This is a genomic window from Ectopseudomonas oleovorans, from assembly GCF_029845265.1.
GTDB classification, from domain to species: Bacteria; Pseudomonadota; Gammaproteobacteria; order Pseudomonadales; family Pseudomonadaceae; genus Aquipseudomonas; species Aquipseudomonas oleovorans.
Genome location: NZ_JAOCLK010000035.1, coordinates 1 through 52649, shown reverse-complemented (window position 1 = coordinate 52649; position 52649 = coordinate 1). Strand labels below are relative to the sequence as shown.

45 protein-coding genes and 1 riboswitch are annotated in these 52649 nt (G+C 63.4%); of the genes, 24 read left to right on the top strand and 21 right to left on the bottom strand.

The window, feature by feature from the left end:
- The first annotated feature begins 176 nt into the window (after positions 1-176).
- The gene (gene msbA / locus N5J71_RS16715) at positions 177-2009 is read left to right on the top strand and encodes a lipid A export permease/ATP-binding protein MsbA (RefSeq protein ID WP_279917263.1); all 1833 of its coding nucleotides are present in this window, start codon (positions 177-179) and stop codon (positions 2007-2009) included.
- A gap of 146 nt (positions 2010-2155) precedes the next feature.
- Positions 2156-3577 (top strand): bifunctional D-glycero-beta-D-manno-heptose-7-phosphate kinase/D-glycero-beta-D-manno-heptose 1-phosphate adenylyltransferase HldE, encoded by a 1422-nt coding sequence (gene hldE / locus N5J71_RS16710; protein WP_279917262.1) that lies wholly within the window; start codon positions 2156-2158, stop codon positions 3575-3577.
- A 183-nt stretch (positions 3578-3760) separates the two neighbouring features.
- On the opposite strand, the gene N5J71_RS16705 is transcribed toward hldE, so the two are convergent.
- The 11 genes from N5J71_RS16705 to N5J71_RS16655 all read right to left on the bottom strand — a co-directional run bounded on the left by N5J71_RS16705 (position 3761) and on the right by N5J71_RS16655 (position 15785).
- Positions 3761-4483, bottom strand: a complete 723-nt coding sequence (locus N5J71_RS16705; protein ID WP_128578897.1) for a PqiC family protein — start codon at positions 4481-4483, stop codon at positions 3761-3763.
- A 173-nt stretch (positions 4484-4656) separates the two neighbouring features.
- Entirely contained in the window at positions 4657-6906 is a 2250-nt protein-coding gene (parC, locus tag N5J71_RS16700; RefSeq protein ID WP_279917261.1) for a DNA topoisomerase IV subunit A, read from the bottom strand.
- 7 nt (positions 6907-6913) lie between these two features.
- Complete coding sequence (locus N5J71_RS16695; protein WP_178112468.1) at positions 6914-7399, bottom strand: TIGR02281 family clan AA aspartic protease; 486 nt, start codon at positions 7397-7399, stop codon at positions 6914-6916.
- Positions 7400-7434: 35 nt separating this feature from the next.
- Entirely contained in the window at positions 7435-8418 is a 984-nt protein-coding gene (locus tag N5J71_RS16690; RefSeq protein WP_279917259.1) for an esterase-like activity of phytase family protein, read from the bottom strand.
- Positions 8418-10313 (bottom strand): DNA topoisomerase IV subunit B, encoded by a 1896-nt coding sequence (gene parE, locus N5J71_RS16685; protein ID WP_279917258.1) that lies wholly within the window; start codon positions 10311-10313, stop codon positions 8418-8420. Before parE ends, N5J71_RS16690 begins: the two co-directional genes overlap by 1 nt.
- A gap of 280 nt (positions 10314-10593) precedes the next feature.
- On the bottom strand, positions 10594-11205 hold the full coding sequence (locus N5J71_RS16680; protein WP_279917257.1) for a YqiA/YcfP family alpha/beta fold hydrolase: 612 nt from the start codon (positions 11203-11205) through the stop codon (positions 10594-10596).
- 109 nt (positions 11206-11314) lie between these two features.
- Complete coding sequence (gene cpdA / locus N5J71_RS16675) at positions 11315-12130, bottom strand: 3',5'-cyclic-AMP phosphodiesterase (RefSeq protein WP_279917256.1); 816 nt, start codon at positions 12128-12130, stop codon at positions 11315-11317.
- 198 nt (positions 12131-12328) lie between these two features.
- Positions 12329-12781, bottom strand: coding sequence for a DUF1249 domain-containing protein (locus tag N5J71_RS16670; RefSeq protein WP_206407954.1), 453 nt, complete (start codon positions 12779-12781; stop codon positions 12329-12331).
- The gene (locus N5J71_RS16665) at positions 12772-13371 is read right to left on the bottom strand and encodes an NUDIX domain-containing protein (RefSeq protein WP_003459150.1); all 600 of its coding nucleotides are present in this window, start codon (positions 13369-13371) and stop codon (positions 12772-12774) included. Before N5J71_RS16665 ends, N5J71_RS16670 begins: the two co-directional genes overlap by 10 nt.
- A gap of 104 nt (positions 13372-13475) precedes the next feature.
- Positions 13476-15359: a phosphomethylpyrimidine synthase ThiC gene (gene thiC / locus N5J71_RS16660; protein ID WP_257597282.1), complete on the bottom strand. Its 1884-nt coding sequence runs from the start codon at positions 15357-15359 to the stop codon at positions 13476-13478.
- A 97-nt stretch (positions 15360-15456) separates the two neighbouring features.
- Positions 15457-15563, bottom strand: a riboswitch (TPP riboswitch).
- Between the two features lie 42 nt (positions 15564-15605).
- Positions 15606-15785, bottom strand: a complete 180-nt coding sequence (locus N5J71_RS16655) for a hypothetical protein (protein WP_156157156.1) — start codon at positions 15783-15785, stop codon at positions 15606-15608.
- On the opposite strand from N5J71_RS16655, the gene N5J71_RS16650 reads away from it, so the two are divergent.
- On the top strand, positions 15784-17232 hold the full coding sequence (locus tag N5J71_RS16650) for a TolC family outer membrane protein (protein ID WP_279917255.1): 1449 nt from the start codon (positions 15784-15786) through the stop codon (positions 17230-17232). The two genes, N5J71_RS16655 and N5J71_RS16650, sit on opposite strands and share 2 nt — an antisense overlap.
- 163 nt (positions 17233-17395) lie before the next feature.
- Here the strand turns inward: N5J71_RS16650 and waaA are convergent, their stop codons facing one another.
- Positions 17396-18661 (bottom strand): lipid IV(A) 3-deoxy-D-manno-octulosonic acid transferase, encoded by a 1266-nt coding sequence (waaA, locus tag N5J71_RS16645; RefSeq protein ID WP_279917254.1) that lies wholly within the window; start codon positions 18659-18661, stop codon positions 17396-17398.
- A 232-nt stretch (positions 18662-18893) separates the two neighbouring features.
- Positions 18894-19781: a LysR family transcriptional regulator gene (locus N5J71_RS16640; RefSeq protein ID WP_074855089.1), complete on the bottom strand. Its 888-nt coding sequence runs from the start codon at positions 19779-19781 to the stop codon at positions 18894-18896.
- Between the two features lie 89 nt (positions 19782-19870).
- Between N5J71_RS16640 and N5J71_RS16635 the strand changes: the two genes are divergently transcribed.
- The 4 genes from N5J71_RS16635 (at position 19871) to N5J71_RS16620 (ending at position 23334) form a co-directional block, all read left to right on the top strand.
- Positions 19871-20203, top strand: coding sequence for a DMT family transporter (locus N5J71_RS16635; protein WP_003459155.1), 333 nt, complete (start codon positions 19871-19873; stop codon positions 20201-20203).
- Between the two features lie 96 nt (positions 20204-20299).
- On the top strand, positions 20300-21475 hold the full coding sequence (locus N5J71_RS16630) for an NAD(P)/FAD-dependent oxidoreductase (protein ID WP_279917253.1): 1176 nt from the start codon (positions 20300-20302) through the stop codon (positions 21473-21475).
- The gene (locus N5J71_RS16625) at positions 21472-22281 is read left to right on the top strand and encodes an aldo/keto reductase (RefSeq protein WP_279917252.1); all 810 of its coding nucleotides are present in this window, start codon (positions 21472-21474) and stop codon (positions 22279-22281) included. The genes N5J71_RS16630 and N5J71_RS16625 overlap by 4 nt, the downstream gene beginning before the upstream one ends.
- 144 nt (positions 22282-22425) lie before the next feature.
- Positions 22426-23334: a hypothetical protein gene (locus N5J71_RS16620; protein WP_003459158.1), complete on the top strand. Its 909-nt coding sequence runs from the start codon at positions 22426-22428 to the stop codon at positions 23332-23334.
- Between the two features lie 65 nt (positions 23335-23399).
- Here the strand turns inward: N5J71_RS16620 and N5J71_RS16615 are convergent, their stop codons facing one another.
- Complete coding sequence (locus N5J71_RS16615; protein WP_257597287.1) at positions 23400-24932, bottom strand: AhpA/YtjB family protein; 1533 nt, start codon at positions 24930-24932, stop codon at positions 23400-23402.
- 174 nt (positions 24933-25106) lie between these two features.
- Between N5J71_RS16615 and serB the strand changes: the two genes are divergently transcribed.
- Positions 25107-26321: a phosphoserine phosphatase SerB gene (gene serB, locus N5J71_RS16610; protein ID WP_074855085.1), complete on the top strand. Its 1215-nt coding sequence runs from the start codon at positions 25107-25109 to the stop codon at positions 26319-26321.
- A gap of 226 nt (positions 26322-26547) precedes the next feature.
- Here serB and N5J71_RS16605 read toward each other — a convergent pair whose 3' ends face one another.
- From N5J71_RS16605 to N5J71_RS16585, 5 genes are all read right to left on the bottom strand, one after another.
- Entirely contained in the window at positions 26548-28617 is a 2070-nt protein-coding gene (locus tag N5J71_RS16605) for an EAL domain-containing response regulator (protein ID WP_279917251.1), read from the bottom strand.
- Positions 28618-28680: 63 nt separating this feature from the next.
- Entirely contained in the window at positions 28681-30483 is a 1803-nt protein-coding gene (locus tag N5J71_RS16600; protein WP_279917250.1) for a cyclic-di-GMP receptor FimW-related protein, read from the bottom strand.
- A gap of 167 nt (positions 30484-30650) precedes the next feature.
- Entirely contained in the window at positions 30651-31511 is an 861-nt protein-coding gene (asd, locus tag N5J71_RS16595) for an archaetidylserine decarboxylase (RefSeq protein ID WP_125874477.1), read from the bottom strand.
- Between the two features lie 70 nt (positions 31512-31581).
- A complete protein-coding gene (locus tag N5J71_RS16590; protein WP_003459169.1) occupies positions 31582-32397 on the bottom strand; it encodes a rhodanese-like domain-containing protein in 816 nt (271 codons plus the stop codon).
- 50 nt (positions 32398-32447) lie between these two features.
- Positions 32448-33971, bottom strand: a complete 1524-nt coding sequence (locus N5J71_RS16585; RefSeq protein ID WP_279917249.1) for an HDOD domain-containing protein — start codon at positions 33969-33971, stop codon at positions 32448-32450.
- Positions 33972-34090: 119 nt separating this feature from the next.
- Between N5J71_RS16585 and motA the strand changes: the two genes are divergently transcribed.
- Both motA and motB read left to right on the top strand, forming a co-directional pair.
- The gene (gene motA, locus N5J71_RS16580; protein ID WP_279917248.1) at positions 34091-34942 is read left to right on the top strand and encodes a flagellar motor stator protein MotA; all 852 of its coding nucleotides are present in this window, start codon (positions 34091-34093) and stop codon (positions 34940-34942) included.
- Between the two features lie 3 nt (positions 34943-34945).
- On the top strand, positions 34946-35941 hold the full coding sequence (gene motB, locus N5J71_RS16575) for a flagellar motor protein MotB (RefSeq protein WP_084340808.1): 996 nt from the start codon (positions 34946-34948) through the stop codon (positions 35939-35941).
- Here motB and rsgA read toward each other — a convergent pair.
- Complete coding sequence (gene rsgA, locus N5J71_RS16570; protein WP_003459175.1) at positions 35935-36966, bottom strand: small ribosomal subunit biogenesis GTPase RsgA; 1032 nt, start codon at positions 36964-36966, stop codon at positions 35935-35937. The genes motB and rsgA overlap by 7 nt on opposite strands.
- An 87-nt stretch (positions 36967-37053) precedes the next feature.
- On the opposite strand from rsgA, the gene N5J71_RS16565 reads away from it, so the two are divergent.
- Both N5J71_RS16565 and orn read left to right on the top strand, forming a co-directional pair.
- Positions 37054-37848, top strand: coding sequence for a class I SAM-dependent methyltransferase (locus tag N5J71_RS16565; RefSeq protein WP_074855081.1), 795 nt, complete (start codon positions 37054-37056; stop codon positions 37846-37848).
- A gap of 29 nt (positions 37849-37877) precedes the next feature.
- Positions 37878-38420 (top strand): oligoribonuclease, encoded by a 543-nt coding sequence (gene orn, locus N5J71_RS16560; RefSeq protein ID WP_017678658.1) that lies wholly within the window; start codon positions 37878-37880, stop codon positions 38418-38420.
- Between the two features lie 84 nt (positions 38421-38504).
- Here the strand turns inward: orn and queG are convergent, their stop codons facing one another.
- Positions 38505-39569: a tRNA epoxyqueuosine(34) reductase QueG gene (queG, locus tag N5J71_RS16555; RefSeq protein ID WP_279917247.1), complete on the bottom strand. Its 1065-nt coding sequence runs from the start codon at positions 39567-39569 to the stop codon at positions 38505-38507.
- A gap of 60 nt (positions 39570-39629) precedes the next feature.
- On the opposite strand from queG, the gene N5J71_RS16550 reads away from it, so the two are divergent.
- From N5J71_RS16550 to N5J71_RS16495, 12 genes are all read left to right on the top strand, one after another.
- Positions 39630-41129: an NAD(P)H-hydrate dehydratase gene (locus tag N5J71_RS16550; protein WP_279917246.1), complete on the top strand. Its 1500-nt coding sequence runs from the start codon at positions 39630-39632 to the stop codon at positions 41127-41129.
- Positions 41117-41584, top strand: coding sequence for a tRNA (adenosine(37)-N6)-threonylcarbamoyltransferase complex ATPase subunit type 1 TsaE (tsaE, locus tag N5J71_RS16545; protein ID WP_039964293.1), 468 nt, complete (start codon positions 41117-41119; stop codon positions 41582-41584). The genes N5J71_RS16550 and tsaE overlap by 13 nt, the downstream gene beginning before the upstream one ends.
- A gap of 10 nt (positions 41585-41594) precedes the next feature.
- Positions 41595-43022: an N-acetylmuramoyl-L-alanine amidase gene (locus tag N5J71_RS16540; RefSeq protein WP_279917245.1), complete on the top strand. Its 1428-nt coding sequence runs from the start codon at positions 41595-41597 to the stop codon at positions 43020-43022.
- An 8-nt stretch (positions 43023-43030) separates the two neighbouring features.
- Positions 43031-44902 carry a DNA mismatch repair endonuclease MutL gene (gene mutL, locus N5J71_RS16535; RefSeq protein WP_074855078.1) on the top strand — a complete coding sequence of 624 codons (1872 nt, stop codon included), beginning with the start codon at positions 43031-43033 and terminating at the stop codon, positions 44900-44902.
- A gap of 50 nt (positions 44903-44952) precedes the next feature.
- On the top strand, positions 44953-45924 hold the full coding sequence (miaA, locus tag N5J71_RS16530) for a tRNA (adenosine(37)-N6)-dimethylallyltransferase MiaA (RefSeq protein ID WP_003459186.1): 972 nt from the start codon (positions 44953-44955) through the stop codon (positions 45922-45924).
- 100 nt (positions 45925-46024) lie between these two features.
- Positions 46025-46285, top strand: coding sequence for an RNA chaperone Hfq (gene hfq, locus N5J71_RS16525; protein WP_003459200.1), 261 nt, complete (start codon positions 46025-46027; stop codon positions 46283-46285).
- 12 nt (positions 46286-46297) lie between these two features.
- Complete coding sequence (gene hflX, locus N5J71_RS16520) at positions 46298-47599, top strand: ribosome rescue GTPase HflX (RefSeq protein WP_279917244.1); 1302 nt, start codon at positions 46298-46300, stop codon at positions 47597-47599.
- A 97-nt stretch (positions 47600-47696) separates the two neighbouring features.
- Positions 47697-48860 (top strand): FtsH protease activity modulator HflK, encoded by a 1164-nt coding sequence (hflK, locus tag N5J71_RS16515; RefSeq protein ID WP_128578876.1) that lies wholly within the window; start codon positions 47697-47699, stop codon positions 48858-48860.
- Complete coding sequence (gene hflC, locus N5J71_RS16510) at positions 48860-49729, top strand: protease modulator HflC (RefSeq protein WP_206408707.1); 870 nt, start codon at positions 48860-48862, stop codon at positions 49727-49729. The genes hflK and hflC overlap by 1 nt, the downstream gene beginning before the upstream one ends.
- 105 nt (positions 49730-49834) lie before the next feature.
- Complete coding sequence (locus tag N5J71_RS16505; RefSeq protein WP_003459207.1) at positions 49835-50020, top strand: DUF2065 domain-containing protein; 186 nt, start codon at positions 49835-49837, stop codon at positions 50018-50020.
- Between the two features lie 37 nt (positions 50021-50057).
- Positions 50058-51245, top strand: a complete 1188-nt coding sequence (locus N5J71_RS16500) for an ATP phosphoribosyltransferase regulatory subunit (protein WP_003459209.1) — start codon at positions 50058-50060, stop codon at positions 51243-51245.
- A gap of 56 nt (positions 51246-51301) precedes the next feature.
- A complete protein-coding gene (locus tag N5J71_RS16495; RefSeq protein WP_003459211.1) occupies positions 51302-52597 on the top strand; it encodes an adenylosuccinate synthase in 1296 nt (431 codons plus the stop codon).
- Positions 52598-52649 lie beyond the last annotated feature (52 nt).

The window sequence follows — 52649 nt, the reverse complement described above, 5'->3', positions numbered from 1 at the left end:
AATATTGCCTGGCGGTATCGCGCAGCAAGTTTCCGTTCTGGCCCTCGAAGTCCAGCTGATCGGATAGAGTGCGAGAAAGCCCGGAGTGCGCCGGGTAGCCGGCGCCGATCCGTGGTCGGGGATGGTGCGAAGCGCTGTGATACACTTTCGCCCATTTTCCACGAGCATCGAGCCCCATGAGTCGTAACGATCTGCCCCGAGCCTCCAGTCTCAATATCTATCTGCGCCTGCTGCGTTACGTCAAACCCTACATGGGCTTCTTCCTGATCAGTATCCTCGGATTTCTGATCTTCGCCTCCACTCAGCCGATGCTCGGCTACATCCTCAAGTACTTCGTCGACGGCCTTTCCAATCCGGATGTCAGCCTGTTTGCCAGCGTGCCCTATCTCTCCGAGGTCGAGTTTCTGGCGAGCATGAACCTGCTGCAGACAGTACCCTTGCTGATCGTCTTGATAGCGCTATGGCAAGGCATCGGTTCGTTCCTGGGTAACTACTTTCTGGCCAAGGTGTCGCTCGGGCTGGTGCATGACTTGCGTCTGGCGCTTTTCGACAAGTTGCTGGTGCTACCCAATCGCTATTTCGACAACAACAATTCGGGACACCTGATTTCCCGCATCACCTTCAACGTGACCATGGTCACGGGCGCCGCGACCGACGCAATCAAGGTGGTGATCCGCGAAGGCATGACGGTGATCTTCCTGTTCGCCACCCTGTTGCTGATGAATTGGAAGCTGACGCTGGTGATGGTGGCCATCCTGCCTCTGATCGGGTTGATGGTCGTCAGTGCGAGTCGCAAGTTCCGCAAACAGAGCAAGAAGATCCAGGTCGCCATGGGCGACGTTACCCATGTTGCCTCCGAGACCATCCATGGTTATCGGGTAGTGCGCAGTTTCGGTGGCGAATCCTACGAATCGGAGCGCTTCCAGACGGCGTCCAGGGACAATACGCACAAGCAGATGCGCATGACCAAGACCGGTGCGGTGTACACGCCGATGCTGCAACTGGTGATCTACAGCGCGATGGCCGTGCTGATGTTTCTGGTGCTCTTCATGCGTGGTGACGCGTCGGCAGGGGATCTGGTCGCCTACATCACGTTGGCAGGCCTGTTGCCCAAGCCGATCAGGCAGTTGTCCGAGGTCAGTTCGACCATCCAGAAGGGCCTGGCGGGAGCGGAAAGCATTTTCGAGCAATTGGATGAAGCGCCCGAGATTGACGGTGGTACGCAGGTGCGTGACCGGGTGTCGGGACGGCTTGAGGTTCGCAACCTGAGCTTCAATTACGCGGGCAGTGACAAGGCCGTTCTGGAGGACATCAGTTTCGTTGCCGAACCTGGCCAGATGGTTGCGCTGGTGGGGCGTTCCGGTAGCGGAAAATCGACGTTGGCCAACCTCATTCCACGCTTTTATCAGCACGAGAATGGGCAGATTCTGCTCGATGACCTGGGGGTCGAGCAATACACGCTGCGCAATCTGCGCCGGCACATCGCGCTGGTGACCCAGCATGTCACGCTGTTCAACGACACGGTGCGCAACAACATCGCCTATGGCGACCTTGCCGGGGCGCCTCTCGAGGCGGTCCAGCGGGCCGCAGCGGATGCCTATGCGGCCGAGTTTATCGAGAAGATGCCGCAGGGTTACGAAACGCTGGTGGGTGAGAACGGAGTGCTGCTTTCGGGAGGCCAGCGCCAGCGCCTGGCCATTGCCCGTGCGTTGCTCAAGGATGCACCCCTGCTGATTCTCGACGAAGCGACCTCGGCGCTGGACACGGAGTCCGAGCGGCATATCCAGGCTGCCCTGGATCAGGTGATGAAGGGGCGTACGACGCTGGTGATCGCCCACCGTCTGTCGACGATCGAGAAGGCCGATCTGATTCTCGTCATGGATCAGGGGCGTATTGTCGAGCGCGGGAGTCATTCCCAATTGCTGGCGCTCAATGGCTATTACGCACGCCTTCACGCCAAGCAGTTCGAGGAGGGCGGCTCCTCTGCCGATGCAGAAGAGGACGTCTGAACCTTTCAGGTGGCACTGCGTGAAGGTTGGCGGGCGTCGCTGCGATTCTGCGGCGCGCAGCCTCCAGTCCGGTGCCGCTCCTCTGTCCCGGCAGGCGTTGCCTGCCATGCTATGATCCACTCCGTTTTTTCCTCTTTGGAGCGCTCATGAAGCTGACCATGCCCCGTTACGACCAAGCCCCCGTTCTGGTGGTGGGTGACGTGATGCTTGACCGTTACTGGCATGGCGGGACGTCGCGGATTTCACCTGAGGCGCCGGTGCCGGTGGTGCGGGTCGAGCAGATCGAGGATCGTCCCGGTGGCGCGGCCAACGTGGCGCTGAACATTGCTGCGCTCGGTGCTCCGGCCTTGCTGGTGGGCGTTACCGGCGAGGATGAGGCGGCCGACAGCCTGACCGACAGCCTCAACGGCGCGGGTGTCGAGGCGCATTTCCAGCGGCTCGATGACCAGCCGACGATCGTCAAGCTGCGCGTCATGAGTCGCCATCAGCAGTTGCTGCGCATGGATTTCGAGGAGCCTTTCGCCACCGACACCCAGGCCCTGGCCCGCCAGGTCGAGGCGCTGCTCGCCGGGGTCAAGGTGCTGGTGCTGTCCGACTATGGCAAGGGTGCCTTGCAGAACCATCAGGCGCTGATTCAGGCGGCGCGTGCCAGGGGTATTCCGGTGCTGGCCGACCCCAAGGGCAAGGATTTCTCCATCTACCGCGGCGCCAGCCTGATCACCCCCAATCTGCACGAGTTCGAAACCATCGTCGGCGGCTGTGCCGACGAGGCCGAACTGGTCAGCAAGGGCGCCAAGCTGATGGCCGAGCTGGAGCTGGGCGCGCTGCTGGTGACGCGCGGCGAGCATGGCATGACCCTGCTGCGCCCGGGGCATGCTCCGCTGCATCTGCCGGCGCGTGCCCGTGAGGTGTTCGACGTCACGGGCGCTGGTGATACGGTGATTTCCACCCTGGCGGCCTCCATCGCCGCGGGCGAGGAGCTGCCGCAGGCGGTGGCCCTGGCCAACCTGGCCGCCGGCATCGTGGTCGGCAAGCTCGGCACCGCGGCCATCAGTGCCCCCGAGCTGCGCCGCGCCGTGCAGCGCGAGGAAGGTTCCGAGCGTGGTGTGCTGAGCCTGGATCAACTGCTCATCGCCATCGAGGATGCGCGGGCTCACGGCGAGAAGATCGTATTCACCAATGGCTGCTTCGATATTCTCCATGCCGGCCACGTGACCTATCTGGAACAGGCCCGCGCGCAGGGCGACCGCCTGATCGTGGCGGTCAATGACGATGCCTCGGTCAGTCGCCTGAAAGGTTCGGGGCGTCCGATCAATGCCGTCGACCGCCGTATGGCCGTGTTGGCCGGCCTCGGTGCGGTGGACTGGGTGGTGAGCTTCAGCGAGGACACGCCCGAGCGCCTGCTCAAGCAGGTGCAGCCGGATGTGCTGGTCAAGGGCGGCGACTACGGTATTGATCAGGTGGTAGGTGCCGATATCGTCCAGGCCTATGGCGGCGAAGTGCGCGTACTCGGGCTGGTGGAGAACAGCTCCACCACCGCCATCGTCGAGAAGATCCGCAGCAAGTAACGCATTGCGTATGGCATCGCCCGTTGGCTCTGGTGTGCGCAATGTCTGTCAGTTGGCAGCAGAGATTTCTTCGGGCACACACCGAACAGGTCTGTATGCCTGCGCAGATGGGCATTCACAGCCAACTCCTCCATTCAGGCTCCCGCTTTTGCGGGAGTGCCGTTGAATGGATGGAGGATATTCCTAGAAACGGAAGACTTCCGTATTGATCTTGATCGGTTCTGCCACCGGGATCTTCGGCCCGGCAGCGGCTGGGTCCTGCGGTTTGGCTTTGGCCACCGGAGGCTTCTTGCGCGGCGGCTCAGGGGTAGGCTCGGCTGCAGCGATGGGTTGAATGGCCACAGCCAGTTCAGCCGCCAGACGTTGCAGCAAGACACTCTGCGCCTTGACCTGTTCGGCCATGGGCCCACCGTGCGCTTCTTCCAAACGAATCAGCCGGCTGTCGCGCAGTTGTCCGCGGCGGTCGAGCAAGCGCCACTGAGCTTCCAGCACGGCAGGTTGAGTCGGGCCGGAATCCAGGCGGGTGATGGTCAGCATGACCTGTGCATCGGCACTGAAGCCTGGTGCCGCCGGCGCCAGGGCCAGGCGCTGGCTGTCCAGGCGCCAGGCCAGTTGGCGCAGCAACTGCTGGTCGATGTCGTTGGCCAGGCCGCTGGCCCAGCGAGCGTCCTGCGCGGCCACCAGGCTGCCATCGGCCTGACGTTGCAGCAGATTTTGCTGGCGCAGGTAATCGGCCACGCTGATCGGGCCGACCAGTACGGTCACACCGTTGTCCTGGGTCGGCGTCACGGCCTGGCCGCTGTCGAGTTGGTAAAGGGGAACCGGCTTCTGCTGCAGCAGACTGCAACCACTCAATACGAGCAGCGTGGTCAGAAGCAGAGCCACAGGGCGTACTACAGTCATCATTAATTCCAGGCAGCCGCTTCTGGGGCAGCTGCATATCGATCCCATATCATGCTGTGGGGTCATTTGTGCATGACCCGGGGCGCGTATCATCCGTCAAACCGCGCTACGACTCCAGCCTTGCCTGCTGGCTGGTAGCGCGGATATCCCGGACGAACGGGGGCGTGTTGCCGACGCTATTCCACCAGCAGCTGGTCGACACGCTGGAAGCCGCGCGGCAGCTTGTTACCGCGGCGGCCGCGCTCGCCCTTGTAATGCTCGAGGTCGTCGGCTTTGAGTGTCAGGGTACGCTTCCCGGCCTGCAAAACCAAATTGGCGCCGCTGGGCAGTACGGCCAGATCGGTCAGATATTCCTCACGCGAGGCTACGCGCTCGCCGGGAATGCCGATGATCTTGTTGCCCTTGCCTTTACCCAGTTGCGGCAGATCGGCGACCTTGAACAGCAGCAGGCGACCTTCGGTAGTCACCGCGGCCAACCAGTCGTCTTCCAGACTGGTGACGGGCTTCGGTGCGACCACTTTGGCGCCATTGGGCAGGGTCAGCAGTGCCTTGCCTGCCTTGTTCTTGGCCTGCAGATCCTCGCCCTTGACCACGAAGCCGTAGCCGGCATCGGAGGCGATCACGTACAGCGCGCTGTCTTCGGGCAGCATCACGCACTCGAAGGTGGCACCCGGCGGTGGGGTCAGGCGACCGGTGAGCGGCTCGCCCTGGCCACGTGCCGAAGGCAGTGAGTGGGCCGCGAGCGAATAGCTCCTGCCGGTCGAGTCGATAAACACCGCGTACTGGTTCGAGCGCCCGGGCGCGGCGGCCTTGAAGCCGTCGCCGGCCTTGTAGGACAGGCCGGTGGCATCGATGTCGTGGCCCTTGGCACAACGCACCCAGCCTTTTTCCGAGAGCACCACGGTGACCGGCTCGGTCGGCATCAGCTCGGTTTCAGAAAGGGCCTTAGCCTCGGCGCGGGCGACGATCGGCGAGCGGCGGTCATCGCCGTACTTCTCCGCGTCCTCGATGATTTCCTTGCGTACCAGCTTCTTCAGCTTGGCTTCGCTGCCGAGCAGGGCCAGGAGTTTCTCGCGCTCCTTGGCCAGTTCGTCCTGCTCGCCACGGATCTTCATCTCTTCCAAGCGAGCCAATTGGCGCAGGCGAGTGTCGAGAATGTAGTCGGCCTGCACGTCGGTGAGGCCGAAACGCTCCATCAACACCGGCTTGGGCGAATCCTCGCTGCGAATGATGCGAATGACTTCATCGAGGTTGAGGAAGGCGATCAGCAAACCTTCCAACAGGTGCAGGCGGCGTTCGACTTTGTCCAGGCGGAACTGCAAGCGGCGGCGCACGGTGCCGACGCGGTACACCAGCCACTCGCTGAGCAGGGTGCGCAGGTCCTTGACCTGCGGCTTGCCGTCGAGGCCGATGACGTTGGTGTTGACCCGGTAGCTGGATTCCAGGTCGGTGGTAGCGAACAGGTGGGTCATCAGCTCGTCGGCATCGACGCGGTTGGAGCGCGGGATGATGACGATGCGGCAGGGGTTCTCGTGGTCCGACTCGTCACGCAGGTCGGCGACCATCGGCAGCTTCTTGGCCTGCATCTGCGCGGCGATCTGCTCCAGTACCTTGGCCCCGGACACCTGGTGCGGCAGGGCAGTGACGACGATGTCGCCGTCCTCGATGCGATAGACGGCGCGCATACGTACCGAGCCGCGGCCGGTCTCGTAGATCTTCAGCAGGTCGGCCTTGGGCGTGATGACCTCGGCTTCGGTAGGGAAGTCCGGGCCCTGAATATGCTCGCAGAGCTGCTCGACCGTGGCGCCCGGCTCATCGAGCAGGCGTACGCAGGCGGCGGCGACTTCGCGCAGGTTATGCGGCGGCACATCGGTGGCCATGCCCACGGCGATGCCGGTGGTGCCATTCAACAAGAGGTTGGGCAGGCGCGCCGGCAGGGTCGCCGGCTCGTTCAGGGTGCCGTCGAAGTTGGGTACCCAGTCGACGGTGCCCTGGCCCAGCTCGGACAGCAGCACCTCGGAGTAGCGCGACAGGCGCGCCTCGGTGTAGCGCATGGCAGCGAAAGATTTGGGATCGTCCGGCGCACCCCAGTTGCCCTGGCCGTCGACCAGGGTGTAGCGGTAGCTGAACGGCTGCGCCATCAGCACCATGGCTTCATAGCAGGCGCTGTCGCCGTGCGGGTGGAACTTGCCGAGCACGTCACCGACGGTACGCGCGGATTTCTTGTGCTTGGCGTCGGCATCCAGGCCCAATTCGCTCATGGCGTAGATGATGCGCCGTTGTACGGGTTTCAGGCCGTCGCCGATGTGCGGCAGGGCGCGGTCCATGATCACGTACATGGAGTAGTTGAGATAAGCCTGCTCGGTGAAATCGGCGAGTGACCGGCGTTCAACGCCTTCCAGGCTCAAATCGAGGGATTCGCTCATGCGGGCCTCATTGCAAGGTTGATTGGCGCAGCACCAGGGTGCCGCCCTTCTGACTGAATTCGAGTTGTTTCAGGGCGCTCATGCCCAGCAGCACTTCGTCGCCGTCCATGCCTGGGGCGATCAGTGCGGCGACGTCACGCAGTTCGATATCGCCCAGGCGCAGGCTGTCCAGGCGTGTGCGATGCCCGGTGGCACGGCCGTTGGCCGTGCTGATGATGATCGGCGCACCACGTTGCAGGCCAAGACGCTCGGCCACCGCGCTGGGTATTGCCACCTGGGTGGCGCCAGTGTCGAGCAGAAAGGTCACGTCATGCCCATCGATCTGGCCATTGACCAGGTAGTGACCCTGACGACTGCTGGCCAGGCTCACCTCGACGAAACCATCGCCATGCACCGACTGCGGCGTCTGGTTGGGGTTGCGCTGGCGATCTTCCCAGTTACCGAAGAAGTGCGTGGCCAGCAGCAGGCCGGCGCCCCAGGCGAGCACCAACATCACTCGTCCGGCACCACGACCTGGCGTCTGTTCGCTCACGGGCGCCGGCTCCAGCCGCCCTTGGGCGCGGCAAAACGCCAGACGATGGGGCGCTCTTCGCCATCGGCGCGGGTCTGGCTGCCGTTGTCGACGCCGATCCAGGCGCCATCCTTGTCGATCCACAGCGCTTCGGCCATGCCGTAGTCCGGTGCGTAGCGGCGTGGTTCGCTCAGGGCTTCGCTGGCGAACGACCAGCAGATCTCCGCGACACCATCGCTCAGGGTGCGCCGGCAGATACGGTGGGCCTGACGCTCCAGGGTAAAGAGCTTTTCACCGAAATAGGCCAGGCCGGAGAAGTCGCGTGGTGCCATATGGCCGCCGAGCGCTTCGGGCGACGCCTCGTCACCGCTTTCGCTGGTCAGCACGCAGCCGCCGGTACAACGCCAACTGCTGCCGCGACGATGCAGTACAGTGAGGCCGCGGCGGCGCTGTTCGGCAGCCAGCCACAGGCGGTCACCGGCCGGATCGATGGCGATGCCTTCGAAGCCCTGGTTGAAATGCAGCAGCATGCCGCTGGCGCGCGCCTGGCGTACCAGGCCGCTGGGCAGGTTGAGCCACTGCGCATTGCCGTTGCTGCTCACCTGCAGTACGGCGGCGCGGGTTTCGCTGACCAGATAGCGGTTACCCTGCGCGTCGCAGGACATTCCCTCGAAATCCAGTGCGCCACCGCGTACCAGGCCGGCCGCCCAGTTGCGCATGCGCAGGCCCCAGGGCAGGGCGCTCTCGGGGGGGGCGGGGGCAACGAAGGTTTCTGCTTCGGCGCGCAGCAGCCCTTCTTCTCTATGCAGTTGATAGAGACGGTCGTCGTCACGGTCGGAAACTGCCCACAGCGTTTCGCCGCACAGGGCCAGGCCGGACAGGTTGCCGCCCGGCATTTCTGTCACCGGGTATTCAGCTTGTAACGTCAGTTCTTCCAGCACCACTGGCTCGGCGTTCGCGACGCCGGCCAACAGACCGAGTGCAAGGAGGTGATTACGCATCAGGCCAGTACCTCGGCCAGGTTGCCCTTGGTTTCCAGCCAGCTCTTGCGATCACCAGCGCGTTTTTTCGCCAGCAGCATGTCCATCACTTCGCGGGTGCCTTCGAAATCATCCAGGGTCAGTTGCACCAGACGCCGGGTGTTGGGGTCCATGGTGGTTTCGCGCAACTGCGGCGGGTTCATCTCGCCGAGGCCCTTGAAGCGGGTGACCTGTGGCTTGCCGCGACGTTTCTCGGCCACCAGGCGGTCGAGGATGCCGTCGCGCTCGGCGTCGTCCAGAGCGTAGAAGATCTCCTTGCCCAGGTCGATGCGATACAGCGGCGGCATGGCCACGTAGACGTGACCGGCATCCACCAGCGGGCGGAAGTGACGGACGAACAGGGCACAGAGCAGGGTGGCGATGTGCAGGCCGTCGGAGTCGGCGTCGGCAAGGATGCAGATCTTGCCGTAGCGCAGCCCGGAGAGGTCGCTGGAGCCGGGATCGATACCGACGGCCACGGCGATATCGTGTACTTCCTGCGAGGCCAGGACTTCGCTGCCGTCCACTTCCCAGGTGTTCAGGATCTTGCCGCGCAGCGGCATGATGGCCTGGAACTCCTTGTCGCGTGCCTGCTTGGCGCTGCCGCCGGCCGAGTCACCCTCGACCAGGAACAGCTCGCAACGCAGCGGGTTCTGCCCCGCGCAGTCGGCCAGCTTGCCGGGCAGCGCCGGGCCCTGGGTGATCTTCTTGCGTTCGACCTTCTTGCCCGCCTTGAGGCGACGACCGGCGTTGCTGATGGCCAGCTCGGCCAGTTGCAGGCCGGTTTCCGGGTGGGCGTTGAGCCACAGGCTGAAGGCATCCTTGACCACGCCGGAGACGAAGGCGGCTGCCTCGCGCGAGGACAGGCGCTCCTTGGTCTGGCCAGAGAACTGCGCATCCTGCATCTTCATCGAGAGGACGAAGGCGATGCGCTCCCAGACGTCTTCCGGGGCCAGCTTGACGCCGCGCGGCAGCAGGTTGCGGAACTCGCAGAACTCGCGCATGGCATCCAGCAGGCCCTGGCGCAGGCCATTGACGTGGGTGCCGCCCTGGGCGGTGGGAATCAGGTTGACGTAGCTTTCCTGCACCGCGTCGCCGCCCTCGGGCAGCCACAGCAGCGCCCAGTCCACGGCTTCCTTGTTGCCGGCCAGGCTGCCAACGAAGGGCTCGGCCGGCAGGCGCTCGAACTCGCTGACGGCATCGACCAGGTAGGAGCGCAGGCCGTCCTCGTAATGCCACTCGACCTTCTCGCCCGAGGCTTTGTCTTCGAAGCTGACGTTCAGGCCCGGGCAGAGTACGGCCTTGGCCTTGAGCACATGCTTGAGGCGGCTGACGGAGAACTTGAAGGAGTCGAAATACTTGGCATCCGGCCAGAAATGCACGCTGGTGCCGGTGTTGCGTTTGCCGACAGTACCGATGACTTGCAACTCGCTGGCCTTGAAGCCATCGGCGAAGCTCATCTGGTACTCGTTGCCGTCACGCTTGACGGTGACCACCACGCGGGTCGACAGGGCGTTGACCACGCTGATGCCGACGCCATGCAGGCCGCCGGAGAACTGGTAGTTCTTGTTGCTGAACTTGCCGCCGGCGTGCAGCTTGGTGAGGATCAGCTCGACGCCCGGTACGCCTTCTTCCGGGTGGATATCCACCGGCATGCCGCGACCATCGTCGAGCACCTCCAGCGAGTTGTCCTCGTGGAGGATCACCTGGATCGACTTGGCGTGCCCGGCCAGGGCTTCGTCGACGCTGTTGTCGATCACTTCCTGGGCCAGGTGGTTGGGGCGCGTGGTGTCGGTGTACATGCCCGGGCGCTTGCGCACCGGGTCGAGGCCGGAAAGGACTTCGATGGCGTCTGCGTTATAAGAGCTCGCACTCATATCATTTCACCGCCGCGTTGCTGCCGAAAAGCGCGCCAGGCAAGGCGCGGGATGCCGCCAATGGCGTTCCCTTGGCAAGTCCCGCAACACCGCCTGGCGTGCTTTTCGGCGCAACCCGAAGGGACGGGGCCATTTCGCTACGGCGCTGCGTCAGTCGTCGCTCATTTGGAATAACCAAACCACTCTCCTCCTTTCTTGCTCCGTAGCGAAATGGCCGCCGTCGCGGCAATGAAATGATATGAGTGCGAGCTCCGAGCTGGGCCATAGGGTCTCTTGGTCATCAATTGAATGCGGAAAAGTCGGTATCGCGCCAGAGTGTGGCGCTAATGTCGGCGAATGCGAAGAGTGCCGGCAGGTGTTCGGTAAAGCCCTGGAAGCCGTGGTCACCACCGGCCTGGATGCGCAGGGCACAGGCGCGGTAATAGCGCTCGGCGTCGCGGTAGTCGAGGGTTTCGTCGCCGGTTTGCAGCCACACCTGGTAGCGGCTGGCGTCCAATGGCGGCGCCACCTCCAGTTCGGCCAGGGCGTGGACGTGATCCGCGGTCAGGTCCCAGGTCTCGTCGCTGTAGTAGTTCTTTTGCGGGCCCAGGTAGCCATCGAAGCGCAGGTGCGGCTTTACGGCTGGATTGATCAGCAGCGCCTTGAGCCCGTGCTGTTCGGCCAGGTAAGTGGCGTAATAGCCGCCCAGGGAGCTGCCCACCAGCAGCGGCGCGCCGAGTTCGCTGATCAGCGCCTGCAACTGGGCGATGGCCTGACGCGGATGATGATGCAGGGCCGGTACGCGCAACTGGTTTTCCAGACCCAGGTGGGCCATGGCGCGGCTCAACTGGCTGGCCTTGTGCGAGGCCGGCGAACTGTTGAGGCCGTGAATATAGAGAATGGATGCAGTCATGGTGCGGGAGGCTACTACAAAAAGCAGCGCTAAGCTGTAAGCGGCAAGCTGCAGGAAACAGCAGAGCGTGTCTGTCAGGATACGCGTTTGGCGTGGGCCTGCCGCTGTTTCAATATCCTTTGACGCTGTAATCGATTTCGAACGTGATGCCGGTTACGCGCGAGACGCCGGTATCCAGCGTGCCATCGGCATACAGGCGCAGCCAGCGGTAGCCAGGGGCTTCGCTGTCCACCTGGAACTCCTCGCTGCCCGGCGCGAACTGCACGCAGGTCGAAGGCGAGGCGAGCAGGCGCAGATTGCCGCGCTGCTGGTCGAACTCCTGATGGATATGCCCCCAGAGCACGGTGCGCGCCTGCGGGTAGCGGTCGAGCACGGCGAACAGGGCGTCGGGGTTGCGCAGGCCGATGGGTTCCATCCACTTGCAGCCGATGGCGACCGGATGGTGGTGCAGGCAGATCAGGTGATGGCGCTGCGGCGCTTCGCTGAGGGCGCGTTCGAGCAGTTCGAGTTGGCCGTCGGCAAGAAAGCCGGGCACCGCGCCGGGGATCGAGGAGTCGAGCATGACGATGCGCCAGGCACCAAGGTCGATTACCGGCTCCAGCAGCTCGCTGCCCTGGCAGGCAGCCTGCATGGGGGGGATTTCGTCATGGTTGCCGGCCAGCCAGCGGGTTGGTGCGTCGATGGCTGAGGTGAGTTGGCGAAAGCGCTGATACGACGCTTCGCTGCCATCCTGCGAAAGATCACCTGTAGCCAGAATCAGGTCGATCTGCGGCTGCTCCTGCAGGACCCGTTCGATCACCCGCTGCAGGCTGTCGCACGTATCCATGCCCAGCAGCTTGCCGTCCGCTTCGGCGAACAGATGGCTGTCGGACAACTGCACCAGCAGTACCGAGGAATCAGTGGATTGGGTGGGCAGGCTCGGCAAGACCGTCTCCTAGGGCGCAATCGGGTGAATTATGGTGGTTGCTGCAGTAAAGGGAAAACCCGGGAAGCAGACGCAGGTCACAGAAAAACACCAGAAGCGCTGTTTGCCATCGTTCGCGACAGTCGTCAGGCAGGGCGGGCCATCCAAACAATACAACGCCGCGCTATCGGCCAGGCACCGAAAAGCTTGATCGCCGGCTTACATCACCGGCTGCGGTTCGTGCCCGCAGGCCAGGCAATGGCTCAGCCATTCGCCGAGGAACAGGTTGAGCTGACTCTTCTCGTCCGGCTGGTGCATGGCGGCATTCGGGTATGGGTAGCGAATATGCAGGCGCCGCGCGTTCTCGGCGCCCACCACCTCGGCCATGCGCGCATCGTGATACACCCGCACTTCCAGCTGCGGCACCGGCAGCCAGGGCAGGCTGTGTTCCTGGCGCACGCACAGGGTGGTGGTGTAGGGGCAACTTTCCAACACGTCCAGCGCCAGCACGCCGAGCAGATGCTCACCCTGGCTCAGCGCCACGCGGCGGCTTTCCGTGTGCTCACGCATGTTCGGCAGCAGGCGCATCAGGCGCGCGTAGTTGGCCTCGCAAGCCGCTTGCAGCTCGACCAGGTCGACCCGATAGCGCTCGCGTAGCAGATTCACGACCACATGCCCCGCACTTCGTCGCGGTTCAGCGCCAGCCATTGCAGGGCGATGATGCTGGCCGCGTTGTTGATGCGTCCGTCGCGTACGGCTGCCAGGGCATCGGCCAGCGGCATCACATGCACGCGAATGTCCTCGCCCTCCTCGGGCAGGCCATGCACGCCACCGGCACCGCTACTGTCGCAGCGACCCAGAAACAGATGGACGAACTCATCGGAGCCGCCAGGGGAGGGGAAATACTGGGTAATTGGCCACAGCGGGCCAAGAATCAGATCGGCTTCTTCGACCGCTTCGCGGCGGGCGACTTCCTCGGGCTCCTCGTCCTTGTCGATCAGCCCGGCGACCAGCTCCAGCAGCCAGGGATTGTCGGCCTTGTCCATGGCACCGACACGGAACTGCTCGATCAGCACCACTTCATCGCGCTGCGGGTCGTAAGGCAGCACGCAGACGGCATCGTGGCGCACGAACAGCTCGCGGGTCAGTTGCGGGCCCATGTTGCCGGCGAACTGGCGATGGCGCAGCTTGATCCGGTCGAGGCGATAGAAGCCGCGAAAGCAGTTCTCGCGCTCGATGATGTCGATGTCGTCTTTGTTCATTGCACTCCCCAGATGGTCGTAACGGGCCAAACTACGGCCCGTTACGCATCACACTAGCGAGCATCCGCCCCGCCGATCAAGCCTGGCTGACGGAAAGTACGCCGTTACACCTTCTGGTACAGCTGGCTACCCTGCGCCTTGAACTCCGCAGCCTTGGCCTGCATGCCCTGTTCGGCGTCCAGGTCGACGGCGTCGATGCGCTGATCCTTGGCGTATTCACGCACTTCCTGGGTGATCTTCATCGAGCAGAACTTCGGCCCGCACATGGAGCAGAAGTGCGCGACCTTGGCCGAATCCTTCGGCAGCGTCTCATCGTGGTAAGCGCGTGCAGTGTCCGGGTCCAGCCCCAGGTTGAACTGATCTTCCCAGCGGAACTCGAAGCGCGCCTTGGACAGTGCGTTGTCGCGGATCTGTGCGCCCGGGTGACCTTTTGCCAGGTCGGCGGCATGCGCGGCGATCTTGTAGGTGATGATGCCGGTCTTCACGTCATCCTTGTTCGGCAGGCCCAGGTGCTCCTTGGGTGTGACGTAGCAGAGCATGGCGCAGCCGAACCAGCCGATCATCGCCGCGCCGATGCCGCTGGTGATGTGGTCGTAGCCCGGGGCGATGTCGGTGGTCAGCGGACCGAGGGTGTAGAACGGCGCTTCGTCGCAGCATTCGAGCTGTTTGTCCATGTTCTCCTTGATCAGTTGCATCGGCACGTGGCCGGGGCCTTCGATCATGCACTGCACGTCGTGCTTCCAGGCGATCTTGGTCAGCTCGCCGAGGGTTTCCAGTTCGCCGAACTGCGCTTCGTCGTTGGCGTCGGCAATCGAGCCCGGACGCAGGCCGTCGCCCAGCGAGAAGCTGACGTCGTAGGCCTTCATGATTTCGCAGATGTCGTCGAAATGGGTGTAGAGGAAGTTTTCCTTGTGGTGCGCCAGGCACCACTTGGCCATGATCGAGCCGCCGCGCGAAACGATGCCGGTGACGCGTTTGGCGGTCAGCGGCACGTAGCGCAGCAGAACACCGGCGTGGATGGTGAAGTAGTCCACACCCTGTTCGGCCTGCTCGATCAGGGTGTCACGGAACAGCTCCCAGGTCAGGTCCTCGGCGATGCCGCCGACCTTTTCCAGGGCCTGGTAGATCGGCACGGTGCCGATCGGCACGGGGCTGTTACGGATGATCCACTCGCGGGTCTCGTGGATGTGCTTGCCGGTGGACAGGTCCATCACCGTATCCGAGCCCCAACGGATGCCCCAGGTCAGCTTGGCCACTTCTTCCTCGATGCTCGATCCCAGCGCCGAGTTGCCGATATTGCCGTTGATCTTCACCAGGAAGTTACGGCCGATGATCATCGGCTCCAATTCGACGTGGTTGATGTTGGCCGGGATGATGGCGCGGCCACGGGCGACTTCGCTGCGCACGAACTCGGGAGTGATTTCTTTCGGAATGCTGGCGCCGAAGCTGTGGCCGGCGTGCTGCTCATTGAGCAGGCCGGCTTCACGCGCTTCGGCCAGCTTCATGTTTTCGCGGATGGCGACGTATTCCATCTCCGGAGTGATGATGCCTTTCTTGGCGTAGTGCATCTGGCTGACGTTGTGCCCGGCCTTGGCCCGGCGCGGGTTGCGCACGTGGGCGAAGCGCATCGCCGACAGCTCGGCATCGTTGAGGCGGCGCTGGCCGAACTCCGAGGACAGGCCCGGCAGCTTTTCGGTATCGCCGCGATCCTCGATCCAGGCGCTGCGCACGTCGGCCAGGCCCTTGCGCACGTCGATGGTGACGTTCGGGTCGGTGTAGGGGCCGGAGGTGTCGTAGACGGTGACTGGCGCATTGATCTCACCGCCAAAGTCGGTCGGCGTCACGTCCAGGCTGATCTCGCGCATCGGCACGCGGATGTCCGGGCGCGAGCCTTGTACGTAGACTTTCTGCGAACGGGGGAAGGGCTGTACCGACTGCTGGTCGACCTGGGCGCTTTCGCTCAGGTTCTTTTGTTGTTGTGTGTTCATCAAGGCTCTCTCCGGGATAGATGTCGGAGTTGGAACCTGAGCGGACGAAGGGCGCGAGATACACCGTGGGCGGTGCCGAGAGGACTCGCCGGTACACTGGCGAGGACATCTTGTTCCCTACGCAGGCCTTAACCTGATCAGGTTCAACGGGATCCGGCAGCTGCCAATCTCAGCCCCGCATTTGGGGCACCCCGACAAGAACTTGGGCAGTCTAAACAAGCTGATAGGAGAAAACCAACTCGGTGGTCAATAAATATCGACCCATGCGTCGGAAAGCGACTGCTCACGCTGCTGATGGCGGATTGTTGCCGACGAGCAACATAGCTTGCCGCCAGCTAGACTGATGCCGTCCATGGCGCGCTTGACCCCTGCCTGCAGCGGGCCGTAGCCTTGCCGATTACCGCCTAATGAAGGATCGACATCCATGTTGCGCAGACTTTTCCTGGCAATCGCCGTGGCCGCCGCTTCGGTGGCTCTGGTTCAGGCCGCAGAGGCCCCGCTGTCCAGCAAGACCGACCTGGTCACCGTGTATCAGGAAGCGGCGAAGAACAACGCGGATATCGCTGCCGCTCGCGCCGATTATCAGGCTCGCCGTGAAGTGGTGCCGCAAGCACGTGCCGGCCTGCTGCCCAACCTGTCCGCGGGCGCCAACTACGGCGATACGCGCACCGAAATAGATTCGCCCAGCGCCACTGTCTCGCGTAGCGGTCTGGTCTATCAGGCCAACCTCAGCCAGCCGCTGTTCCGTGCCGACCGCTGGTTCCAACTGCAGGCGGCTGAGGCCACCAGCGAGCAGGCTGCGCTGGAATTGTCTGCCACCGAGCAGAACCTGATCCTGCAGAGCGCCGAAACCTACTTCGCCGTGCTGCGCGCCCAGGACAGCCTGGCCTCGACCCGGGCCGAAGAGGCGGCCTTCAAGCGTCAGTTGGATCAGGCCAACGAGCGCTTCGACGTCGGCCTGTCCGACAAGACCGATGTGCTCGAGGCGCAGGCCGGGTTCGATACTGCCCGCGCCAACCGCTTGCACGCCGAGCGTGCAGTGGATGACGCCTTCGAAGCCCTGGTGACCCTGACCAACCGCGATTATCTGGCCGTCGAGGGGATCGTCCACACCCTGCCGGTGCTGGCGCCGACGCCGAATGATGCCAAGGCCTGGGTCGACACCGCCGCGGCACAAAACCTCAACCTGCAGGCCAGCCTTTACGCTGTGACGGCTGCCGAAGAGAACCTGCGGCAGCGCAAGGCCGGTCATGCGCCGACCCTGGATGCGGTGGCCAGCTACCAGCGGGGTGACAACGACAGCCTGGGCTTCAGCAACTCGAGCAACCGATTGCCTGGTCAGGATCCCTTCAGCGGCGACGTTTCGCAGCGCAGCATCGGCCTGCAATTGAACATCCCGCTGTACAGCGGCGGCCTGACCAGCTCGCAGGTGCGCGAGGCCTACCAGCGCCTCGGGCAGACTGAGCAACTGCGCGAGAGCCTGCGCCGTCAGGTGGTGCAGAACACCCGCAACCTGTTCCGTGCGGTGAACACCGATGTGGAGACCGTGCAGGCACGTCGCCAGTCGATCATCTCCAACCAGAGTGCGCTGGAGGCCACCGAGATCGGCTATCAGGTCGGTACCCGCAATATCGTCGACGTGCTCGACGCCCAGCGTCAGCTGTACAGCGCCGTGCGCAACTACAACGATGCGCGCTACGACTACATCCTCAACAACCTGCGCCTGAAGCAGGCAGCCGGCACCCTCAGCCCGGCCGATCTGGAAGCGCTGGGCAGTTTCCTCAAACCGGACTACAACCCGGACAAGGATTTCCTGCCGCCGGACCTGGCGTCTGCCGCCGAAGCACGCCTGCAGAACGCTCAGGATTTCTGAGGCAAGCGCTGGACCTTTCAAGTGCGGTTGCGTATCAGACAGAGCGTAGGGGGCGGGTGGCGAACCGCTTCAGCCAACCAACAGTGGCCGCTCTGGATGTGGTGGGCTGAAGCCCACCCTACCCGCCCTGACGATTGCCAGGCGTAGCCCGGATTACATCCGGCTACAGAAGACGCTGCAAGCCCTCCAGCAATCGCTGCAGCGCGCCCTGGTTGGCCTTGAGCACGCTAAGGCCGGCCTGGCTCATGCGCTGCATCTCGCTCGGTTCGTTCAGCAGCGCCACAACCTTGTCCGCCAACTGTCCGGCGTTTTCCACTTCGTTCAGGGCGCCGGCTTCGCGCAACTGCGCGGCGATTTCCAGGAAGTTGAACAGGTGCGGGCCGCTCAGCACGGGCTTGCCCAAAGCGGCCGGCTCCAGCAGGTTATGCCCGCCGTTGGCCACCAGGCTGCCACCGACGAAGGCGATATCCGCCAGGGCGTAGAGAAACAGCAGCTCACCCATGGTGTCGCCCAGCAGCACCTGATCGCTGGTTTGCACGGCTTCTCCCGTGGAGCGGCGGCGAGTGGTCAGGCTCTGGTTCATGCACAGGTTATGCACCGCGTTGAAGCGCTCGGGGTGACGCGGTACCAGGATCAGCAGGGCATCCGGTCGAGACTTCAGCAACTGGTGATGGGCGGCGAGGATGATCTCGTCCTCTCCGGCGTGGGTGCTGGCGGCGATCCATATCGGTCGAGTCGTGGCCTGCCATTGCTGGCGCAGGGCATCTGCGCGTTGCAGCAGTTCAGCATCGATCTTCAGGTCGAACTTGATCGAGCCGGTCACCTCCACGCACTCGGAGCGGGCGCCCAGATCGAGAAAGCGCTCGGCTTCGGTCTGAGTCTGCACGGCGATCAGCGACAGTTCAGCGAGCATCGGTGCGGTGAGCTTGCCGAGCCGGGCGTAACCCCGTGCCGAGCGTTCGGACAGTCTTGCGTTGGCCAGGGCGACCGGAATGCCGCGCTTGGCGCATTGGTGGATATGGTTCGGCCACAGCTCGGTTTCCATCACCACGGCCAGGCGCGGCTTTACGCGATTGATAAAACGCGCAGCGGCCCAAGGCAGGTCGTAAGGCAGGTAGCAGTGCTGCACGCTGTCGCCGAACAGTGCCTGGATGCGCTCGGAGCCGGTCGGCGTCATGCAGGTGACGGTGATCGGCAACTCGGGATAGTGCGCCTGCAGCGCGCGGATCATCGGCGCGGCGGCGATGCTCTCACCGACCGAGACCGCGTGCACCCAGATGCCGCCGGGTTTCATCGACGGCAGGCCAAGGGAGAAGCGTTCATTGATACGCCGGGCGTAAGTCGGCGCCTTGCGTGCGCGCAGGGCCAGACGCAGGGCGATCAGGGGCAGGGCGAGATGCAGCAGCAGGGTGTAGAGGAGTCTGTTCATGGGGGCGCAGCTTAGCAGGCTGTTGAAAAACTATCTGCGTTGCCACTGCTGCGTTAAAAACAGGCTCGTGCGCGAGTCCGATCAAAATGCTCATTTACAGCTCGTAAAGTCGAGCGCGACTCCGACCGTTTTTCGCCTGTTTTTGTGGGGCCGCCATCGGTATTGCATTGGCTGCCTCGCCTACGTTTTTCAACGGCCTGCTAGCGCCGCCCGCAATCCTCTGGAAGCACGATCACGCCTGCTGGCGCAGCAGTTCACGCGCCAGGCAGTCGGCCAGCCAGTTGGCAGCGGGGCCGAGCGCGCCGTCGCGACGGCAGACCAGCTCCACTACCAGTGGTAGGGGCGCCCAGTCGCTGCGCAGTTCCTGCAGGTGGCCCTGGTAGGTCGGGTACTGCGCTACGTGGCGGGGCAGCCAGGCCCAGCCAACGCCGCGTATCACCAGCTCGGCCATGACGTAGAAGCTGTCGGCGCGCCATACCAGCGGACTGATCTGCTCACCGCCGGGGTAGTGGCTGTCCTGCGGCGTCATCAGCAGTTGGCGGTGCTCGGCCAGGTCGCGACGTTCCACGCTATCGAGTTCGGCCAGCGGGTGTTGCGGGCTGCACACCGTGACCATCTCTATGGTGCCCAGGCGCTGGCTTTCCAGTTCCCTGGGCATCTGTTCGTGATGAAACAGCAGGCCCAGGTCGGCCTGGCGCTGGAGCAGCTTGCGCGCCACATCACCCTGCGCGCCGCTGGAGAGCTGAACCTCCAGCAGGGGGAAGGCTTCGGCCAGTGCTTCCAGGCTGGCCAGCACTGGCTGATAGGGCATGGCCTCATCCTGCGCCAGGCGCAGGCGTGCCTCCTCGCCGCGTGCCAGGCCCAGTGCACGACCATCCAGGCGCTCGCACTGCTGCAACACGCTGCGGGCCTGCTCCAGCAGCGCCGCGCCTGCCTCGGTCAGCTGTGGCTGGCGACCGCTGTTGCGTTCGAAGAGGGTGACGCCGAGATCGCTTTCGAGCAGGGCGATGGCGGTGCTGACCGCCGATTGCGCGCGTCCGGTCTGCCGAGCTGCAGCGGAAAAGGATCGGCTCTCGGCGCTACGGACGAACAGTTGCAGTTGATCGAGATTCCAGTTCATGGCTGACCTATCAAAAATGCAGATAGGTAATGACTTTATCCCATCATGGAAGAACTTAGAATTGCGCTCATCTTTCAGGAGTCGCCATCATGCCCGGATATCTCTATCTCGCCATTGCCATCGCCGCCGAAGTGGTCGCCACCACCTCGATGAAAGCTATCGACGGCTTCAACAAACCCTTGCCGCTGTTGCTGGTGGTGGGCGGCTACGGCATCGCCTTCTGGATGCTGACGCTGGTGGTGCGCACCATTCCTGTGGGCGTTGCCTACGCCATCTGGGCGGGTCTGGGCATCGTCCTGGTGAGCATCGCGGCGATGTTCATCTATCAGCAGAAACTCGATTTGCCGGCCGTGCTTGGCATGGGCCTGATCGTCAGTGGCGTGGTGGTGATCCAGTTGTTTTCCAGTTCCACCGGCCATTGAAGCGGGGCGTCAGGGTTACGTTTGCGTCCTGAAGCTTGCCGCGTGTAGCGGCCCCGAGGGTTATACTGCGCGCCTGTTTTTCTGCGAGGCGCGTTCATGTCCCAAGCTCTCAGCACCGATGTCCTGATCGTCGGCGGCGGTATTGCCGGCCTCTGGCTCAATGCGCGCCTGCGTCAGCAGGGCTTCGCCACCGTTCTGGTGGAGCGCGGCAGCCTGGGCGGTGGGCAGAGCCTGAAGTCACAGGGCATCATCCATGGCGGCGCCAAATACGCCCTGCATGGCGCGCTGACCGGTGCCTCCGAGGCCATCGCCGATATGCCGCGACGATGGCGCGAGGCGCTTGCGGGCAATGGCGAGCTGGATCTGTCCGGTGTGCGCATTCTTTCCGACGCGCATTACCTGTGGTCGCCTGGCACCCTGGCCGGCAACCTCACCAGTTTCTTTGCCAGCAAGGCCGTGCGCGGCCGTGTCGATCAGGTCAAGGGCGAGCAATTGCCGCCGGCGCTGCAGCACCCGAAGTTCAAGGGCAAGGTCTATCGCCTCGCCGAGCTGGTGCTCGACGTGCCGAGCCTGATCGCACGCCTGGCCGAGCTGGCGGGCGACAGCCTGCTGGCCGCCGAGCGTATCGAACCGCTGCAGGAAAACGCGGAGCTGTGCGGGCTGATCGTCGATGGCCGAGAGATTCGTGCGCAGCGCGTGGTGCTCAGCGCGGGTGCCGGCAATGCCGATCTGCTCGCCGCACTGGGCGTCGAGCAGCCCGCGCAGCAGTTGCGCCCGCTGCATATGGTGCTGGCCAAGGGGCCGGCGCTGAAACCGCTGTACGCCCATTGCCTTGGTGGTGGGCCCAAGCCTCGGGTCACCGTGACCACCCATCCGGCGGCCGATGGGCAGTGGGTCTGGTACCTCGGTGGCGACCTGGCTGAAGCTGATGGCGTCGCTCGCGACGAGGTCGCTCAAATTCAGGCCGCGCAAAAGGAAATGGCGGCGCTGCTGCCTTGGGTCGACCAGAGCCAGACCCGCTGGGCCACATTGCGTGTGGATCGCGCCGAGCCCGCGCAGTCGGGCCTGGTGCGCCCGGACAATGCCTTTCTCGCCGAGCAACAGCGCCTGCTGGTGGGCTGGCCGACCAAGCTGGCGCTGGCGCCGGACTTTGCTGACCGCGTACTTGCGGCTCTGCAGCGCGATAACCTGCTGCCATCTGGCCATGCACCATTGCCTGAACTGCCGCGCCCAGCGCTGGGACAGCCGGTGTGGGAGGCATTGCTGCCATGAGCACCCTGCACGAACTGCATCGCCCGCTGGGCTCCACCGGCTTGCGCGTTTCGCCGCTGGGCCTGGGCACCGTCAAGCTCGGCCGTGATCAGGGCGTGAAGTACCCCAACGGTTTCACCATCCCTGACGATACGCAGGCCCTGGCCTTGCTGCGGCAGGCTCGCGAGCTGGGCATCAATCTGATCGATACCGCGCCGGCTTACGGCGTCAGCGAGCAACGCCTCGGTCCACTGCTGCGTGGCCAGCGCGATGAGTGGGTGATCGTCAGCAAGAGCGGCGAAGAATTCGAGCAGGGGCAGTCGCACTTCGACTTCTCGCCAGCGCATACGCGGCTGTCCGTCGAGCGCAGTCTCAAGCGCCTGGAGACCGATCGTATCGATCTGCTGCTGGTGCACTCCGACGGCAACGATCTTGCCGTGCTGCGCGAGACAGGTGTGTACGAGACGCTGGCCGAGCTCAAGCGTGAGGGCAAGATCCTCGGCTATGGTATTTCCGGTAAGACCGTCGAGGGTGGGCTGCTGGCGCTGGAACAAGGCGACTGCGCCATGGTCACCTATAACTTGAGTGAGCAGGGCGAGAAGCCGGTATTGGACTACGCTGCCAGTCATGCCAAGGGCATCCTGATCAAGAAGGCGCTGGCCAGCGGGCATGCCTGCCTGGCCGATGGTGTCGACCCGGTGCGCGCCAGCTTCGAGCTGATCTTCGCGCATCCGGGCGTCAGCAGCGCCATCGTCGGCACCATCACGCCCGCGCACCTGGTGGCCAATGTCGCGACTGTGGCGGCGGTTTTACAGGGCATCCGCTGAGTCCCCGGTCACGTCCTCTTACAGCCTTGGGTTGTACTGGGTGGTCGGCTTGGGGCAGCCTTGAGCGGTTTTCGCTTCAACCTGACCCTCGCGTGAACGCTGGCTGCCGAGCCGCCTCACGCCCAGCCGGAACAAGGAGTCGAGATGCCGCGTACGCTGATCCGCAAGGACCCGAGTAACTTCAAGACCCTGCCGCTGTTCGTCGAAGCCGGCCCTGATGGGCTGAGCTACCAGAGCCTCGGGCAGCCGCTGAATTTCCAGCAGATGCTCGAACGCCGCCGTCCGGTCGAGGTGGCGGACAGCTCGCGGTTTTCCGTCGAGCTGGCCAACCTCGGCGTCTCGGTGCGTCTGACCCTGCGCCTGCATGGCCGTGATTACTGGTTGCTGGTGCGCCAGCGGCGGCCGGATCGTGGTGACACCGTGCTCAAGCTGATTTCCGGCTATGTGCCGGCGCATGAGCTGAATCTGCCGCTGCTTACCGCGGTTCAGGAAGTAGCCGAGGAATGCCTGCTGGAGTGTGCCGATGGCTGGCTGGGCGGGCGTTTCTCCGATACCTGGTTGCCCACGCCCTATCAGGGCGCGCTGCGTTATCGCGAGTCGAGTCACTTTCGCCTCAGCCCGCTGTCCGGCGCTGCGCGGCCGGTGCAGTGCGGCAACCTGACCTTGCTCGAGCGCCCGCGCGCCTACGTGCATCTGCCTACCGCATCCTTGCAGCTGGTCTACGACCTGAGCCTGGAGCTGCCGCGAGATGCCCGTCAGCTGAGTCTGTTCCACGTCGATGAATGTTTGGAAGACGGCCGCCTGGTGGCGCGTCTGGAGCGTCGCCGGCCGGACATCTATCTGCTGGCATTGCAGCGCGGCGTGCCCAGCGGTGGGCTGTTCACCCTACGCAAGGGCGAGTTGCTGCCTGCCAGCACCCGAGGGGTGTGGCTGTCGGAGAGCTTTGCCGAACAGGATGGCTGGCTGGTACGTGACGAGCGGATTCGCTGGAAGGACTGGCTGCAGCGCTACGGTGTGAAACCCCCGCAGCGGCGAGCATTGGCCAGCGCGTAGGGCGGGTGTAACCCGCCGTTGGCCGTCTGGCGGGTTACACGCGCCCTACATGGGCTGCGCCGCTTTCACACTCGGCTGTCGCGCATGCGCGTCAGTTGCCGCTCCAGCAGCGCCGGATAAGGGTCGAGCAGGCGCTCCACGCAGCTGGCTCCTTCCGGGCTGGCAATCGGGCGGATGCGCGCACGCTGGCGGGCCAGTGCATCCTGGGCGACGCGTTGCTCGACCAGCAGCAGGTTGCGACTGTGTTGCGACAAGGCCAGGGCGTCCAGGGCGCTGTCGCTGAGCAGCAGGTCGGCTTGGCCCAGCTCTTCCAGATCACTGCCCAGGGTCAGCCCCAGTTGCAGTTGCAGGGTGATGCCGCTGTCGGCGACCTCGATCTGCAGGGCGTGGCCCAGAGCGCGCATCAGCTCGCCACAGCAGATCGCGTGGGTCAGGTAATCCTCGCCGCACTCGCGCTCGTGGAACAGCATCAGGCTGCTGCCGTCCTTGAGTGTGTGAAGTTGTCCCTGATAGAGCGCAGCTGCCTGATCGAGGCAGGCACGATAACGATCCAGCAGGTCCAGCAGGCGCGTGCGTGGCAGGCGACGCAACTGCTCCTGGGCGCCGAGTTGAATGGCCAGCACGGCGCTGGCCTGCGATGGGCGCGGAGCCTTGGCGACTGGCGCAGGCGCCTCGGACTCGTCACGCAGGTCGGCAAAGGGATCATCCGGCTCTATCGTGTCAGGCCAGGGCTTGAGCGGCTCGTCATCGCCATACTTATCGCTGATGTCCGCTGCATTGAGGGCAGCATGTTCGGCCGGGATCTTCTCCTGCTTGTCGAAGCGCTCGTCGTCTTCTTCGTGCAGATAGTCCTCGCTGTCATCAAGCAGCTGTTCGTCATCCAGTTCCGGCTCGGGCTCCGGTTTTTCCGGTACCAGGCGCGCCTGTAGCTGGCGCGCCAGGTCACCGATCTCGTCGTTGCGTCCGGCGCCCGGTGCAGGGTCGTCCGGGTCGCGCAGCCATAGGCGCATCTGCAGCAGTGGCGTGGAAATATGCCGGCCGAGGCGCATGCTCAGCGACAGGGCCAGTGCCAGCAGGATCAGGCTGAGAATGCCCATACTCTGCAGGCTGATGGTCATCGGCTGCTGGAACTGGCTCATGTCCAGGCTGATGCGCAACTGCCCGGCCATCACTTCCTGGAAGGTGATGGAGGTGGAGTACAAACCTTCGGTTTCACCCAGCACGCTGCGTGTCGGGCGCGTGCCGGCTTCGGCGAGGATGCGACTGTCCACGCTGTAGATGGCCGCATGGGCCACCAGCGGGTTCTTCGCCAGGTTGTTCAGCAGCACGTTGAGGCTGAGGATGTCGTTGGACACCAGCAGTTCGGTGGCCGAGGCCGCCGTCTGGGTGATCAGCGCCTGACCCAGTGCATCGGCCTGCTGCTGCATGGCCTGCTTGAACTGCATGCCCATGACCCAGGCATAGATGACCATCGCCAAGGCCACCAGCAGCAGGCTGTGGCTGGCGATGCGCAGCACCAGAGGCACGCGCCGCTGACGCAGCGCGTGGAAGATCAGGATGAAGAAGTTATCGGGTTTGACGGGCGCGGGCCGGTTCACAGAGCACGGCTCTTGTCGACTGAAGTTGCCGCGCAGTATAGCGAGCGGCCTGGGGCGGGCAAAGCGCATGGCTGCCCGGATTGGCGGGAAACTGGGTAGAATGTGCGCCTTTTCGTCGGTCAGTGGCCAATTCGCCGCTTGCCTGCCTCAATCGTTTGCCTTGGAGGGTGCGTCTTGCGCGAAATCGTCCTGATCAATATCACCGGCGAGGATCGCCCCGGACTTACCGCAGCCATCACCGGCGTGCTGGCTCAGGGCGGGGTGAACATCCTCGATATCGGCCAGGCGGTAATCCACGACACCCTGTCGTTCGGCATCCTCATCGAGATTCCTGACAACGGCCGCTCCCAGTCGGTGCTCAAGGATCTGCTGTTCACCGCCTACGAGCTCGATCAGCAGGTACGTTTCACCCCGGTCTCCGAAGACGACTACCGTCAGTGGGTCGGTGGCCAGGGCAAGGCCCGCCATATCGTGACGCTGTTGACGCGTAAGGTCAGCGCCGAGCAGTTGCAGCGCGTCAGTGCGATCACCGCCAAGTACGGTCTGAACATCGACCATATCGACCGCCTTTCCGGGCGCATGCCGCTGGATATGCCGGCTGAGCAGGGCAAGGGCTGCATCGAGTTTTCCGTGCGCGGCGAGCCGGCCGACCCGGCGGCGTTGCGCGCCGAATTCCTCAGCGTGGCGCAGGAGCTCAACGTCGATATCGCCTTCCAGCGTGACTCGGTGTTCCGCCGTAACCGCCGCCTGGCGGTGTTCGACATGGATTCGACGCTGATCGAGGCCGAGGTCATCGACGAGCTGGCCAAGGCTGCCGGTGTTGGCGAGCAGGTGGCCGAGATCACCGAGCGCGCCATGCGTGGCGAGCTGGATTTCCGCGCCAGCTTCAAGGAGCGTCTGGGCTTGCTGCAGGGCCTGTCGGAAGACGTGCTGGAAGAGATCGGCGCGTCCCTGCGTCTGACCGAAGGTGCCGAGGTGCTGTTCGCCGAGCTCAAGCGCCTGGGTTACAAGACCGCGATCCTTTCTGGTGGCTTCACCTACTTCGCCAGGCAGTTGCAGGCCAAGCTGGGCATCGACTACGTGTTTGCCAACGAACTGCAGATCGAGAACGGCAAGGTCACCGGCGTGGCCGTCGAGCCCATCGTCGACGCGCAGCGCAAGGCCGATTTGCTGCGTGAGCTGGCGCAGAAGGAAGGTTTGCAGCTGGAACAGACCATCGCCGTCGGCGATGGTGCCAACGACCTGCCGATGCTTGGCCTGGCCGGTCTCGGTGTTGCCTTCCGGGCCAAGCCGCTGGTTAAGCAATCGGCCAAGCAGGCGATCTCCACCCTGGGGCTGGATGGCATTCTTTATCTGCTGGGTTTTCGCGACCGTGAGGGGCAGGAATAAGCACCGGCGCCGTCTCGGATATAAAAAGCCACCTGTTCAGGTTAATGCCAGTCAGTTAAGCGTCGACGCAGCCAATGGGTAGGAGCGGCGCCCCGCCGCGAACCAGGGTGACGCGCCATCGAAAAACTTCGCCCCGAGGCGGGGCTCCTACGAAAAGCCGCTTTGGCCACGGCCACCTTATCTGATCGGCATTAACCTGTTCAGGTGGCTTCTTCGTCGGCAGGACTTATTCGTCGCCGGCCGAGAAGTCGTAGTCCATCGACTGGCTCGGGCCCTGCAGGTAGTAGCCCTGAATGAAGTTGACCCCGGCCTGCCACAGCGTGGCCAGTACGCTGGCACTTTCGACGAAGGGCACGATGGTCAGCTTGGCCTGCGCATGCAGGCTGCTGAGCAGCGTCTTCAGCGCTTCCTGGTTGTCGGCGTTGCTCAGGTCCTGGGAGAACGAACCGTCGACTTTGACGAAGTCCACCTGCAGGTGCTTGAGTGTGTTGAACGGGTTCAGTGCGCAGCCGAACTGGCTCAGGGCGATTTTGCAGTGCAGTTCGGCAAGGCCCTGGGTCAGGGTTTTGGCCTGCTTCAGGTAGGCGATGGCGTCCGGTTCGCTGAACTGGAACACCAGCGAGTCCGACGGCAGGCGAGCGGCCTTGAGTGCCACGCTGAGCCAGGGCAGCAGCGTTTGATCCTGCAGGCTGGCGCTGGACAGGTGCACGAACAGACGGGTGTTATGGCCTTTGGAGCGGTGGTCGGCCAGCAGCTTGATCGAGTTGAGGATCACCCAGCGGTCGATCTTCTCGCCCAGGCCCGCGTCCTTGGCCGCGGCGAGGAACTGCGCCGGCGGCACTTCTTCACCCTGTGGGTTGAGCAGGCGCAGCAGCACTTCGTAATGTTCGTGGGCGTCGCCACGCAGGCTAATGATCGGCTGGAACAGCAGCCGGAAGCTGTTGTTCTCCAGTGCTTGCTGCACCATCGCCAGCAGGTTGCCGCGGTTGGCGGCTGCGGCCAGCTCATCGGCCGGGTTGAACACTTTGATGGCATTGCCGTCATTGAGCTCGTCGGCGCAGCGGTGCGCGCGATCGAGGACTTCCTGCGCCTTGGCGGTTTTCTCGCTGAGGCCGGCTACGCCAATCGACAGGGTGGTCTGCGCGGTGCGGCCGCTGACATCGAACAGGTGGGCTTCGACCTTCTTCAGCAGGGTCGCCAGGCTGGCTTGGCACTGCTCGGGCGTCTGGCCCGGGAGCAGGGCGGTGAACACGTCGTCACCGAAACGGGCCAGTTGGGTATCCGCCGGGAAATGTTCGCGCAGCAGGCCGGCCAGGTCGGTCAGCAGCAGGTCGATGCCGGCCAGGCCGATCTCGCCCTGCATGCTGGCATAGCGGTCGACACGGATGTACGCCAGGGTCGAGGGCTGACCGGTGTTGACGGCGCGCTCGGCGGCGTTGTCCATCAGCTCGAGGAAGTGATTGCGGTTGAACAGGCCGGTGACCAGATCCTGGCTGCTGATCTCGCGTAGTTTTTCTTCCAGTTCGGCATTGGAGGTTTTTGCGCGGATCACCACCTGAATGCACGGTTCGCCATCATAGGTGGCGGGGGAGAAGGTCATTTGCACGGCGAAGCTGCTGCCATCGGCGCGTACGCCCTGGCAATTGAGCTCGGCATTGCCTTCGGCGCTCTGGTAGTTCTTCAGGAAATCCTTGAACGCAGCGTGATCGGCACTGGCGATCAGGTCGATCATCGGCATGCCTTCCAGCTCGTCACCATCCTCGTAGCTGAACAGCTCGAGATAGGCACGGTTGGCGTAGATGTGCATGCCCTCGTGGACGTAGGTGATGGCGTCCACCGAGCTTTCCAGTAGCAGCTGGCAGCGTTTCTCGGCTTCGCGTAATGCCACTTCGGCGGCACGACGGGCGCGGCGCTCTTCGAGATTGGCCAGCTCGCGCTTGGCCACCAGCACCAGGCGTTCATCCTCGCCTTGCGGCAGGGCGTCTTGTGCGCCGAACAGCAGGGCTTCGGTAATGATCTCGGAGTCATTCTCCTCGACCAGTTGGATGACCGGGATGTCCTTGGCCTGGCGGCGAATGGCGGTTATCGCCTCGCTGGGTTCTAAGTGCTCGCTACTGGGGGCGCAGATCAGCAAGTCCCAGGTCTGTTGCAGGCTTTCAGCAAGGTCGTCGCTGGAGGTCAGGCGATGCACTCGAGTGGCGTGCCCGGCGTTGCGGAACAGACTGACCAGGCGCTCTGCTTCGTTCTGCGAGTCTTCGAGAATCAGCAGGCGGATGGTTTTTTTTTCGATGGCCATAGGGGGGTTTAATACCGCGCCGAACGGACGCGAAAAGGCGACAAATGGTGAGTTCGCCGGAGCCTACAGCGACTTCCAGAGTGAGTCAAAATCTTCCTCCCCCGTAGGCTTCTGGCTTTGCGAGGCTGTGACCGGTGTCCCGGCTGAGGCTTCTTCCACGCCCACTCGGTGATACTCGAACTGGCTGAAGCTGCCGGTGCTGACTTGCTTGCGCGTCAGTACCGCTCGGTGCTCTTCGCCGTGGTCGTTGATCAGTACCTTGCTGCCTTCCTGGAAGGGCAGGCGCGGCGTGATCAGGCTGGCGGGACGAGAAATGGCGCTGATTTCCGGTAGCAGCAGGGCGCGCAGGTACTGGCTGTTCTGCTCGGCCTTGCGTAGCAGTTTCAGGCCGCAGGGGCGTGCGTGCGGCGCGATCAGCTCGATACCCATCTGCGTGCCGCCGCCGCGCACCTGGCGAATCCAGCGCACGACGGCCACGCCCCAGCCCTGGCTGGGGTTGTCTTGTACGCCCAGCAGTTCACCGGCCTGCAGTTGGCTGGGGACGTCCTTGGGCCAGGACAGGCAATAGCCACCTGGGCTGTGATTGACGATGGGCAGGGGGAAGGTCGGGTAACTCTCGCCATTGTTCTCAGGCTGCGCCTGTTCATCGGGGGTTACCTTGGTGTACTGAATCTCTTCGAAGTGGATTTCGTCAGCCGCATTGCGCTGGGCATCGAAGGCGTTAGACCAGACATCAGGCTCGCCCGTGGCAGGCTTGAATACCGCAGCGCCCAGCTCGACCGGACGTTTGAGCACTTCTGCGAACGAGCGGCATCCGGAGAGGAAGAAATGCAGCGCGGTCATGCCGATGCACAGGGTCAGGCTGCCTTGCCCCGGCGTGCGCTGGAAGGTGCGCTCGGCGATGTCGCCCCAGGCCGCGGCAACGTGCTGCAGCAGATCGAGGGTGATGCCTTCCGGAATCATCAGGCGCGATTTGCTGCGCTCTTCTTCCGGGAGTTCCAGGTATTCCTTGATGGCATCGACCAGCGGTTGCGTGTCGATGCCCAGCAGGTTGTGCAATTCGCTGCTCTGATACAAGGACTTGTAGCGTGGCGGGCCGTCGATCTGCGGCGCCAGTACGAACAGGCTGTCGGCATGGTCGCCTGGCTGCAGCTTGACCTGCGCGCTCCAGGGCTCCAGCGCTTCCGCCAGGCGGGCGATGCCGTTCTGGCGCATCTGGTTGGTGCGCGCGCAGCCGAGCAGCAGTGCGGTCACGTAGGTCTGCTCGGTGCTCATGCCCGGAGTATGGCGTGCCAGCGGGTCACGAATGACCTGGCGCTGCAGGCGCTGCTCGCAGGCAATCTGATAGAGCTGGTGCAGCTCCAGCCAGAGCCCTTCCGGAACCGGGCAGTAAAGCTGACTGGCACGAATCAGCGCCTTGCAGAGGCTGTGGCTGGCGCGCTGCAGGGAGACGGCGAGCAACTGGTCGCGATCCTTGCCGCTGCGGGCGATCACGCGGGAAATGATCAGCTTGTAGCCGACGGCCAGGTGGTTCTGCAGCGCCTGGCACAGGTTGGCCACCTTGCGCGGGCGCTCGTCGAGAACGATGGCCTGGTTGAGAAAGTGACGCTCCAGGTGTTGGCAGACGAAGCTGACTTCCGGGCGCAGCAATTCGAGCAACTGCAGGCGATTTTCCGAAGGGGTGAGGAATTGATTGAGTTCCACCAGGCTCTGATACAACTGACGTGCAGTTTCACCGATGTTCGCCTTGGGCAGGCCTGCGATCCAGCGTTTCAGATCACGGGGGCTGCCGTCGCAGAAACTGAGGCTCTGCTTGCTCGGCGTGGGAACGCGCAACAGTTGAAGGTGGGTACTCTGTCTATCCATCAAACTCGGATACTCCGGCCACGCAATACCAAGCGGCTCTAATAATAGTCTTGCGAACTCTAACAGTATCTGCCTGTGCTGGCAGCCCATCCGCGCGGACGGCCTGCCTCGCCAGAGTACGGATCTATGACCGAACGGTCGAGATGCGGGTTCCTTTTCTCAACGGCTCAGTCCTGAGCCGTGCCCATCAGTTGGCCCATGCGCACCGCGCTGCCAGCGCCCAGCTCTTGCGCCCATTGCACCTGATTCGGGCCGAACAGGACGATGGCAGTGGAGCCCAGTTTGAAGCGGCCCATTTCTGCGCCCTTGGCCAGTTCGATCGGCCCGCGTGCTTGCGCGTCATAGCGTGTGCTCTTCAGCTCGCGCTTGGGGGGCGTGACCAGGCCGGCCCATACGGTTTCCACGCTGGCCACGATCATCGCGCCCACCAGTACCACGGCCATCGGCCCGCGCTCGGTGTCGAACAGGCAGACCACGCGCTCGTTGCGGGCGAACAGTTCCGGCACGTTTTCTGCGGTGGTCTGGTTGACCGAGAACAGGCGGCCTGGCACATAGACCATCTCTTTCAGCGTGCCGCCCAACGGCATATGGACGCGGTGATAATCCTTCGGCGAGAGGTACACGGTGGCGAACTGGCCACCCATGAATGGCGCTGCACGCTCGGCGTCGCCACCGAGGAGTTCGACAGCGCTGAAACTGTGGCCCTTGGCCTGGAAGATGCGGCCGTGCTCGATGGCGCCGAGTTGGCTGATCGCCCCGTCGGCCGGGCTGAGAATGGCGTCGGGAGTTTCATCCAGCGGACGCGCGCCGTCTTTCAGGGCGCGGGTGAAGAACGCGTTGAAATGTTCGTAAGCACGCAGGTCCTCGACTTGCGCTTCGCTCATGTTGACCTGGTACTGCTTGGCGAACCACGAGATCAGCGGATTCTTCAGCCAGCCGATACGGCATTCGGCAATGCAGCCGATCAGGCGCGACAGCAGGTGATGAGGCAGCAGGTACTGGCTGAGGATAAAAAGACGTTGTTTCATCGTGTTTCCTTGAAGGTTCTGAACCGACACTGGCGTGGCCAGGCCGGGTGCAACTGAATGGTCGACGGACTCAGCGTTCGATGGGCGTGTCGGGCAGGTTGCCCCACTCGGACCAGGAGCCGGCATAGGCCTTCACGCGTGGATAGCCGAGTGCCTTGGCCACCACGTAGCTGAAGCCGGAGCGACGGTGAGTCTGGCAGTGAGTGATCACTTCCTTGTCGGGCGTGATGCCCAGACCTTGCAGGACTTCGGCGATATCCGTGCGAATGCGCATACCGCGTTGCGGGTCCATGCCGGCGGTCCACTCGAAATGGGTGGCGCCGGGGATATGCCCGCCACGCGCTGAACTCAGTTTTTCGCCGCGATATTCGTCTGCGCCGCGCACGTCCCAGATGGCCAGATCGGCGGCATCCAGGCGCGATTGCAGGTACTCGCGGGTGGCGGTGGGGGCATCGCTCAGCGTCAGTGATACCTCGGTGCGGGTCACTGCGGGCTCCTCCTGGCTCAGCTCGAGGCCATCGCTGATCCAGGCCTGCAGACCGCCGTTGAGGAAGTGGTAACGCTGATGGTCGATCACGTCGAGCAGCCAGATGAAACGACCGGCCCAGGGACCGCCCTCATCGTCGTAGACCACATAAACGGCATTCGCGTGATGGCCGATATCGGCGAACAGCGCTTCGAGCTGCGCTCGCTCGGGTAGCAGGCCGGGGGCGGGCAGCAGGCCCAGTTGCGTGCGCTTGGCATCCACCCAGCGCGCGCCCGGTATGTGGCCGGCGGCGTAGCGCGCTGCGCTGCTCAGATCGAGCAGGATCAGGTCGGCTGCATCCAGGCGTTCGGCCAGTTGGGCAGGCTCGATCACCAGTGGCAAGTTGTCGAAGGCGGACATGACGGCCTCCTTGAATGAAAAGAGGTCGATTGTAGCGGAAACAGAGCGCGTCAGCGCTCGCGCCTGGAAAAGCTGCCCAGCGCGCGCTCGATGCACAGCATGGTCTTGCCGAACGCCTGCAGGCAGACGTCATTGAGTGGTTGGCCGCCCTGGTCGGCCACGACCAGCATCACTACCCGACCGTTATTGGCCACAGAGCGCAGCAGCAGATGCTCGCTGGGAAACATGGCCTTGAGGTTGCCTGGCAGCAGTGCCGAAAACTGCGCCACGTTGCTGGGCGTCAGGCGCAGTTGTCCTGGCGCGCTGAGCAGGCGTTTCAACACCTGACTTTGTGCCGGGTCGAGGCTGAGGGTGGCCGCGCTGGCATTGAGCCCCGCCTGTTGTTGGGTTTGCAGGCGGGTGTGTTGGCGATCGGCAAGAAGCAGCAGTACGCGCTTCAGGCCGCAGGCCTGCAAGGCGTCGCGGGCGCAGGCAGTCAGCTGCGGCACGTTGACAAAGGTGCTGGGGTCGGCGAGCAGGCGTGCACAGTGCTGACGCCAGGCGGCAAGGTCATCGCGCTTGGGTGGTGCTGCGGCGCTGACGGCTGGTTTCAGGCGATGGGCGTCCCATGGCCAGATCAGTGCCTGAGCCGGGTGCCACAGCGCGGGATCGTGAATCAGGCGTGCGCTGCTCACGGCGTGCTGGTGCACTTCCTGTTGCAGCTCATTCAGAGGGATCTGCAGGTAAAGTCCGGTAAGACGTTGCCAGCGCAGGCTGTGCGCGGTATCCCAGGCGTGGTGAGCGGATACTGCCAAACCGTTGGCCAGCAGCACGCAGTTGCTCGGATGGGTGAGCCAGTGGCGCAGGGGGATGTCGGCGTCGAGCATCTGCTGTTGATGCAGGGGATGCTCGTTGTCGCGAGCGATGTGCAGCGCCCGGACCAGTTGGCGACGATCACGCTCGAGCAGGCGGTAGCCGCGCGCGATCCATTCTGGCAGTCGCCAGCGCTCGGCCAGTTTGACGCACAGCTGGATCAAGGTGACGCCGAGCAGCTCTTTCTCGACAGCAGCGGGCCGTTCGCCCTTGAGCAGCACGCGTTGCTCCCAGGCCTCGAACAGCTGCGGATGGGCGCACAGCAATGGCCAGATGGGTGAGAGAAACAGCAGGCTGCAGCCGTGCAGTTCATTCCACAGGCGCGCCAGGCGAGCACCGAACAGGCCACGAGCCTGTTGGCTGGCATGCTGACTGATCAGCAAAATCTGCTTGAATGCTAGAGGGATGTCGCTTTCTGGCAGGGCAGGCGCCTGGCTGAGCAGGGCTTCGCAGCGGCTCAGGCCCAGGCGCGACAGCGCAGTTTCGACGCTCTCGGCTGGATCGCTGAGGCTGTTGCTCGATTGGTTTGCCTCGCGCAGTACCTGCAGGGCGAAAGAGGGGCTGGACTCTATCGCCTCGGCAATTTCGCGCCAGGTTCGGCGACTGTCTCCCAGGATGCGACGCAGGCGCAAATGCTGCTGCTGCTCGATAGGCAGTGGCAACTTGCCCAGATGTTGTACCCAGGCGTCCAGCGTGCGTGGCAGAGACTTTGACGTCGGCATATTGGCTCGAGTCGAACTGGCTTTTGACCATAACTGGCTATAGTCTGGCGTATAAGCTCCGATAATTAGAAGGGTTGTTTTTAATAACCCGTCCACTAGGCTCTACAAGCGTTTATTCCATGGTAAGAATCATTGGCATCATCGTTGTTTTCGGCTGCGTGCTCGGCGGATTTATCCTCTCGGGCGGGCAGTTCATGGCCCTGGTCCACCCCTTCGAGGTGCTGATCATCGGCGGTGCGGCGCTGGGGGCATTTTTGCAGGCCAACCCGGGCAGCATGTTCATGACCGTGTTCAAGAAGTCCTTGAGCATGTTCGGTACGCGCTTTACCCATACCTACTACCTGGAAGTTCTCAAGCTGCTCTACGAGATTCTCAACAAGAGTCGTCGCGAGGGCATGATGGCCATCGAGGCAGACGTCGAAGATCCCAACGCCAGTCCGATCTTCAGCAAGTATCCCGGTGTGCTCAAGGATGCGCGGATGACTGCATTCATCTGCGATTACCTGCGCATCATGTCTTCCGGCAACATGGCGCCGCACGAACTCGAAGGCCTGTTCGACATGGAGCTGGCCAGTCTCAAGGAGGAAGTGGAGCACCCGGCGCACGCCGTGGCCAAGGTCGCCGACGGCATGCCGGCCATGGGTATCGTCGCGGCCGTGCTGGGCATCGTGATCACCATGTCGATCCTCGCCGAGGCGGACAACGCGCAGATCGGCGAGAAGGTCGCCACCGCGCTGGTCGGCACCTTCCTCGGCATCCTCGCCTCCTATGGCTTCTTCGGCCCGCTGTCGAACGCCCTTGAGCATGATGCCAAGGAAGAGCTGAATCTCTACGAAGCGATCAAGGCGACCCTGGTTGCATCGGCGTCCGGCATGCCGCCGACCCTGGCTGTAGAGTTCGGGCGCAAGGTGTTGTATCCGGCGCATCGTCCGAGCTTCAGCGAGCTCGAACAGGCCATGCGCGGCAGCTAAGCCATGGAAAATAACCAACCTATCATCGTCAAGCGGGTCAAAAAGACCGCTGGCGGACACCATGGCGGTGCCTGGAAGATCGCTTTTGCCGACTTCGCAACCGCCATGATGGCGTTCTTCCTGGTCATGTGGCTGATGACATCGGCCACTCCGGAACAGAAGAAAGCCATTTCCGGCTATTTCCAGGACCCGATCGGTTTCACCGAGAGTGCCAGTCCATACGTTATCGACCTGGGCGGCACGCCTACGCCAGCGCCCGAGCGCACTCTCAATCCGGACATCTCCGAGACGCCGGAGAGTCAACCGGATGAGTCCGGCGTCAGCACCGATCAGATCGAAACCCTGGCTGAAAAGATGGAGCAGGAACGTCTGGAGCTGCTGTTGCAGGAGCTGCAGAACAAGGTCGAAGAGAATCCCGAGCTGCAGCGTTTCAAGGACCAGATACTGTTCGAAATCACCCAGGATGGCCTGCGCATCCAGATCATGGACGCCGAGAATCGACCGATGTTCGCCCTCGGTAGTGCCAGTCTTCAGCCCTATTTCGAAGACATCCTGCTGGCCATGGCCGACACCATTCGCGCGGTGCCGAACAAGATCAGCATCAGCGGTCACACCGATGCCAAGCCGTTCGTAGGGCGCGGCGATTTCGGCAACTGGGAGCTGTCATCCGACCGTGCCAACGCCGCGAGGCGCACATTGGTGGCGGGCGGCTACCCGGACGAGCAGGTGGCGCAGGTGGTCGGCTATGCCTCGTCGGCGCTGTTCGACCGCGAGGACCCATTCAATCCGGTCAATCGGCGCATCGATATCGTTGTGCTGACCAAGAAGGCGCAGCGCGCCATCGAGGGCGAACAAGGCGTTGAGGAAGGCGCTGCGCCCGCGCCAGGCGAAGCTCCGGCGGACGCGGCGAGTGAACCGCTAGCGCCAGAGCAACTGCAGCAGCGCCTGAATATCTTCGAAGAAGGCGCCTTGCAGTTCGATCAACTGAATAATCAGTAATCGTCTTCCGGTAGGCTGGCGATGATGTGTCGGTAGCTGGCCATGCGCTGTGGCTGCACGCGGCCGTCTTCCAGGGCCTGCAAAAGCGCACACCCGGGTTCGCGATCATGCTTGCAGTCACGGAAGCGGCAGCGCCCGAGTAGGTCGTGGAATTCGATGAAGCCCGCTTCCACGTCATCACGACTGACATGGCCGAGGCCGAATTCGCGAATACCCGGGGAGTCGATCAAGTGGCCGCCACCGGGAAAGTGGAAAAGCCGTGCGGTGGTGGTGGTGTGCGTGCCCTTGCCAGTCAACTCCGACAGCGCGCCGACACGCGTATCGACGCCGGGCAGCAGGCTGTTGACCAAGGATGACTTGCCCACGCCAGATTGGCCGACGAATACGCTGACGTTTCCGTTCAGGCGATGTTTCAGCTGCTCCATGCCATCGCCCTGATGGGCCGAGACTTCCAGCAGTGGGTACTCAAGCTCACGATAGACCTTGAGCAGCGCGTCCAGCGCTACCTGGTTCTGCTCATCGATCAGGTCGGCCTTGTTCAGCAGCAGTAGCGGGCGAATGCCCGCGTGCTCGGCGGCAACCAGATAACGGTCGATCAGGTTGGCGTGCGGCTCGGGTAGCGGCGCGAAGACGATGACGATCTGGTCGACGTTGGCCGCCACCGGCTTGAGTTGGCCGCGCATGTCGGGGCGGCACAGTTCGCTGTTTCTCGGCAGTTGCGCGACGATGACGCCGTCACCCTGATTGCCGGGGCGCCAGACCACCTGATCACCGGTGACCAGTGCCGGCAGGTTGGCGCGCAGGTGGCAGCGAAACACCTGGCCGGCCAGCTCGCCCTGCAAACCTTCGATTTCCACCTGTACGCCGAAGTGGGCGATTACCAGGCCGGTCTGTTCCGGGCCGAGGTCACCGCCTTCCAGTGTTTCCATTGCTCGCGATTCACGCTTGGCGGCGCGGGCGGCGCGCTCGCCTTGAATCTTTTCGATCCGCCAGTTCTGGCGGCGGTTGAGTTGGCGTTTGGCCATGGAGCATCCGGGTAGTGGAGTGTTGATCGCGGCGAGTTTAGCATGAGCGCTCGGCGGCCATTCGGCTGTCAGGAACAGAGGTCGGGAATGACGGCAGGCGAGGAACGAACGGTGCTGCGGCTACCGTTATTGCGCGCTCTTTTAGCGCAGGGTCTGGCCTTGGCGCTGGTGGTGGTGCTGGTCTATCTGCTGGCGTTGCTGCCCTGGCGCATGTCGTTGTTTTCGGTGGCGCTGCTGCAAGGTGTTGTGGCCGCCGGGATCGGCTGGCGCTTGGGCCTGTCACGCTGGTGGTTGTGGATCAATCTGGCGTTTCTGCCCGCGCTGCTGGTGATGCAGCGCGCCGATTTACCGGCCTGGTTGTTCCTGCTGGGCTTCGTCCTGCTGCTACTGGTCAACTGGAACAGTCTGCGCGAACAGGTGCCGCTCTACCTGAGTGGGCGCAAGGCGCAGCAACGCCTGCAGCAGTGCTTGAGCGAGCGTGAGCCGCCGCTGCGCTTCGTCGACCTGGGCTGTGGTACTGCTGGTACGGTGCTGCAGCTGGCCAGACGGTTTCCGCGCGGGCAGTTCGTTGGTGTCGAGACGGCGCCGCTGCTCTTCGTTTTCGCCTGGCTACGCTGCCTGCTACAGGAGAACTGCAGCATTCGTTATCGGAGTCTGTGGCAGGTCGAGCTCGGCGATTTCGATGTCGTCTACTGCTTTCTCTCGCCGGTGCCGATGGCGCGCCTGTGGAACAAGGCGCAAGTCGAGATGCACGCCAATAGCTGGCTGATCAGCAACACCTTCGAGATTCCGGGCGTGCCGGCTGATCGCGAGTTCGAGATCAACGAAGGACGGCAAACGTCCCTGTTTCTCTGGCACATGAAGGGCGCTGAGATCCGCTAGACTTGGCGCCTGAGCCAAGGAGCCTAACCATGCAAAACCCCAACAACCTGATCTGGATCGACCTGGAGATGACCGGCCTGGAGCCGGAGCGTGACGTGATCATCGAGATGGCCACCATCGTCACCGACAGCGAGCTGAACGTGTTGGCCGAAGGCCCGGTGATCGCCGTTCACCAGAGCGACGAGGCTCTGGCCGGCATGGACGAATGGAACACCCGCACCCATGGGCAGAGCGGCCTGACCCAGCGCGTGCGTGAAAGCAAGATCGACACGGCGGCGGCCGAAGCACAGACCATCGCCTTCCTCGAACAGTGGGTGCCCAAGGGCAAGTCGCCCATCTGCGGCAACAGCATCGGCCAGGATCGCCGCTTTCTCTACAAGTACATGCCGGCCCTGGAAGCCTACTTCCACTACCGCTACCTGGACGTGTCGACGCTGAAGATCCTCGCTGGCATGTGGGCGCCAGCGGTCAAGGACAGCTTTCAGAAAACTGCCACCCACCAGGCGCTGGATGACATTCGTGAGTCCATTGCCGAGCTGCGCCACTACCGTGAGCATTTCCTCAAGGTGTAAATCAGCCACCCCGGCGCGTCGCGCGTGCGTAGCCCAGATGTAATCCGGGGAAACGGGCGGCGCCACTCCCGGATTTCGTCCAGGCTACAAGGCGCCGTGCCGCTCCAGGGCCCACGCCACATGCTCGCGCACTAGCGCTGAAGGGTGTTCGCGGCGTGCCTGCAGAGCCTGTAGTACCGGGATGGTGGAGGGCGCATTGCCCAGGCCGACCGCCAGGTTACGCAGCCAGCGCTCGTAGCCGGCACGGCGTAGCGGCGAGCCTTCGGTGCGACTGAGAAACTCCTCTTCCGTCCACATGAACAGCTCGGCCAGGCCGCTGTTGTCCAGGCCGTGGCGCGGCTGGAAGTCGCCCTGTTCGGTGGGGCGAGCGAAGCGATTCCAGGGGCAGACGATCTGACAGTCGTCGCAGCCGAACACCCGGTTGCCGATGGGCGCACGCAGCTCTTCGGGGATCGAGCCTTTCAGCTCGATGGTCAGGTAGGAAATGCAGCGCCGGGCATCCAGTACGTAGGGCCCGGTGAAGGCCGCAGTGGGGCAGATATCCATGCACGCGCTGCAGCGCCCGCAATGCTCGCTGGCGTGTGGGGCATCCACCGGCAGTGGCAGGTCGACGAACAGTTCGCCGAGAAAGAAATAGCTGCCGGCCTTGCGGTTGAGCACCAGGGTGTTCTTGCCGATCCAGCCGAGACCGGCTTTTTCGGCGATGGCCTTTTCCAGCACCGGGGCGCTGTCGACGAAGGCGCGGTAGCCGAACGGACCGATCTGCTGCTGGATGCGTTCGGCCAGTTGTTGCAAGCGCTTGCGGATCAGTTTGTGGTAGTCGCGGCCCAGGGCGTAGCGCGACACGTAGGCTTGTTCCGGCTCGTTGAGGCGCTGGGCCATCTGCGTGTCGCCGGGCAGGTAGTCCATGCGCAGCGACACCACGCGCAGGGTGCCAGGTACCAGTTCGTCCGGGTGTGAGCGCTTGCTGCCGTGGGCGGCCATGTAGTCCATCTCGCCCTGATAGCCGGCTGCCAGCCAGCGTTGCAGGTGCGCCTCGTGTTCGCCCAGCTCGACATCGGTGATGCCGACTTGCTGAAAGCCCAGCTCACGCCCCCAGTCCTTGATGGACAGGGCCAGAGCATTGAGGTCGAGGGTTTGATCGGACATGGGCGGGCGCAGGCGATGGACGTAGGTATAATTCTGCCAGACATCCGTGGTGAGCGAGCCATGCATCTACTACCAGCCTCTTTACCGTTGAGCCTGCACAGTGCCGAACAGGTGCGTGCGCTGGATGCGCAGTTGATCGCCGCCGGCACGCCCGGTTTCGAGTTGATGCAACGCGCCGCCCACGCGGCCTGGCGCGCCTTGCGCAGACGCTGGCCGGATGCCGGCGAAATCACCGTGCTGGCCGGGCGTGGTAACAATGCCGGTGACGGCTACCTGATTGCGGCTCTGGCTCAGCGTACCGGTTGGCGCGTGCGCGTGCTGGCGGTGGGTGATCCTGCTGCTCTGAGTGGCGATGCTGAGCAGGCCTGCGCCGAGGCGCGAAGGGCGGGCGTGGATGTGCTGCCCTGGAGCGAATGCGCGCCACTGGCTGGCATCGTGGTCGATGCTTTGCTCGGCACGGGGCTGGCTGGTGCGGTGCGTGAGCCTTATGCCCAGGCGATGCGCATGCTCAACCAGAGTGGCTTGCCGGTGCTGGCGGTGGATATTCCTTCTGGTTTGCACGCCGATAGCGGCGCGCGCCTGGGGGTGGCGGTGCGCGCCGACCTGACGGTGACCTTTATCGCGCTCAAGCTCGGCCTGTTCACGGGTGTCGGCCCGCAGTTGTGCGGCGAGTTGCAGTTCGACGATCTACAGGGTGACGCTGAGCTATTGGCTCGGGCGCCCAGCGTGGCGCAGCGTCTCGATCCAGCTAACCTGCCGCGTCTGGCCGCCCGCTCGCCAGTGGCACACAAGGGTCAGTTCGGTCACCTGCTGGTAGTTGGGGGTGACCTGGGAATGGGCGGCGCTGCGTTGCTGTGCGCCGATAGCGCGCTGCGTGCCGGTGCCGGGTTAGTGTCGTTGGCCACGCGCGCTGAACATGTTGCTGCCGCCCTGGTACGTCGGCCAGAAATCATGTGTGCCGCGCTAGCCTCGGCCAATCAGTTGCTGAGTCTGGTCGAGCGCGCCGATGTCTGCGTGGTAGGGCCTGGCCTGGGTCAGGGGGCCTGGAGCCGTAGTTTGCTGTCTGGCGTGGCGGGTAGCGATCAGCCGCAGGTATGGGATGCCGATGCGTTGAATCTGCTTGCGGCTGGGCAGGTCAGTGCTCCGCGTCATGGCGTGTTGACGCCGCATCCGGGTGAAGCGGCGCGTTTGCTGGGTATCGATACCGCAAGCGTGCAGGCTGATCGGCCGGCTGCCGTGCGGGCCCTGGCGCAACGTTTTGGTCTGGTGGTAGTGCTCAAGGGCGCCGGTAGTCTGGTCGCCGCGCCGGATGGACGTCTGGCGCTGTGTGATCGTGGCCATCCGGCGATGGCGGGGGCGGGGCTGGGAGATGTGCTGGCCGGCCTGATCGGCGCGCTGCTGGCGCAGGGCATGGCCGCGTATGATGCGTCCTGCCTGGCCGTCTGGCTGCATGCGCGGGCCGGTGAGGTGCTTGCCGTGCAGGGGCGTGGGCTGGCGGCCGGTGATCTGCCCTGTACCATTCGTCAGTTATTGGAGGAGGTGTGTCCTTGTACGAAGTGAGATTCGAGGCGGCCGACGAGGCTGCGATGCTGGCGTTGGGCGCGTCGATTGCCGAGGTCAGTGGAGGTGTCGGCACGATTTATCTGCATGGTGATCTGGGGGCCGGCAAGACCACCCTGTCACGCGGTATTCTGCGCGGCCTGGGCCATGTCGGGGCAGTCAAGAGCCCGACCTTCACCCTGGTCGAACCCTATGAGATTGGTGGCGTACGCGCCTTCCACTTCGACCTGTATCGCCTGGTCGATCCCGAGGAGCTTGAGTTTCTCGGGATTCGCGATTACTTCGAAGGTGCCGCTCTGTGCCTGATCGAGTGGCCGCAGCGTGGCGCGGGCGTTTTGCCAAAGCCCGACCTGGACATTACCATTAGCCCTCAAGCGAGCGGCCGTTCGCTGTTGCTGCAGGGGTATGGGGCTCGAGGGGAGGCCTGGTGCAAGGCCCTGAGCAGCAAGGAATGAATAAGAAGCGATGGGGTTGGTTATGCGCATAGGCGCGCTGGTTACAGCTGTGGGGGTGTTGTTGGCGGCCCTGGCTGCCGAGGCCCTGGCTGCCTCCGATATACGGAGCGTGCGTCTGTGGCGTGCCCCGGACAATACCCGTCTGGTCTTCGATCTGTCTGGCCCGGTACAGCACAGCGTGTTCACCCTTGCCGCACCTGATCGCATCGTTATCGACGTCAGTGGCGCCAAGTTGGCTACCAGTCTCGAGCAACTTTCGCTGGCCAACACCCCGATCACCGGTGTGCGCTCGGCGCAGCGCAGCGCTGATGACCTGCGCGTGGTCATCGATTTGTCGGCACCGGTTTCGCCGAAGAGCTTTACCCTGGCGCCCAATCAGCAGTACGGCCATCGCCTGGTTGTCGACCTGTTCGATCAGGGCAGTGCGCCGCCCTCTGCGCCGACCTCCAGCGTTGCCGCCAGCGCGCCGCCCGTGCCGGTCACGCCGACCCAGCCGCCACCCAAGCTGACGCCTGTGCCCAACGGCAAGCGCGATATTGTTATCGCCATCGATGCCGGCCATGGTGGCGAAGACCCTGGTGCGCTGTCGCCGGTCAAAGGGCAGTACGAGAAGAACGTGACCTTGGCCATTTCCAGGGAATTGCAGCGACAGATCAATGCCGAGAAAGGCTTTCGCGGCGAGTTGGTACGCACGGGGGATTACTTCATTCCACTGCGCAAGCGCACCGAGATTGCGCGCAAGAAGGGCGCGGATCTGTTCGTGTCCATTCATGCCGATGCAGCGCCGCGCGCTTCGGCCTTTGGTGCGTCGGTCTATGCCTTGTCCGAGCGCGGAGCAACCTCCGAGACCGCTCGCTGGCTGGCCGATGCCGAGAACCAGTCTGACCTGATCGGCGGTGCCGGCAACGTCAGTCTCGACGACAAGGACAAGATGCTCGCCGGCGTGCTGCTGGACCTGTCGATGACTGCGTCGCTGTCTTCCAGCCTGAATGTCGGGCAGAAGGTGTTGTCGAACATGAGCAGCATCACCCCGCTGCACAAGCGGCGCGTCGAGCAAGCAGGGTTCATGGTGCTGAAGTCGCCGGATATTCCTTCGATCCTGGTGGAAACCGGGTTCATCTCCAATCCCAATGAGGCGAAGAAGCTGCACACTGCCAGCCATCAGCAGGCACTGGCGCGCTCCATTACCACCGGGATCAAGCAGTTCTTCCACGAGAATCCGCCGCCCGGCACCTACGTTGCCTGGCTGCGTGACGAAGGCAAGATCGTCGCCGGCCCGCGCGAGCATGTGGTGGCGCGCGGCGAAAGCCTGGCGCTGATCGCTCAGCGTTATCAGATCAGCCTGGCCGCCTTGCGCAGTGCCAATAAGCTCAATGGTGACGTGATCAAGGTCGGCCAGACATTGCAGATACCCGCCACAGCGCTGGCAGCCCAGTAGTGAGTGTCATGTCCCGTATTCATTTGCTCAGCCCGCGCCTGGCCAACCAGATCGCTGCGGGCGAGGTGGTCGAGCGTCCGGCTTCGGTCGCCAAGGAACTGCTGGAAAACAGCCTGGACTCCGGTGCGCGGCGTATCGATGTCGACGTCGAGCAGGGCGGCGTCAAGCTGCTCAAGGTGCGCGACGACGGCAGTGGCATCGCCCCGGACGACCTGCCGCTGGCCCTGGCTCGCCACGCCACCAGCAAGATTCGTGAGCTGGAAGACCTCGAAGCCGTGCTCAGCATGGGCTTTCGTGGCGAGGCGCTGGCGTCGATCAGCTCGGTATCGCGCCTGACCCTGACCTCGCGTACCGCCGACGCCGACCAGGCCTGGCAGGTGGAAACCGAAGGCCGTGACATGGAGCCCCGGGTGCAGCCTGCCGCGCATCCGGTGGGTACCTCGGTGGAAGTGCGTGACCTGTTTTTCAATACCCCGGCGCGGCGCAAGTTCCTGCGTGCCGAGAAGACCGAATTCGATCACCTGCAGGAAGTGATCAAGCGCCTGGCGCTGGCCCGTTTCGATGTCGGCTTTCACCTGCGCCATAACGGCAAGACGGTGCTCAGCCTGCACGAGGCGGGTGACGAGATCAGTCGTGCGCGTCGTGTCGCCTCAGTTTGCGGGCCGGCTTTTCTGGAGCAGGCGCTGCCGATCGAGATCGAGCGCGGTGGTCTGCGCTTGTGGGGTTGGGTCGGCTTGCCGACCTTCTCGCGCAGCCAGGCGGATCTGCAGTATTTCTACGTCAACGGCCGCATGGTGCGCGACAAGCTGGTCGCTCATGCGGTGCGCCAGGCCTATCGCGACGTGCTGTTCAATGGCCGGCACCCGACCTTTGTGCTGTTTCTGGAAATCGATCCGAGCACGGTGGATGTCAACGTTCACCCGACCAAGCACGAAGTGCGCTTCCGTGACAGCCGCATGGTGCATGACTTCCTCTATGGCACCCTGCATCGGGTCTTGGCCGATGTGCGCCCGGAAGATCAGGTGGCCGCTCCGGCGGCCATCTCACCCATGTCGCGTGCAAGCGGCCTGGCCGCCGGAGAATTTGGCCCGCAGGGCGAAATGGGCCTGGCCGCCAGCGTGCTGGAAACCCCAGTGGCCAATGCGCAGCCGGCCTGGCGTGGTGCAGGTGCCGGTTATCAGCAGCCGGCCGGCAACCCCGGCGTACCGGCTGCCGAAGCGCAGGCCGCCTATCGCGAGTATTTCGCCCCGCTGCCTGCTGCGTCGTCCGCAGTGCTGCCGCAGGAGCAGGGCGACATTCCGCCGCTCGGCTATGCCGTGGCGCAGCTCAAGGGGGTCTACATCCTCGCCGAGAATGCCCAGGGCATGGTTGTGGTGGACATGCACGCCGCGCATGAGCGCATCACCTACGAGCGCCTGAAGCATGCGATGGCCAGTGAGGGGTTGCGCGGCCAGCCGTTGCTGGTACCGGAGTCTATCGCTCTCAGTCAGCGCGAAGCCGACTGCGCCGAGGAGCATGGCCAGTGGTTCCAGCGTCTGGGCTTCGAATTGCAGCGCCTGGGAGAGGAGACGCTGGCGATCCGCCAGATTCCGGCGCTGCTCAAGCAGGCCGAAGCGACCCAGTTGGTGCGCGACGTGCTGGCCGATCTGCTCGAATATGGCACCAGCGACCGTATCCAGGCGCACCTCAACGAGCTGCTGGCGACCATGGCCTGCCATGGTGCGGTGCGCGCCAACCGGCGCCTGACCATTCCCGAGATGAACGCCCTATTGCGTGATATGGAACAGACCGAGCGCAGCGGCCAGTGCAACCACGGGCGTCCGACCTGGACGCAATTGAGCATGGATCAGCTCGACAAGTTGTTCATGCGTGGTCAGTAATTGAGCAATGCCCCGCCGAGGGCTCCCGTCTTTGTTGCCGAGTTATATCGATGCCTGCGCTTCCTCCTGCAATCTTCCTGATGGGCCCGACAGCCGCCGGCAAGACTGACCTGGCCCTGGAGCTGGCGCGCGTCTTGCCGTGTGACCTGATCAGTGTTGATTCGGCGCTGATCTATCGTGGCATGGACATCGGCACGGCCAAGCCTGAGCGCGCCATTCTCGACGCGTTTCCTCACGCCCTGATCGATATTCGTGATCCGGCCGAGAGCTATTCGGCGGCGGAGTTTCGCGCCGATGCGCTGGCCGCCATGGCCGAGAGCACGGCGCGTGGCCGTATTCCGCTGCTGGTAGGCGGCACCATGCTCTATTACAAGGCGCTGTTGGAGGGCTTGGCCGATATGCCCAGCGCCGCCCCGGCCATCCGTGCCGAGCTGGAAGCAAGGGCTGCAGCCGAAGGTTGGGAGGCGCTGCATCGGGAGCTGGCTGAGGTCGATCCAGAGTCCGCCGCGCGCATCCATCCCAACGATCCGCAGCGTCTGACTCGGGCGCTTGAGGTCTATCGCGTGAGCGGCCTGAGCATGACCGAGCATCGCCTGCGCCAGGCTGCAGGAAATCCCGATGCGGGTACATCAGGCGCCGGGCAATTACCCTATACTGTTGCTCAGCTTGCTATCGCACCAGCGCAGCGTCAGGTTTTGCATGACCGCATCGCTCAACGATTTCGGGTGATGTTGGAACAGGGTTTCGTGGAAGAGGTCGAAGCCCTGCGTAGACGAAGTGACTTGCACGCGGGATTGCCGTCTATACGGGCGGTGGGTTATCGCCAGGTATGGGAATACCTCGATGGCGAGCTGTCCCGGGACGAGATGGTCGAGCGGGGCATCATCGCCACGCGGCAATTGGCCAAGCGTCAGTTCACCTGGCTACGCGGTTGGGAGAACTTGCATTGGCTCGATAGCCTGGCCTGCGACAATCTGTCTCGCGTCTTGAAATACCTGGAAAGCGTCTCCATATTGAAATGAGACCTTGCCGCTGGTCGTCTATCCTTGGGGGTGGTACGGCCTGAAGCCATTGTTTAACTACTAAAATTATTGAAATTGATCCTCGAAAGGAGTGCGGCACATGTCAAAAGGGCATTCGCTACAAGACCCTTACCTGAATACCCTGCGTAAGGAACGCGTCCCTGTTTCCATCTATCTGGTCAACGGCATCAAGCTGCAAGGCCAGATCGAATCCTTCGACCAGTTTGTCATTCTGCTGAAGAATACAGTCAGCCAGATGGTCTACAAACACGCCATTTCCACCGTCGTGCCTAGCCGTCCGGTACGCCTGCCGAGTGCTGGCGATGCCGAGCAGGCAGATGGCGAGCCAGGTAACGCCTGATAGGGGGCTGCATTGTTCTTCGAGCGTCATGGGGGCGGTGAGCGGGCCATCCTGGTTCATCTGGAAGGCCAAGACTCCGAGGCGAGCGAAGACCCCCAGGAGTTCCAGGAATTGGCCATGTCGGCAGGCGCCGACATGGTCGCCTTCTTCAGTGTGCCCAGCAGTCGTCTGACGGCCAAGTTCCTGATCGGCAGCGGTAAGGTCGAGGAGCTGCGCGACCAGATCAAGGCCGCCGAGGCCGATCTGGTCATCTTCAATCACGTCCTGACGCCCAGCCAGGAGCGCAACCTCGAGCGCGCCTTCGAATGCCGTGTGCTCGACCGTACCGGCCTGATCCTCGATATCTTCGCTCAGCGCGCGCGTACTCATGAAGGCAAGCTGCAGGTCGAACTGGCTCAGCTCGACCACATGAGCACGCGCCTGGTGCGCGGCTGGACTCACCTTGAGCGGCAGAAAGGCGGTATCGGTCTGCGTGGTCCGGGTGAAACCCAGCTGGAAACCGACCGCCGCTTGCTGCGTGTGCGCATCCGGCAGATCAAGCAGAAGCTGGACAAGGTGCGCAGTCAGCGTGAGCAGGCGCGTCGCGGGCGCAGGCGTGCGGATATTCCATCGGTCTCCCTGGTGGGGTACACCAACGCCGGCAAGTCCACCTTGTTCAATGCCCTGACCACCTCCGAGGTGTATGCGGCCGACCAGCTGTTCGCCACGCTCGACCCGACCTTGCGGCGTCTGCAGCTCGACGACCTTGGTCCGATCGTGCTGGCCGACACCGTGGGTTTCATTCGCCACCTGCCGCACAAGCTGGTCGAGGCCTTCCGCGCTACGTTGGAAGAGTCGAGCAACTCCGATCTGCTGTTGCACGTGATTGATGCCCACGAGCCCGAGCGTATGGCGCAGATCGAGCAGGTGCAGAACGTGCTCAAGGAGATCGGCGCACACGAATTGCCAATGCTCGAGGTATACAACAAGCTGGATTTGTTGGATGGTGTCGAGCCGCAGATCCAGCGCGATGCTGATGGCAAGCCGCTGCGTGTCTGGTTGTCGGCCCGCGAGGGGCGTGGTCTTGAGCTGTTGCGGCAGGCAGTGGCGGAGCTGTTGGGCGAAGATTTGTTCGTCGCCACGCTGCAGCTGCCGCAACGTTTGGGGCGACTGCGTGCGCAGTTCTTCGCGCTGGGGGCGGTGCAGAGCGAAGAACATGACGAGTTGGGGCGCAGCCTGCTGGCGGTGCGTTTGCCGCGAGTCGAGCTCAATCGCCTGGTGAGTCGCGAAGGTTTGGAGCCTCAAACCTTCATCGAGCAACATACTTTGCAATAAAGCCTGGGACGGTGGCTTTGCTGTCACCATAGGGCTTTGGGTAGCATTGGCCGGCGCGCCGTGGGCGCGCCTTCGCTTTATTAGTACGGAGAACGCTATGGCTTGGAATGAGCCGGGTGGCAACTCGAACAATCAAGACCCTTGGGGCGGCCGCAAAGGCGGTGGCCGGCAGGGGCCGCCGGATCTCGACGAAGCGTTCCGCAAGCTGCAAGAAAGCCTCAACGGGCTGTTTGGCGGTGGCAAGAAACGTGGTGACGACTCCGGGCGCAGTGGCGGCGGTGGCTTCGGCCTGCTGTTCGTCGGCCTTGGCCTGTTGGCGGTGGTATGGCTGTACAGCGCGATCTATGTGGTGGATGAGCAGGAGCAGGCTGTGGTGCTGCGCTTCGGCAAGTACCACGAGACCGTTGGTCCTGGCCTGAATATCTATTTCCCGCCAATCGACCGCAAGTTCCAGGAAAACGTCACCCGTGAACGCGCCTACAGCAAGCAGGGCGCCATGCTGACTGAAGACGAGAACATCATCGAAGTACCGCTGACCGTGCAGTACCGGGTGAGCAATCTGCAGGACTTCGTGCTCAACGTCGACCAGCCGGAAGTCAGCCTGCAGCACGCTACCGACAGTGCCGTGCGCCATGTCGTGGGCTCCACCGAGATGGATCAGGTACTGACCGAGGGCCGTGAACTGATCGCGACCGAGGTACGTGAGCGTCTGCAGCGCTTCCTCGACAACTACCGCACCGGTATCACCATCACTCAGGTGAACATCCAGAGCGCTGCTGCGCCGCGTGAGGTTCAGGAAGCCTTCGATGACGTGATTCGTGCCCGTGAAGACGAGCAGCGTGAGAAGAACCAGGCCGAGTCCTACGCCAACGGCGTAATCCCGGAAGCGCGTGGTCAGGCCCAGCGTATGCTGGAAGAGGCCAACGGTTACCGTGATGAAGTCATCGCTCGCGCCCAGGGTGAGGCCGACCGCTTCACCAAGCTGGTCGCCGAGTACCGCAAGGCGCCCGAGATCACTCGCGAGCGTCTGTACATCGACACCATGCAGGAAGTGATGAGCAACACCAGCAAGGTTCTGGTCACCGGTGACAAGGGGCAGAACAACCTGCTCTATCTGCCGCTGGACAAGATGATCGACAGCCGTGGTGGTGCTTCTTCCTCCAGTTCTGCCAACAGCAGCAATTCGACAGCGCGTGATCCAGCGGTGCCGCTGAGCAGCGATATGTCGCAGCGTAACCTGCGTACCCGGGAGGGCCGTTGATGAACAACAAGTCCCTGATCGGCCTGATCGTGGCCGTGGTTGTGGCCCTGGTGGCGTGGAACAGCTTCTATATCGTGGCGCAGACCGAGCGTGCGGTGCTGTTGCAGTTCGGGCGAGTGGTTCAGCCTGATGTGCAGCCCGGCCTGCATGTGAAGATCCCCTACGTCAACCAGGTGCGTATCTTCGACGGTCGTCTGCTGACGCTGGATTCGACGCCCTCGCGCTTCCTGACCCTGGAGAAGAAGGCGCTGATGGTCGATGCCTATGCCAAGTGGCGGGTGAAGGATGCCGAGCGCTTCTATCAGTCCACCTCGGGCATGAAGCAGGTCGCTGATGAGCGTCTGGCGCGTCGTCTGGAAGCATCGCTGCGTGACCAGTTCGGTAAGCGCACCCTGCACGAATCGGTATCCGGTGAGCGTGATGCGCTGATGGCTGACGTGACCGCGACCCTCAACCGCGCCGCCGAGCGTGAGTTGGGTATCGAAGTGGTCGACGTTCGGGTCAAGGCCATCGACCTGCCGCGCGAAGTGAACCGCAGCGTGTTCGAGCGGATGAGCACCGAGCGTGAGCGTGAAGCGCGCGAGCATCGCGCCAAGGGTCGTGAGCTGGCCGAAGGTATTCGCGCTGATGCTGATCGTCAGCGCCGTGTACTGCTGGCTGAAGCCTATCGTGAAGCTGAAGAGCTGCGCGGTGACGGTGATGCCCAGGCTGCGTCCATCTACGCCAACGCCTTCGGTCAGGATCAGGAGTTCTACTCCTTCTACCGGAGTCTGCAGGCTTACCGCGAAAGCTTCGCTGACAAGCGTGATGTGCTGGTGCTGGACCCGGGCAGCGATTTCTTCCGCTACCTGGAAAAATCCAGGCCTTGATCGGCAACCCTGGCGGCGCGATGCGTCGCCAGGGTGACCGCAAGGTAAAACGTGGTATCATGCGGCAGCCGGGAAAATCCCGGCTTTTTTGCGTCTGTGGGAATCATGTGGCAGGAACTCGGCATCGCACTGTGTCTGGTATTGGTGCTGGAAGGCATCCTGCCCTTCCTCTATCCGCGCCATTGGCGCGGAGCGGTCATGCAGGCAGCTCGTCTGCCCGACCGCCGACTGCGCCTTATGGGGCTGGCCAGCATGCTGCTGGGTACGGCCCTTCTATATCTGCTTCACTGAAGGCTTGTGCCGCCCGGATCGAGAGGGGAATGGCGAAATGGCAACGGTAGACCGCTGGCTGCTGCCAGATGGCATCGAAGAAGTACTGCCGCCGGAAGCGGCACGCATCGAGGCGGCGCGCCGTCAGGTGCTGGATCTGTTCCAACGTTGGGGTTACGAGTTCGTCGTCACCCCCCATATCGAGTACCTGGAATCCCTGCTGACTGGCGCTGGCCAGGATCTCGACCTGCGTACCTTCAAGGTCACCGATCCGCTGTCCGGTCGGCAGATGGGCTTTCGTGCCGACATCACCCCGCAGGTGGCGCGCATCGATGCTCACACCATGCGCCGTGAGGGGCCGAGCCGTCTGTGCTATGCCGGCAGCGTGTTGCATGCGCAGCCGCGTGCACTGACTACCTCGCGTAGCCCGATCCAGCTGGGTGCCGAGCTCTATGGCGACGCCAGTCCGGCCAGCGATATCGAAGTGATCAGCTTGCTGGTCGAGACCCTTGAGCTGGCTGCGGTGCCGGACGTGCACATGGATCTCGGTCATGTCGGCATCTACCGTGGTCTGGCGCGTGCCGCCGGTCTGTCCGGTGAGGCCGAGCAGCAACTGTTCGATGCGCTGCAGCGCAAGGCCATGGATGAGATCGAGAGCCTGACCGCCGCGTTGCCGGCGGGCCTGGGCAGCATGCTGCGTTCGCTCGCCGAGCTGTGTGGCGGCCGGGAAGTGCTGGACCTGGCCCAGGCCGTGCTGGTCGAGGCGCCGGATGCGGTGCACGCTGCGCTCGATGAGCTGGTGGCCATCGCCGATGCGCTGGAGCTGCGTTATCCGGAGCTGCCGCTGTACTTCGACCTGGGCGAGTTGCGCGGCTACAACTATCACACCGGCGTGGTGTTCGCGGCCTTCGTGCCGGGTGAGGGCGGTGCCATCGCTCAGGGTGGTCGTTATGACGATACCGGCGCGGTATTCGGTCGTGCGCGCCCGGCTACTGGCTTCTCCACGGACCTGAAGACCCTGGTAACCCTGGGTGACATGCGTGTGGATGAGGCACTCAGCGGTGTCTGGGCACCAGACAATCATGATCTCTATCTGTGGCAGGCCGTTCGTCGTCTGCGTGGTGAGGGCGAGCGCGTGGTACAGGCGCTGCCCGGGCAGAGCGAGGCGGATGCGCGCGAAGCAGACTGTGATCGCCTGCTGACGCTGCGCGATGGACGTTGGCAGGTGGCGCCCCTGGCGTCCTGAATTCATTTTCGCCGGCCCGCGGCCGGCATCGAAGCTTGCGCGAAGAGGACAAGTTTATGGGTAAGAATGTCGTCGTCCTGGGCACCCAATGGGGTGATGAGGGCAAGGGCAAGATCGTCGACCTGCTCACCGAGCAGGCCGCTGCAGTCGTGCGTTATCAGGGTGGTCACAACGCGGGCCACACCCTGGTGATCAACGGTGAGAAGACCGTCCTGCACCTGATTCCGTCCGGTATCCTGCGTGAAGGCGTCGAGTGCCTGATCGGTAATGGCGTGGTCGTTGCGCCCGACGCCCTGATGCGCGAAATCGTCAAGCTGGAAGAGAAGGGTGTGCCAGTGCGTGAGCGTCTGCGCATCAGCCCAGCCTGCCCGCTGATCCTGTCCTATCACGTGGCGCTGGATCAGGCGCGTGAGAAGGCGCGTGGCGATGCCAAGATCGGCACCACCGGTCGCGGTATCGGCCCAGCCTACGAAGATAAGGTCGCGCGTCGTGGTCTGCGTGTCGGTGACCTGTTCCACCGCGAGCGTTTCGCCGCCAAGCTGGGCGAGCTGCTGGATTACCACAATTTCCAGCTGGTCAATTTCTACAAGGAGCCGGCCATCGACTTCCAGAAAACCCTGGATGAGTGCATGGAATACGCCGAGTTGCTCAAGCCGATGATGGCTGACGTCACTGCCGTGCTGCATGATCTGCGTCGTGAGGGCAAGGACATCATGTTCGAAGGTGCCCAGGGGTCGCTGCTGGACATCGACCATGGCACCTACCCCTACGTGACCAGCTCCAACACCACCGCTGGCGGTATCGCCACCGGCTCCGGTTTCGGTCCGCTGTACCTGGACTACATCCTCGGTATCACCAAGGCCTACACCACCCGGGTCGGTTCCGGTCCGTTCCCGACCGAGCTGTTCGATGACGTTGGCGCCTTCCTCGCTAAGCGTGGCCACGAGTTCGGCGCCACCACTGGTCGTGCCCGCCGTTGCGGCTGGTTTGATGCGGTGATCCTGCGTCGCGCCATCGAGATCAACAGCATCTCCGGCCTGTGCCTGACCAAACTGGACGTGCTCGACGGCCTGGAAACCATCCGCATCTGCACCGGTTACAAGGATGCCAATGGCCAGGTGCTGGTCGATGCGCCGACCGACGCCGACAGCTACATCGGCCTGCAGCCGGTCTACGAGGAGATGCCGGGCTGGAGCGAATCCACCCTGGGCGCAAAGACCTTGGAAGACTTGCCGGCCGCTGCGCGTGCCTACATCAAGCGTGTGGAAGAGCTGGTTGGTGCGCCGATCGACATCATCTCCACCGGCCCGGATCGCAACGAGACCATCGTACTGCGTCATCCGTTTGCCTGATCGAGATGCTTTCGAGTCGCACAGGAGCCGCCTTCGGGCGGCTTTTTTGTGG

Excerpts from the sequence above, each read along its gene's own strand:
- N5J71_RS16605 (WP_279917251.1), bottom strand. The coding sequence starts at position 28,617 with ATGGCCATCGAAAAAAAAACCATCCGCCTGCTGATTCTCGAAGACTCG.
- N5J71_RS16505 (WP_003459207.1), top strand. The coding sequence starts at position 49,835 with ATGTGGCAGGAACTCGGCATCGCACTGTGTCTGGTATTGGTGCTGGAA.
- N5J71_RS16600 (WP_279917250.1), bottom strand. The coding sequence starts at position 30,483 with ATGGATAGACAGAGTACCCACCTTCAACTGTTGCGCGTTCCCACGCCG.
- N5J71_RS16665 (WP_003459150.1), bottom strand. The coding sequence starts at position 13,371 with ATGAACAAAGACGACATCGACATCATCGAGCGCGAGAACTGCTTTCGC.
- N5J71_RS16625 (WP_279917252.1), top strand. The coding sequence starts at position 21,472 with ATGAGCACCCTGCACGAACTGCATCGCCCGCTGGGCTCCACCGGCTTG.
- N5J71_RS16690 (WP_279917259.1), bottom strand. The coding sequence starts at position 8,418 with ATGCGTAATCACCTCCTTGCACTCGGTCTGTTGGCCGGCGTCGCGAAC.
- N5J71_RS16680 (WP_279917257.1), bottom strand. The coding sequence starts at position 11,205 with ATGACTGCATCCATTCTCTATATTCACGGCCTCAACAGTTCGCCGGCC.
- msbA (WP_279917263.1), top strand. The coding sequence starts at position 177 with ATGAGTCGTAACGATCTGCCCCGAGCCTCCAGTCTCAATATCTATCTG.
- thiC (WP_257597282.1), bottom strand. The coding sequence starts at position 15,359 with ATGAACACACAACAACAAAAGAACCTGAGCGAAAGCGCCCAGGTCGAC.
- motA (WP_279917248.1), top strand. The coding sequence starts at position 34,091 with ATGGTAAGAATCATTGGCATCATCGTTGTTTTCGGCTGCGTGCTCGGC.
- N5J71_RS16650 (WP_279917255.1), top strand. The coding sequence starts at position 15,784 with ATGTTGCGCAGACTTTTCCTGGCAATCGCCGTGGCCGCCGCTTCGGTG.
- N5J71_RS16705 (WP_128578897.1), bottom strand. The coding sequence starts at position 4,483 with ATGATGACTGTAGTACGCCCTGTGGCTCTGCTTCTGACCACGCTGCTC.
- motB (WP_084340808.1), top strand. The coding sequence starts at position 34,946 with ATGGAAAATAACCAACCTATCATCGTCAAGCGGGTCAAAAAGACCGCT.
- parE (WP_279917258.1), bottom strand. The coding sequence starts at position 10,313 with ATGAGTGCGAGCTCTTATAACGCAGACGCCATCGAAGTCCTTTCCGGC.
- N5J71_RS16635 (WP_003459155.1), top strand. The coding sequence starts at position 19,871 with ATGCCCGGATATCTCTATCTCGCCATTGCCATCGCCGCCGAAGTGGTC.
- N5J71_RS16550 (WP_279917246.1), top strand. The coding sequence starts at position 39,630 with ATGCATCTACTACCAGCCTCTTTACCGTTGAGCCTGCACAGTGCCGAA.
- N5J71_RS16640 (WP_074855089.1), bottom strand. The coding sequence starts at position 19,781 with ATGAACTGGAATCTCGATCAACTGCAACTGTTCGTCCGTAGCGCCGAG.
- N5J71_RS16655 (WP_156157156.1), bottom strand. The coding sequence starts at position 15,785 with ATGGATGTCGATCCTTCATTAGGCGGTAATCGGCAAGGCTACGGCCCG.
- hfq (WP_003459200.1), top strand. The coding sequence starts at position 46,025 with ATGTCAAAAGGGCATTCGCTACAAGACCCTTACCTGAATACCCTGCGT.
- N5J71_RS16540 (WP_279917245.1), top strand. The coding sequence starts at position 41,595 with ATGGGGTTGGTTATGCGCATAGGCGCGCTGGTTACAGCTGTGGGGGTG.
- N5J71_RS16565 (WP_074855081.1), top strand. The coding sequence starts at position 37,054 with ATGACGGCAGGCGAGGAACGAACGGTGCTGCGGCTACCGTTATTGCGC.
- rsgA (WP_003459175.1), bottom strand. The coding sequence starts at position 36,966 with ATGGCCAAACGCCAACTCAACCGCCGCCAGAACTGGCGGATCGAAAAG.
- orn (WP_017678658.1), top strand. The coding sequence starts at position 37,878 with ATGCAAAACCCCAACAACCTGATCTGGATCGACCTGGAGATGACCGGC.
- mutL (WP_074855078.1), top strand. The coding sequence starts at position 43,031 with ATGTCCCGTATTCATTTGCTCAGCCCGCGCCTGGCCAACCAGATCGCT.
- hflK (WP_128578876.1), top strand. The coding sequence starts at position 47,697 with ATGGCTTGGAATGAGCCGGGTGGCAACTCGAACAATCAAGACCCTTGG.
- N5J71_RS16630 (WP_279917253.1), top strand. The coding sequence starts at position 20,300 with ATGTCCCAAGCTCTCAGCACCGATGTCCTGATCGTCGGCGGCGGTATT.
- waaA (WP_279917254.1), bottom strand. The coding sequence starts at position 18,661 with ATGAACAGACTCCTCTACACCCTGCTGCTGCATCTCGCCCTGCCCCTG.
- N5J71_RS16495 (WP_003459211.1), top strand. The coding sequence starts at position 51,302 with ATGGGTAAGAATGTCGTCGTCCTGGGCACCCAATGGGGTGATGAGGGC.
- N5J71_RS16620 (WP_003459158.1), top strand. The coding sequence starts at position 22,426 with ATGCCGCGTACGCTGATCCGCAAGGACCCGAGTAACTTCAAGACCCTG.
- N5J71_RS16590 (WP_003459169.1), bottom strand. The coding sequence starts at position 32,397 with ATGTCCGCCTTCGACAACTTGCCACTGGTGATCGAGCCTGCCCAACTG.
- parC (WP_279917261.1), bottom strand. The coding sequence starts at position 6,906 with ATGAGCGAATCCCTCGATTTGAGCCTGGAAGGCGTTGAACGCCGGTCA.
- hflC (WP_206408707.1), top strand. The coding sequence starts at position 48,860 with ATGAACAACAAGTCCCTGATCGGCCTGATCGTGGCCGTGGTTGTGGCC.
- queG (WP_279917247.1), bottom strand. The coding sequence starts at position 39,569 with ATGTCCGATCAAACCCTCGACCTCAATGCTCTGGCCCTGTCCATCAAG.
- hldE (WP_279917262.1), top strand. The coding sequence starts at position 2,156 with ATGAAGCTGACCATGCCCCGTTACGACCAAGCCCCCGTTCTGGTGGTG.
- miaA (WP_003459186.1), top strand. The coding sequence starts at position 44,953 with ATGCCTGCGCTTCCTCCTGCAATCTTCCTGATGGGCCCGACAGCCGCC.
- N5J71_RS16585 (WP_279917249.1), bottom strand. The coding sequence starts at position 33,971 with ATGCCGACGTCAAAGTCTCTGCCACGCACGCTGGACGCCTGGGTACAA.
- N5J71_RS16500 (WP_003459209.1), top strand. The coding sequence starts at position 50,058 with ATGGCAACGGTAGACCGCTGGCTGCTGCCAGATGGCATCGAAGAAGTA.
- N5J71_RS16695 (WP_178112468.1), bottom strand. The coding sequence starts at position 7,399 with ATGTTGGTGCTCGCCTGGGGCGCCGGCCTGCTGCTGGCCACGCACTTC.
- asd (WP_125874477.1), bottom strand. The coding sequence starts at position 31,511 with ATGAAACAACGTCTTTTTATCCTCAGCCAGTACCTGCTGCCTCATCAC.